We start from the raw sequence: 52,718 nt of genomic DNA on the forward strand, positions 1-52,718 counted from the left end.
TTATAGGGCCTTTCGATTTTCGGGCTCTCTTGGCAGTGCCGCATCGCATCCTTGACTTCTTCCACCCCCTGTCATGCTGATTTACATACACAACGGAGGCAGCGGATGTTCTTAGAGATACTTGTCGCAGTCGGCGGTTACCGCTTGTTCAAGGGGCTTCGGCGGCGGCGCCCGTCCGGATCGCGGAGTGCCGGTCGTGTGAAGCGCTCATCGCATGAAATCGGTGAGGCTGGTGAAGCTGTGGCGCAGGCAAAGCTCCGCACGACCCTTCAATGGCTATGCGGCGACGACTTCTACCTGCACGATGGGCCGTTACTCATCGAACACGCTCCCGGCACAGCGTTTCCCACGGCAGAGATCGATCACCTCGCGATCACGCCGTTCGGCATCTTCATCTTCGAGACGAAAAACTGGTCCGGCCGGATAGCGCCGTCGAGCAACCACGGGAAGCTGACGCGTATCGCCCGGAATGGTGAGCAAGAGGACAGGCGCTCGCCTATCGAACAAAACCGCAGCAAAGTCCGGTTCCTCCGGGAGCAACTCCCTGCCATTTGGCCGGTGACCGGTGCCGGTCTATTTACATCTCCAGAAGTCGAGCTCCAGCCCGAGCTATCGACGGATCTTCTGTCGCTAAACGATCTGCCCCACTGGCTCAGACTCAGGCGGGAAGCGTTCAAAGGCAAAAGGCCGATAGATATCAGCCGGGCCCGCGCGGCTGTGCTGATTTACGCGGAGACGTCGGCAACCGGGCTCTCGAAACACAAGATTCGCGTCGCGGCCGGTTGCGGTAATTTCGGGAAATCACAAGAGCAAACTCTAGGTAAGTACTTCCATGCGGACACTTAACAACGGCTCAAGTGTTACAGAAATGAACCGTTAAACGTTTGCGTTCTACAAAAAAGACACGGCTTTCGGCCGCGGCGAGTGAAAGACGGGTAAAAAATGACGTCTTTCGCAGATCGGAACCTGTAACCGGCCCGTTACGATCGCTTACACACTCGCGGCGAATCACGGCAGCGCGCGGGGGCGCTGAAGCAAATTTAGAGAGAAGTTATGTCCACAAACAATGACGATTCCAAGAAAGACCTCCAACTGCGAAAGACCGAAGTCCACGATCCGATGGACGACATTTTAGGCGGCGTCGCCCATAGCAGCGCGGACCGATCGAAGATCGAGAAGGTTGCACGCCAGCTTTTCGGCGACGGCGAAGATTCTGCGGAACTCGTCCTTCAGATCGTCGAAAACATGATCGCGATCGCCGAAGCGCGGGCGCGAATCTCGGATGACCTCCGGTTGATAGGTGGCCAGCTTATCAACACCATGCACCTAATCAAGAACTCGATGATCGCGAAGTCGGGTAACAAGACCAGCACTGTGCGAAAAGCAGCGACGATGGGCTACCGGTTCTTCGAAGGCGCACTCGGTGTGAAGTACGCGGCAGCGCGCCAGTACATGCGTTGCTATGAAGCTTTCATCGACAACACTGAGGCCATCCGGGTTTTCAACGTCGGCGAACTCGACATTCTGGCCGCCGATCACGTGACCGACGAGCAAGTTGCAACGATCCTCGCCGCAAAGAAGGCCAACGAGAACATGACTCGTGAGGACATCCGCAAGATGCTGGCGACTCTGCAGAAGCAGGAAGAGGCTCTTGCAGACAGGCAAGTACAGGTCGAGAACTATAAAACGCTTCTCGAGGAGAGCAAGACCGCCCATCGTGTCGCAGAAGACGAGGCTCGCCGCCTGCAAGATCAGCTGGAGGCGACTGCGAAGTTGATTGCAGACAAAGAGGCACAGCTGAAGCGTATGGACAGCTACTACACCGGCCGACAGGCTGGCCTGGCCAACCTCGAGAAAGATCTTGCAGACAAGGACAAGGAAATCCAGAAGCTGAACGAGGAAAGGAACGCCTTGCTTAATCGCAAGCCGGAGGTCCAGATCAAGGAAGTGCCGACGGCGCCGGCAGGATATACCAGCATCTCCGATTCCTTGGAAAAGCGCAGCGCTGAACTGAAAGTAATTGAGGAACAGTTGACTGAGCGGCGCGCGGAGTTGGCGCAGCTCGAGTTGGAGAGGCAAAAAGAGGCGGACGCCATTGAAGCGGCGAACCGCGTTCAGGCGGCGATGCAGGACGTTATGTCCGCATTTGAGACTTTTGCCGGCAAGCTGTCGACTGCCCAAGTGGCGGTTCAAGCGTGCGACGGTCCAGCCCAGCATGAGCCATTGATTGAAACCCTTGCCGCAATGATGCGCAAGCACCTCACCGAGATCGAGACGTCACTGCGCAAATAGCCAGCGCACACTAATAAGTAACGATGGCGCGGAAGCGAACGGGGTTGCTTCCGCTTGTAACTGATAACAAAACAAAAAAATATGTCGACCAACATCCTTGACCACGTCGAGACCAATATTCCGCTGTCAAAGTATCTTGCCGAGAAGATCCAGCGGACCAACTACTCTCTCACCGGTGTAATGCACAAAGTGCTGGCACGGTACAGCGACGCCGAAGCATTTTTCGGGGTCTCGTTCGAGAACATGGAAACGTTCAAAGCCCACGCCGCGCCCATGGCGAAGCTGATGAACATGCCGTTCCTAGCGCTCTCGCCCGCTCTGCAAGATCCGCGTGACTGGGAAACGTTCGTCGATGGCATCATGTTGTCGCAGACCGTCGTAAAGCTCTCGTCGGCAATGCCTTTTGTCGACGATGTGACAGCGCGCGATATCTTCCATTACAACTGCACCTACGTCTCGCTGCTGAAGGACGTCCTCCACCAGAACGTTTTGGCCGCCCCGCTGCTTGGCATTTCGTTCGAGCTAGCGGATTACCTCATGGCTTTGCCGATCGGGCGTCTTGAAGCCGCTATCGGCGGAATTCGCTTCCCGCTCTACAGATGGCGCTTCGACGACAACCTGTTCTGGTTTGAATATTCCGCCGGAGATCTTAGTGACGAGTCGGCCGCGCACTATGTCATGCGAACTTCAAAACTGAAGTCGAGCGCGCTCCCGTACAAAAACCTGTGGTCCGATTTGCGGCTCGACAGAGCCAAGCGCGAGGTCTACGCGCGCTTGATGATGACGCAGGGCTGTCGGGCGTCGACAGCGACCAACTTGTTCGCCCTGAACTCGGCGATCACTCGCAACACGTACCGGCAAATCCACGGCGTCAGCTCGCCTTGCGGCAACAGCGCAAGCTCTTTGACGTGGTACGTCGAACGCCCGGTTCACCGCCTTCAGGCGAGCATGCTGGTATGGCTTTATCGATGCGCGCTTAAAAACGGAGCGAACATTCCCGAAGCGTTGATCGCATCTAACGACGTACTGGAAAAGATGTTCGGCTCTCGCCTCGCCGTGTCAGCCGACCGCGCAAACCATCTAACACGTTCCATGGCGACGGATTCAAGGCTGAATCTCGCCCCGTGCAGAACTTGCGGAACCGAGTACATCTTGTCGAACGACGAAGGGAAAATCGAATTGGCCAAGGACTTTGTCTGCCCGGGCTGTGAATACGACCTGAAGCCGCGTACCGAAGCGAGAAGCAAGGGAAAAAAGCGTTCAAAGAGCAAGTGATAAACAGGAAAAGGAGGTGTCCAGGATGTCCCACGATTTCTCAATCGAGGCCGGTCTAGTCGTCTTTTCACACGACGGCCGCCCGCAGTTTGGCTGGCTCGACTTAGAGACGGGCGCCTATTACGCCGAGGCCGACGGACGCTGCATTCCGGACGCAATCGGTGCAATCGAATTTCACTCCGACGTGACGCACTGAGCCATGCAGGACTTCGCCTACCTCTTTCCCGACAGCGCCGCCGCGTGGCTCGAAGGCCGCGGCGACGCTCGATTCCAACGGTACGAGAGGCACTACCGCGCAGATCGGGCAACGGTGCAGTCGCAGGAGGCGTTCGACCTTGAGCAAAGCAACATTCGCTTCGCGCAAAGATTCGGCTCAGGCAGGCGGCAGTTCGCGGCCGTGTCGAAAAGCAAAGCATTCGGCGCGCTCGCAACTTTCCTGATTCTCTTTTGGGGCGGCACCTTGCTCCTCTCTTCGGTCGGCGCCACGCGGCCCGTCGCCGTCGCTGCGGTGTTCGGCGCCGTCTTCGTCGCCTTGCGGGTGAAGCACTTCCGAGCCCGCGCCAAACATCGTTAGCAAACGGTTGCGATCCAGCAACGGTGCGCAATTACGGACCCTTTCCGAGTATTACAATGCGTGCGCCGCCAATGGCCAACGGCAATTTGCCAACGAGGAAAGCGGTTTCGGAGCGGGCTTCCGAATTGCCTTGACTTCGAACACCGCTCGATAAGATGAAAGTAAGCAGATCGCGGGGGCGACTGCAACAGCTAGATCGGAAACAACAAATGACGATTCAGAAAAACTTCAAACTCTCGATGGCCGCGATCGCTGCATCGCTGCTCGTGGCTGCTTGCGGCGGCGGTGGAGGCGATTCATCGTCTAGCTCAGCGACACCTCCGTCCGGCGCGAGCCAGCCGGCCGGTAATGCGAACTCCGTTGCTATCGTTGCACCCCAAACTAGTGTGCAAGCGCCAACTTATGTTGCGGATAGCGCTCATTACGCCATGTTCACCGCGATCAACTCGTATCGATCGAATATGGGGGTAGGAATGGTCGCGCAAGACCTGATGCTTGATCTGGCTGCGCAAAACCACGCGGCATACGAGCGGGTCAACCTTAACAGCGGCGCGGAAAGCTCGTTGGGGCACACTGAAAGTTCGGCGAATCCGAGCTTTTATGAAGCGTGGCCATATTTGCGCGCGCGCAAGGCGGGGACTGCCGCGAACCTGTGGGTTGGAGAAAACGTTGCGGCGGGATACAGCGCGGATTTCAAGGACGCTAGCGAGGGTCAGCAGTGCGTCCAGCAATGGATAAATACTGTGTACCACCTCCAGGGACTCACCACGAACGCGACGTCAATAGGTCTCGGGTACGCCGCGCCCCTCGGCGGCAACGGGCCTTATACACAGCTCTCTTTCTGTGTCGCCGACTTCGGCGTTCTTTCCTCTTCTGCGCCGACGGCTGAATCGAGCTACAACTCTATCAACTATTATGGCGGTCAGCAGATCGCGGTTGGATCGATTGTCCATGCGCCGTATTCGAACGAGAGTAACGTTGCGCTGGCGATGCAAGTTGAAACCCCTAACCCGGCCCCCGACCTGCAGACGCCGGGACGTCCGATTATGGTCTTAGTCAATAACCAGAACGGGAACGTCCTGACTGTTGATTCTTTTGTACTCAAAGATGCTGCCGGTAACGTCGTGCCTGCACGAATCATCGTCGAGGCCTCCGCTGTTGCGGGCTCGAAGGCGACTGTGACGGCCGACGTCAACAACCACGTGAGCAAAGGTGTCGCCTTCTTACTGCCTCTTGCACCGTTGAGCGCGAACACCGCTTACACGGCAACTTTCGCGGGTGCACGTGACGGCGCGCCCGTCAACACTTCGTGGCAGTTCACCACGGCCGCTAGCTAACAGTTTTGGGCCGGCTACACGACGAGAGAAAGCGCCCTAGCGGCGCTTTCGTTTTTTGGGGCAATGGATGAGCGGTCACCGCCCTCGGCGTGTTTCACAAGAAAGACCGCTCGGGCCTACTCAGCCCCCTCCTCCGCCGCACGTGATATTGACCGGCTGCGGTGCGCCAGTGACCCGATTAACCGAATTGTCCGGATTCACATAGCAGTAAAGGATGTAGACCGTCGTGGTGTCACCGCAGGAAGTGACAACGGCACGCGGACCTTGCCCGTCGTACAGCCGACAAGCCATTCCCAAGCAACCGGTGGTGCCAGCGGCATACACCCGTGTCGGGCCTCTAGTGACCTGAAAGCCATACGTTGGCGCGGCAGTGATGCAGGCTGCATCCGGGTCGGGCGGAGGAGGAGGCGGCGGCGGCGGCGGCAACGCGCACGCGTAGTTCCATGAGCTTCCGTTCCAGACCGGAGCCGAGATGAAACCGTATTGACACGTCGGAGGCGGCGTCATGCACTGATACCTCACTCCCGCCTTTTGCCACGAATACCCGGCGGTACAGCCGGGCACGGTCGGCAACGCGGTCGGCTGATAGACGTCTGCGGCGTCAGCTCCGCTCCCCACACCTACGGCGCACGCAACAGCAAGCACGGTGCCGGCAATCCCGATTTTTTTCATTCACTTCCTTACTGATTGGGGTACGAACAGCCAACGTCGATCTCCGCCGTTAGATTTAACTGATCGGGTATCGGAGTGTTAGCGCCGTCCGCGAGCACGTCGTTAACCTGAAGCACCCACTGGCTGCCGTTCCAGCCCATCGTGAAGCTAGCACCACCGATGGGAGGATTGTGGTTGTTCGAATAGTCCGTCGAGACGGTCTGCGGAGTGATCCGATACCAGGCCGTTCCCCCTGGCCCGCACGCTGGAGGAGTGACGCCCCATCCGTTCTTCCACCCGCTGTAATGAGCATCACTGCTGTGATTCGTGACCAACGTGCTGACGCCTACCCAGTTGCCCCACTTGTTGCACACGTACATAACGTTGTTGCGGATCGTCACGCCGTTCCAGCCGCAGTCGCCGGCTGCAGCATTGATATTCGCGACGTTCGTGTTCACGACATTGGCGTTCACCGTTCCGCTGGAATTCACGTCGCCGACATTGATCGGTGCACCGCCCGTACCCTGATAGTTCTGGACGTACAGCGCGCCTTTGGTACGAACCGCCGCGTTCACGCTGTCCCCGTAGTACATCGCTCCGTTGTCAATCTGAAGGCTGTTCCCCGCCTGCAACTTCATAACCTTGTTCGCGCCGAGCGTCACATTGCCGACGTTCTGCATATCCTGGTTGTTCGCGTTCATCGTGCCCGTCAACGGCAGTGCGCCGTCGCGACGGTAGTACGGTGAGTTACCGTCCGCGCCAAAGCCATTGATCGCGAGCACCATCCCAGGCTTGCTCCCAACGGGATTGGGCACCGTCCACTGTCCATGAATCCCGGTAATCGTGGCTGGCGTGCGGTTTGTCGAGTAGCCGAACTGTGCTCCCCCCGCAGCCGTGAGCACGCCTGCACCGGCGATGTCAGCCGTCTTGTCCCGCATGCTGATGAGCGGCAGGCTCGGACAGATTTCAGAGGCGATATGGCAATTGCCCGCTGCGGTGGAGCAGTTGTCGGGCACGATCGACAGCGCAATCTGATAGGTTCCACCCCAAAAAGGACCGTCCTTGAACGAGACTTTGTTGTTAGCTTGCGCACTCAATTGAGCGAGCGTGGGCGCGGCTATCGCGGTGGACGTCGTCTGCGAAAACCCCGCTGGGATAAGCGATGCGTAGTTATTGGTAATGTAGCTACCAAGCGCCGAGTTGATCGAAGCGATGTTCTGCCCTTCGATCTGCAACAGGTTCTGGCGCTTCGCGGCAATGTCTTCTTTGATACCCTGTACGGTCAGCAAGGCCGCGCCGACCAGGACGATCAACATCTCAAGAATGCTTCCCATGTCGGCGGCCTGCGCTTAAGTACGGGTCGTCCAGAGCGCCATCGACGCCATTGAGCCATTCGAAGCACACGCGGTCGCGACCGTCGCCGGGTTGAACGTCGTCGTCGGCGAGAAGATTGTCGTGCCGTTCACCGTCACCTGTGTGTACACGGTGACCAATGCGGCCGCACTCAACGAACAAACCGTCGAGGTCACCGGATACGTGACAATCAACGAGTCGTTCGAGGTGACGAGCGTGCCAACGGCAGCCGTGATGGTGCCATTGAACATGCCCTTGACCGCCGACTTATCCGATGCGACGCGCGAACCCGCCGAGTCGAAGGCGTGGTTCTGCGCAAGGACGGTGAGCGTCTCGGAGGAGAAATCGGCGTCGTTCTGCGTCGCGTTTAAGATGCCGGTGTGGAACATCTGCGCTTCGCTCTTGAACTGCGACGCATGAATCAGATCGAGCACGTACTTGCCGCCCGCGTACACAGCCAGCGCGAGCAACGCGGCGCCCGCCATCACCGCCCCTGCTTCAATCATGGACAACTCGCCTGACTGCTTCTTCGCACGCGCGATCTTGAGGAGGCGCGCACGGCGCTCTTTGATCGGGTCGATCTGAACTGCTTGGTTGTTTTCGTTGGTCATTTTGCTTTTCCTTAATAGCTAGATGCGGCGGGATTCCCCGATGTGAGATTGACGGCACCCGTCACGACGTATGAGCCAATGCCGAGGGTCAGGAACAGTGCAGCGGCAAAACCGAGCAGCATGAAGTGCGTCATTCGGGCATTGCGCTTGACTGCTTCAACGACGCGATCGAGTGACTCACGGCCAAGACTCTTGATAGCGGCTTCAAACTGGTCGCGGCCCGCAGCGTCGGTAATCGTGTCGACGATCGTCATCGAGAAAATCCCAGTGTCGAGCGCACGCATTGGCTCGTCGGATCGGGCCGTCAAGCGCCGATCCATGATCTTCAGATGCCAGCGCAGCCACGGATCGGCCGTCTTAAGTAGCCGGTCCAGCGCGGCTCGCAACGTGAGGTTCGAGTCGAATAGGCCCGCCAGCGAGACGATAAGCAGTGCCGCGCGGAGATCGCGGCGATTGCGCCAAAGCAGCGGCATGCGGTCGAACTTGTCCCGCAGAGGCCCGGACCAACGCTTCAGGCTTGAGAAGTAAGCGAGGACAAGGCCGATGATTGCCGTGAGTGTGAGCCACCAGTACTCGTAGCAGAACGTGTCGACGTGATACAGGAACCGGCCAAGATCGGGCCATTGATCGAGCGGCCGGACGTCGAGCACCTGAGGGAAGATGACTCCGCCGAACAGCATGCAGTAGGCATACATGTAGACCAGCAGCAGCGCTGGGTAGGCCATCTGCACCGAAGTTGTTGACGACAGCACGCGCTTAGCCTTCGCCGCCATTTCCGCGAGTTCGAAGCCACGCACGACGGAGTCTTGGCGTGAAGATTCGTCGGCAATGTCCAGCAGCGCGTACTCGTCGCCGGGGATGAATGGCATGATAGCGAGCGAGAAGCTCTCCCCACGCTGCATCGTTTCCCGGATGCTGGCGAACACCCGCCACTCGAGCTTGCCGCGAGTGCGGCTGCGCTTTTCGTACGTTTGGAGCCGGTCGAACAGCGTCTCGGTGTTGCGCAGGCCCTTTGCTGCGATATCGAGACGCGTCTCGCGGTAGAAATCCTCGCGGACTTTCTGAAACCGCCAGCGCGCGACGACCAACTGCTGCCGCTCGGGCAGCATCTTTGCGAACGTGGTGAACATGGAGGACCAGGGTTAGACCGTCAAACCATCGACGCCGGGCATCACGCGGTACTGCGCGAACGACTGCATCGAGCGATTGATGAATTGTGGGTCAATCAAACCGCGCGAAGCCTTGAAAAGAGCATGTTCATAGAGGGTCTTTCCAGTCATATCCGCGTTATCGAATCCGGTACGGCGTTCACCGCGCCAAACTTTGCGGGCACCGGCCCAGTCGCGCTCGGCCACGCGCTCCAGAAACTCGGGCGTCGGACGGTAGAGTTCGGCGGCCAATGAGGGGCGCGTGGTGCCCCCCGCGGCCTTGCCATTGCGCGTGAACAGCCCTTTCAGCCGGCAGTGCTCGCAGCCGTCATAGTTGCGGCACGCCATGCGCGACGTATCGAGGCCGAACTTCGTGCGCAGCAGTTCGAGGTCGGCTTTCGGCATCACGTCTTCCGCCGGCACCTTGCAGTGCTCGCAAAGCGTCGGAATCAGCTTCTGGTTACCGACCGCATTGATGAACCCTTCTGAAGCCAGCTCGTCGATCGGAAGCTGCAGCCGCCCGCCCGCCATACGCATCACGGCCGCGATGATGTCGCCGGCGTGCAGCGAGAAACGCACCGGGTGACCGGTCAGCGCAAGTTCCGCAACCAGGCCCATCACGACCCGGTCACGCACTTCACCGATGATCAGATCGTCCGGGTCCTGCCGCATCAGCGTACGGATGACTTCCGCATACTTGCGGTTCGCTTCATCGTCGGTCTCGTCCGGGCGGCGAATAATCGAGTAGTCCGACAGCCACGGCATCGGATACTCGGACGGCTCGTTCACCGCGAATTGCTTCTTGAGTTCGCGATCCGGGAGCATGTACGACAGCGCGCGCAGCGTCGTCGTCTTGCCCGAGCCGGTCGCGCCAGTGAGTGCCGTAATGCCGCCGCTCACATAGTTCAGCGTCTCGATCAGCTCGAGCTGGCTCTTTTCGAATCCCATGTCCTTCGGCAGCAGCACCGAATAGTTCTTGAAGTTGCCGTCGAGCAGACGCAGCGTCACGTCATACCCGCCCACGAGCGGCGACGATTGCCAGCGCAAGTTGACCGTGTCCGTCTTGACGACCAAGGGGATCATTGCCGACTGCGGCGCGCTCGGCTGAAAGCTGTTGCCGGAGTTGGTGTTGCGCTGAACGAGATCGCTGTACGCAGCAAATAACGCGCGACGCACGATCGCCTTTCGCATGCGGCTGAACGTGTACATATCGCCGTTCACACGAAACCGGATTTCGACCTCATTGTGAAATTCGCGTGGTTCGAAATGAATGTCGCTCGCACCGTATGCGTGCGCGGCCTCAACGATATCGCGGAAGTTGCCGATCGCCCGGCTGGCTTCGCGGACTGTGGAGTTGGCGGAAGCGGCGGCCTTGCCCGAGTAGATGGCGGCGATCACAGCTTCCGTCGCGATCATCTCCTCGCGCACGAGAATGTCGTTGGCGCCAAGATCCTTGATGAACGTTGCGTATTGGGCCTTCTCCGCGAATCGGGCGGTGGCCACCGTAATCGCTACGCCCGGTTGCAATTCGACGGCGACGAACTCCTTGCGCGCAGCCGCCGGAATGCGCAGCGCGGCGTCGTCGTCAGCGACGGTGAGAACCCGCTTGAAGTCAGGAAGCGAATCGGGCGACACGAGTTCCGGACGACCGGAAGCCATCCCGCCGTCCTCGGTCTGCTCTTCGTCATCCGCTGGGTGTTCCTGTGCGGCCATAGTCGGCGTGGACGCGGCCTTATGTTCGCTGGGACTTGCTGGTCGTTGTGGCGCGTGTTCCGGTTGCGCACCGAACCGCTCGGCATTAGCGTCGCTCACGGCGACACTCGCGTGCTTGATCGATTCCAACGGCGCTGCTGCCGACCGGGGCTGCGGCTGCGGCTGTTCGATATGCAGTTCGGCCTGGGCTTCAGATCGACGTTGCGCACCAGAAGGCGCCGTTTGCGCCGTCAGGGCTTCGTCGTTCTCCGGCTGACCGCCTTCCCTAGCCGCCATGGCGGCAGACATGCTCGCGTAGCTCGGTCGCTCGAAGCTCGGCGGGACGAAGTGGCTAAAGGCCGGCTCGTCGTCGGCCGCGTCACCTTCAGGCCCCGACTGCGTCTGCACAGGCGGCACGGACCCGCGCCAGTCATCGTCGATCTCAGTGCTCTCGACGTCTTCGACATCGCCGCCCGATAGTGCACGACCTAGAAACATGACTTGCGGATTGACACCACGCGTGCTGACTGTCGACGCTCCGCCTCTCGGTCTTCCCGGCGCTATGCCCGGCGTTTTTGCATCCGCCGCGACCGGCTCAGGAGCGGCGAATTTCGGCTCTGCACTGCTGCCCGGCTCGACGAAGCTCGAGCGCGGCGCGCGAAACCGCTTGAGGAAGCCACCGCGGGGAGCTTCTGGTGTGCCCTGCTCTTCTTGTGCAAACAGACCCATTGCTTATTTCCCAAACGGTACGAAGGTGGAAGCCGTCGATGAGACGCCGCCCGGAGGAAGCGGCGAGGACAGATCCGTGATCGCCCTGACGGCCGGCGAATCCGGGAGCGCGACGGCGGGCGCGTCGGCAGGCGCTACGATCGTCTCCGACCACTTGCGCTTGCCGTCGACCAGATTGACCATGAAGCCGTCGATGGACGCGACCGTCCAGCCGTTCAGCAGCCGACTGCCTTGGCGTGCCGTGTAGGTCGTGCCTTGGTAGTCATAGAGCACGTATGAGCCAGACATGTCCGAATAAGCTCCAACGAAAGTCGCAGGAATGACGCGCCTGATAGGCGCTACGGGCTTGCGCCCGACCTTCGGCGCGGCCGGTGCGGCGACCGCTACCGGTGCAGGTGCGGGTGCAGGTGCGGCGCTGAGCGGCGACGAGAGGCCGATGCCACTGGACGGTGCCGCCTGTCCACTTTGCCCACCTTGGCCACCGCGCATCGAGTCCACGAGCTTCGCCCGCGCGAGCTTGTCGATGTCGTCCAGCGTCAGATGACTTTCCTGCGAGATTGCCGCGCCCGCCACCAACATGAGCGCACCGAAGCATGCGGCTCGTGCTGGCCACTTAGTTGAGAACATAGTATTTACCCTTCGCAGTGAAATGCACCCCGGTACCGTCCTCTTTCAACTCGACGTCGAGGGTGTCCAGTGCCATGTTGTCCGGCAGGCGCGCGAGCAGCGCGCTTTGCCATTTGTATCCGTCGATCTGCCAGGTACCTCGCTGGACCAGCGGCCCTTGCGCTTCACCGGCCATCGGCTGGCGCTGGATAAGGCGCTCAGCCGGCTTGATATCTACGACGTAACCGTGGCTATCGAGCGTGTCCGGCTTGGTGGAAAGCTTCTGCGGGTCGGTCTGCAGACTCTTAATGAGCGCCTGTTGAGTTGGCCACGTCTTCTGCTGACCAAGCGCCACGCGTTCGGCGACCGTCACTTCGGGCCCACGCGCGGTCAGATGCCAACCGTCAGCGTTGAAGACGACCGGACGCAGCGCTTCCGGCGCGCGTGCGTCAAACTCCTTGAACGTGCCGCCCTGTCGCTTGTAGGTTGCGATGCAGGGACCGGCGATCGTGCAGGACGCTTTCTGAAACTGCCACCCGGCAATGTTCGTTTCCTGCGCGCCGAAACTCGCGAGTAGCTTCGGGGCAAGCTGGCTCGCGAGCGGAGCGGGCGCGGCGAGTGTGCGCATTACAGCCGACTGATACTCCTGCAAGAATGTCGGCGGCGGCGCCGGCGGCGGAGGCGGCGGATTGAGTACGTCAATCAATTGCTTGCCACCATAGAACACCGCCGCGAGGATGACGAGCAACGGCACCGTTGTAGGCACGGCGACCGGGATCTTCTTGATGAGGCCGACCTTGCGCGCAACGATCAGCTCGCGCAGATCGAATACCTCATCGACCGCATGGAGTTGCGTGCCGTGGCCGAGCGTCGCAAGTTCGAGCCCCGCCTTCGCACAGGTGTCCTCGATTGCTTCGCGCTTGTCGGCGAGCCCGTTAAGCGCGACCTCCTCGTCAAGCGCGACGGCGCCGCGTTGCACCAGCACCAGATGCACAAGTTCATCGTTCTGGATGAGCACAAGCACTGCGGGCCGACGCGAGACTCGCTCAAGCGACGCGATGCGCGCCGCGGCGGAATACAGCTTGCCGCCCTTGCGCTGCGTTGGATCAAGCTCGCAGAAGCCGACGATGGTCTCGCCCTTCGACTTGAACTCGGTGTAGTGAGTCGCGCCGGACTCTTCCACGTAATACCGGCGCTCGGCGCGGGCACCTTTGGCGGAGTAGGCGCGCCAATCCAGCCCGAATACGAGCTTCGCGCCCTTTTCTCCCGGTATGGGTTCGAAGTGCATATAGATGCTTACCTCGCGCTCACATCGACGGGACGACGGTTGCCGTCAGCATGATCACCTGGAACGTGCGTCCCTTGTTCCATGCGCCCGACAGACCACCGATGCCGTTGTTGCTGCTGCCGTCATAGCGGTTGCTTACCGCGCCATACAGCACTACCGTCTGTCCATCGGACAATGCGATGGTCTGGTCGTCCTTGTTGCCGAGGATGTCGGGCAACTGGATCTGCTGCAGCGTGTCGCCCGACCCGGTGCTGGTGGTCGTGAACGGTCCGTTCAGCTTCGAGCTATCACTCCAGTACGACAGGATGATCTGGTTGTGATCATTGACCGACGGCAGGATGTTCACGAAGTCACCGACCGTGACCGATCCCGGCTGCAGACCCGGTACGCCCGCGCTGCTACCGGAGATCGAGCCCACACTGGGCGTAGTAGCTGCCAAATACCCTTTCGTCTCAAACGATCCGATCGAAACCGGCAGTCCATTGAGCGTCATCTTCGTCTGGGTGTTGTCCTGAACGGTCTTGCCGAAGGAATTGAGGCCGCTAATGACTGCGTTGGTCCCTTCCATGGGCGAGCCCGGCTTCAAGACGGAGAGGCCGACCGTGCCGCCAATTGCGGTTGCTAACGACGTGGGCGAAGCGACCGTAACGGCATAGCGCTTCAGCCCGTCGGAGATGCGGTTGAACACGATGTCTGCACTGACGCCCGCTTGCGACGAGTTGCTCAGATCGACTTGAAGGGTACGCACGCGCAGCGCGACCTGACGCGTTGAGACGGCGTTCTCACGCGTGAGCAACGCGCCCATGCGATCGACGGCTTCCTTGGTGTCGCGAACCATCACCAAGCGGCTGTGCGGATTGACCACCACTTCGCCGAGCGGCGACTTCAGTTTCTCCAATTCCGACTGGATGATCGCGATCTGATCGAACGTGCCGTCGCGTCCAGTGGAGGTGACTGACGAGAACGAACCGGTGTTGCCCGACATGCCGCCCGTGGTGCCACCGGTCGCCTGGTTGCCGGTAGACGTGTCCGTACCCTTTGACATCGTCGACTTGATGGACACCTTGCCCGGGATCGCCGCAATGGTGAAGGTTTTGGTGACGAACCTGCTGATGGAAATGGTGCTGCCATCGAACGTCCAGTCGAGGCCCAGGTTTTCCGTCACGCCACGGAGATACTCGCCGACCTTGCAGTTGCACGCCTGCGCATAGACCGGCTCGACATTCGACTTCGCCATCGCTTGCGGCAGCATCGGCGCACCCTGCCCCCCAGCACCGTTCGTTCTAGGAATCAACGCGTCGCGTGGAATGAATACGTCCGGGCTCAAATGCACCGGATAACCGGTCGCCGTCGAGACGAGCGTGGCGATTTTGGACAGTTGCAGATTGCCCGGGAAGACAACCGACTTTTCGCGGAAGATCGCCGGCAACGTCGCTTCATAGGCGACCGGCACCAACCGGTCGCCGAGGAACGCGGTCGGCACTTCTTCAACAAGCGACATCGACTCCGGGCCATTGCCCATCGCGCGTGCGGCTTCGGCGCTGGTCGCGTCATAGGCATGGTTCACATCGGATTGCGACACGGCGCAGCCACTCAGCGATGCGGCCACGAGAATGGCAACGGCGGATTTGATTTTCGTGAGGCGCATGGCGATTACTCTTGGCAGTTGGCTGCGCGTGCGACGACGCGGATAACGTTATTGGTGTGCTTGCACACGCGCGTGGGCGTGCGCATGTGATTGGTCGCCTGCATCACTTGCGTGAGCACCGACTTGAAGTCGCCGGAGAACGTCGCGTTGAACTCCAGCGGCAAGTCATCGTCGATCTTCCAGGCGAGCTGCCAGCCCTGCTGCTGCAGCCAGCGATCAAGCGCGTTGCGCAAGTTGATGTCCTGCGGCGTGATCGAGAAAGACAGAACGCCACCGGGCGCCGTTGCGCCACCCTGCGACGGCACGATTACCGGCGCGACGTCCATCGCGCCAACTGGCACCTGCGCGGCGACACCGGGGAGTGCGACTGGCGCGGGGCCACCGATAGCGGCTTTGAGCGCGGCCGGAGCAGCAGGCGTAGCGGGAGCAGCACGAACGACGGGAGCAACCGGCGACGCCATCGCCAGCTGAGCGACAGGCGCCTTCGCGGCAGGCGCGGAGAGCAATTGCCAGCCGTCACCGGGCGGCGGTGCTAGGCGAGACTGGTCGGGGTCCGCTGCAGCAAGACCCGATACGGTCGTGAGTGCCAGACATGCGAACAAGTGAGCCACCATGCGCGCGGTGCGATGCGTTTGAAGAGAAAAGATAGGCGTCATGTTGGTCAGTTCGTACGTTGCAGGCGGCGGTAAATGTTGTTGGCGTAGATGAGCTGCTTGTTCGAAGAAACGGCGTTGTAGGCACCGACTGCTTTCCATGTCGGACCGAACTGCTTGATGTTCGAAGCCAGGATCCATGTCCCCACGTAGGCGTTCACGCAGGCATCAAAAAGGTGTTGGCGGCTGATGCCAAAGCGCGCCAGTTTCGGCAGCCATGACGAGTTGATTTGCATCAACCCAATGTCCTCGCTTCCATCGGTATTCCGGCTCGTGACATACGGGCGCATTCCGGACTCTTGCTGTGCGATGGCGCGTACTACCTGGACGCTCACGCGGTGGTAGCGCGCTGCATCGTCAAGACAATCCGCACGCGCATGCAGTGAGACGGCCGCGCAAAGCAGCGTTGAGAAGTAGATCATTCGGTTCATGACGCGGGCCGATCGAAGAACCGCACGTCATGTTTGCGCAGCACGTTGACGACGTTGCCGTCGGCATTGACGATGAACTGGTCGGCGGTGCCGTTGAACTTGTAATAGCGGCCCTTCTGCTCGCCCGAACCGATGTGCGCCACGTCGGCGACCGTCACCTTGCCGACGGTGTCGGCGAACTTGAAGAACGTCGAGCCGTTTTCTTCAAACACGCTTTGCAGAGCGGCCCTGTTCGCGGTGTCGAACTCATAGACGGTTCCGGCGACACGGGCGACTTCGACCTTGTCGGCGCCGTTGGAGATCGTGAAACGCTCTGCGCGGTTAAACGTCACGACCCCGGTCGCGTCATCCCACCACGGGCGCAGCGATTTGCCGTCTTGCCCGGTCACCTTCAACTCCGCAGCAGGCTTGGCGGAAAACTTGATTTGTATGTGGCGGTCGTCACCATCACGGATCGCCAACGCGCCAAGCTTCGCGGCAAGGATGGACCCTGATGCGGCGGGTGCGTCTGTGTCGGCTTTCTTCGCGATATCGGCAATCGGGTCCGCACCCGGAGTGACCCCCGACGAAGCAGCAGCAGGACTTGCCGCGACCTGCGACACAGGCGCAACATAGTTGACGGCCACTGACTGCGGAGCCGAGCGGCGCAGCGTGACGTGATGAGCGTTAAAGTCGACGTCTGCATACAAGTCGGAAGCGGCCACGAGCCGATCGAGCGACTGCATCCAGTTCTCACCATCACGCGTGCCGAAGCTCGCCGAGGTCGTCAGATCGATGTCCTTCTGTGCCGAGCCCGTCCATCCCTGCGGCACGAGCGCTTTGACCAGTTGGGCCAGCGGCAGCGTCGCGTTCAAAGGCCGGGTACTTTCGAGGCTGCTGCGCGGTCCAATCAGCGCGAGGCGGCCGGAGAAGCCAGTAAAACCAGAGGGCGTGTCGCCGCGCGCCTTGTCGCCGATGAAGCGATTGGCTTTCTTCCAGTAAGCGGTGGCGCTCGAGCCGCCCGCGGAGTAACGGATCACCTCGGGCGTGCCCGGCACAACGATGTACGGTCCCTGGCTATGTCCACCGTCCACGCGCAACGACTGGCCGGCACGCGGCTGGAAATACGTGTCGCTGCCATCGTTGAAAACGAGTGCCGGTCGCTCTAGCACATTGCCCGCGATCTCATAGTCGAAGTCGAGCGGGTCTGTGCCAGCGGCCGCCGCGTTCAGCGTCACTGCGGCAAGCGCGAGAGTAAGAAGAGAGAGCGTGTGCTTCATAGACCGCGTTCGATTTGAGAGAGGTGCTTCACGAAGCGCGCGAGGTACTCGCGGCCCGGGGCGGGATTGGCGCTGTGGTAGTACGCGACGGCCTTCACAGCGGAATGCGTGAGGCGGTAGTTCTCATTGAGGATGTCTTCGGCCACGCGGATATTCGTTGCCGGCGCGAGCGCATTCCAAGCATTCGTGAAGCGCTTACTGTGGTATCCCCAGTTGATCTGCATGATGCCGACGTCAAAGTCCGATCGGCCGTTGCTGATCAGGTAGCGGACCGCTCGATACGCGTCTTCGCGGGTGCGAAAGAAGAAACCGCGACCAGCGACGTTCAGCGTCCACGGCCATGCGCGACCGTTGTATGCAGACTCGTTGAGCGCGATGCCAGCCAGAATCTTCGGATCGACCGAGGTGTGCATGGCGTCGAACGGCGCCTGAGCGGAGGCACATGCCCAACCGCCGCGGCGCTCGGTGATGCTCGCTTGAGCCTCGTCGGATAGGTTCGCCGTGCGCAGCCAACCCGCCTTTACGAACAAGCCTTCGAGGCTGACCGGCGATCCGTCGATGCTGATCGCAACGCCACCGGCCGTGGCCTCAACCGTTTGACCCTCAAATCGGTTAGCCCACGCCAGAAACGGTTTCAGTCCACATGCGTAGACCGGCTCGCCGGGCAGCTCGACGATGGCGCGCTTCACACCGTCATCAACGACGATGCGAGTTGGGCTGATGATTGAATCGATGGTCGCCGCGTGTGCGCCCAACGCGATCACGGACAGACAGGCAGCGGCCAGCGCCTTAGTCATGGTACGGCTCCATGACGATATCCTGCGTCACTTGCACCAGAAACTTCTGGCCGGGTTCAACGGTGATCGTCGGCGGGATATTCTGGTTGCGCTGCATGACGGTCTGGGCCGTCGCTGCCGCGACCTGCCCTGCCGTGTCACCATAGGTAGTGACTCCGTTCGGCGTCGCCGTTGTCGCCGTCTGCGAGCTGCTGTCGAACGCCTTCAGCAAAATCGCCGTAATGAAGCCCGCGCCGAAGATCTTCAGAAAGTGGTTGTTCACATCGCCCGAGAACCCGGCGTAGCCGTTCTGGTCGGCACCCTGCATGCCGTTGAGCGGCACGCTCTTCCCGTTGGGCAGACGCAGACTCGTGGAAGCAACCAGCAGGCGCTCTTGGCCAACTTTGACGTCCGCGCTGTACATACCATTGATGAACGCGCCCTTCGGGATCATCAAGCAATCGCCGCGGAGGCTGTCATACACATCCTCGTCAACCATCAAGGACACCCGACCCGGCTTGTCCGAGTTCAGCCCTTCGACCGTCTTCACATGGATCACATGGGGCGGCGTCAACGTGCAACCCGTCGACCGGCCATTGAAGGTCGTGCGTTCGATGCCGCCTTGGGAAGCCGCATCTCGGAGGAACGCGCGGTCGCGATCTTCGGGCGCTTGTCCCTGCTTGGCCAAGGCGAGCGCCATCGCGTCGGGCGTGTTAGCGCCCGCAGCGTTCCGTGCAGCTCGCACCTCATCCAACGAAGGAACGCCAGCGGGCAGTGCGCCGGTCGCTTGGTTCGCCGAACGCGACGCGCCGGCCTGCTTGAAGATAGACGACGTATAGATCGCGTCTTGCGCCGCTCGGCGGGAAAGCTCGCGCGTGTCCGTGCCCGAGCCGTTGACTTCTTCCTGGAAGTCGGCGCCGGTTAGCATCGGTTTGACGGCGGGCTTCGGAGCCGCTGCTTCAGATGCGGCACGCGCGGCAGCCTCCGACGCCGCAGCGTCGCGCTGCTGACGGATCATCTGGTCGATGTCGTTGTTGTTCGCGGCAGTGGGCGCTTCCGTGCTCGACTTAAGCGCCGTCGCCTTCTTGATGCGCGCGTCTTCGTCGGCCTTGTTTGTCGCCTGTAGCTGGTAGTAAAAGCCCAGACCTCCGATCACGACAGCAGCAAGAATGCCGATGCTCATGATCGCGTTGCGCGGCGTCTTGCCTTTGACGAGTGCTTCTTGCTCCGCGCTGGGCGTAGCCGAGTCCGGTTTCTTCGCCACGATCAGAATACCCCGAACAAGCGGTGGCGGCCGCGCGTCACCGTGACCTCGTCCTTGCCGGAACGCAGAACGATCTCGTCGGCGAGACGCTGGAGGACGAGGAAGTCTCCACGGCGAATGAAGTTCGCGACGACGCGATCGCCGTGGTCGAGAATAAACGGCACGGGCCACTCCTGCGCTTTGGCAGGCATGCGCATCCAGACCGCATGGCCGTCGTCGAAGACAGTCTCCGGCGTGAACTCGGCGCGACCTTCGACGCTGTAATCCCAGTTCAGCTTGTCCGGCGCAACGCTGATGCTTCCGGAATCGGCACCACCGCGGCTGCCGTTGGCCGTCGCGTCATCGCGTGCGCTGACGCGGGCCATCGGCGCGCGCGGGTACTGAAAGCGCACGGTTTGATAGAACATGCCGCCCGCCGGCGAGGCGATGAGCGTGAAGTCATACTCGCGCAGATTCGTCGTCAGATGCAGTGTGTTGACGAGGTCAGCCTTGTGCGGCTTGATGAACACGTGGTTCATCTTGTCGTCGTCGACCTCCCACTGGACGCTGTCGCCCATCGCCGGGTCGGCGATCAGCTTCTCGCCCTTCTCCAGCTCGATCGTCGTTAGCTTGAGCGGCGCGGTCAGAACGCGGTAGATCTGGTCGCGGCTGTATGGAAACACGCCGATGCGCGCGTCGCCGGGCATCGTCAAAGGATCGGCGCCGCCGTTAAACGGATTGATCGGGCTCATGGGGTCGCCCGCGACCATCGCGGCATTAAACGCCGAGTCGCTCGCGGCTTTCTTGGCCACAGCCGGTTGAGCAAGCAACGCTGCGCACGCAGCGAGAATGCACATGCCGATGACCGGCCGTTTATTGAAAATGGTTGCGGTCATGCTTATGCGGTCCGCTCGAGGCGGAAGAACGGAATGAAGATGCCGAAGGGGTTCGTCGTCAGCGCCTGCTCAGCAGTGGGCGCGACGATCTGATAGCGCAGCGTGAGCGCGTACGACTTCACGTCCGGCTTGCCCGTGACGCCAGCCTGCGAGGTGGTCGTCGTGAATTCGACGAGTACAGTCGAGTCTTCTAGCAACGCGATGTTGCGCACGTCGACTTCGCGGATCAGTTTGGGGTTGGCCGTGATCTGCTGGAACGGTGTGTCGGCCTTGAGCCAGTCGCGGAACTGACCGGCTGCCGCGCCTATCATTTGCGCTTTCACCGAGTTGATGTTCGCGGTCATGCGCGAAGTCTCGAGGCAGTCCGACAACACCGGCTCAATCGTGAACCAACGAACGGCCATGTCTTTGACCGTCGTTCTCACCGCTTGCGAGTCGGGCTTATAGGCGACAAGCTCGGTCACGATGGGATGGCCGCCGGTGTCGGCAGACACGCCCACGACGCGAGTGACCGAAGGCGGTGGTTGCCGCGTCCACACGGCGCCGGCCGCGATGACAGCCAGGCCGAACGAAATCAGCATCCAGCGATTAGCTTCGAGCTTGAGCCTTGTGCTCGTCTCGAAAATCACCCTGCTTGGATCTTCTTCGGCGTATGAGCCGGGGGCCGCGGATAGCGCGGCCCGACGCTTGTTCTTGAAAAGACGCATGGCAACCCTTTGAATGGTCACCATTGAAACAGCGCGAGCGTCCTTTTTTTCTCCGAAAGACGATGAGTTTTGTGCGCCATTGCACTGTTTACCACTCGCGAGACGACTCCGCGACAACTACCGCTGCGCAACGCTATCCGGATAGCGGCACTTTCTGGAAATGAGGCACGAAAAGATATAGCTTTCGCTAATCCGCCAGCACTCGTTTGTTGTAGATGCCTTCACGGGGTGGTCGTCATACCAGGGTCGAAGTAGCAGAAAAGCGGAATCGGTATCGGCAGCTTTTCGACAGGACATCCTTCCAATGACGACCTAGCGGCTAGCGCGGATCCTACCGAACGCCATCTAGGTTGGTTGCGCGGCCAACGCTTCGTCGGCTGGCAGGGGCTACCCGCGTATCGCGTCCCAAAATCACCAAAAAGTGTGCCGGAAAAGGGGGGGTTCACTATCCGGCACACTTTGTAACAGAGTACTTACCTTAAGAAATCAAAGGCTTAGAAAATGACACTTATCCAAGTAGCGCTATCCGGATAGCGTTGCCATCAAGCCATCGAGGGCCTTGCTACAAACGTTTCATGCTTAGCGATTCACGGAGCGTCGTCAATAAGCTGGCTGCCTCCGAGTAGGCGAGGAGGTCGCCCCCCTCACCCCTCACAGATCCGGACGAGCCCAATTAAGGCATCCGGTTCCTCATCATGCAGATTCGCTCACGGTTTGGCGTAACGACGGACAATCCGAGGGTGCGGTAACGGGAATAGGGTGAGTATCCGCATGAAGGCAACCCATGGCATAGAGCGTTCGTTCGACCTTCGCGACAACCACTTACGCCAGATGCGGGCGACGTGATTCCGCAGAGTCGCCAGGCGCTCGAAATTGCCGCTGATGCCAAAGTAGGCATAGTGCCCCTTAAGCATTCGACTCAGACGCTGGTGCTGATCGCGAAGCGGCCGGGTCCGCATACCACGGCAGACACGGCTGACTGCTTTGAGCGTACGCGCGACGCGGTCTTTGGCGGTCAATTGCCGCACCATCGCACGGCCCTTCTCCGAAGTCACCCACACGTGAGTGAATCCAAGGAAGTTGAAGGTCGTGGCCAGCGGCTCTTGGTGGTCATCGTGCCCGGATTGGGGTTTGAAGCGGAAATCAACCATCTGGGTTTTGTCCGGATGTAACTCGAGTCCGTACTTGCCCAATCGCTTGCGCAGCACCCGCAAGACGCGCTCGGCATCGTCCTTGTGCGCAAGGATCACGACAAAGTCATCCGCGAAACGAACCAAGGTGCTTGGCCCACGAAGGCGCGGTTGCACCTCAGCGGCAAACCATTCATCCAAAACATAATGCAAGAACACGTTGGCCAAGCAGGGCGAAATCACCCCCCTTGCGGAGTGCCGAGCTCCGGATAAGACAACTGCCCGTTATCCAGCACGCCTGCTTTTAACCACTTGTCGATCAGTCGTCTGATTACGCCATCGGTGACTCGTCTGGCTAGAAGCTCTCTCAATCTGACTTGGTCGATGCTGTCAAAGTATTTCCGTACATCAACGTCAAGCACCCACTGTCCACCGCGATACATAATCCCCTTCCACACGGACCGCAGCGCCTCGTGAGCACTGCGACCGGGTCGGAAACCGAAAGAACAGTCGAGAAAGTCGTGTTCATAGATCGGCTCCAGAAGCATAACAATGGCGCGCTGCGCCACCTTGTCTTCGAAAGCGGGAATGCCGAGCCCACGAAGACTGCCGTCCGCCTTGGCGATGAAATGCCGACCGACTGGCAGCGCGCGGTATCGGCCTGACTTGAGCCGGTCGACGAGCCCAAGAAGATTCTGCGTGAGATTGACTGCATAATCCTCTCCGGACTGACCGTCAACCCCGACTGCACCATCCTTGCGCGTACAGTCGTAGGCATACCTCACCACACTCAAAGTCGATGTAATGATTTAACGAGGTGAACGCCATCTCGGGATCACTTCTGGCCAGCATGGCTATTCGTTCCTGTTTCGTTGACACGCTTTCAGGTTTCAAAGCACCTCCGTGTTTCCCATGAACGATTCTGCACCAACGACGCCCCCCTTCCCATCGACCGGGTCCGCTTGAGCGGCGTTCCCCGGCGTCACCGGTACTACGAGGGCGCTAAGACTTCCTGTGCCGAATGCGAAGTCGCTTATGGATTCGCTTCTTCGCTCCAATCCTTCTTCTCCACGTTTTGCTCCCTGCAGCGGAGAGTTCCGCAGGGTATGGCCCTGTTTATATCGCCCCGCGCCTCAGGGCCACGTAAGATTGGTCGAACACAGGACCTCCCAGGTTCCTGGGGAATCCATCCTCGTACCTTTGCCCTCTGCTCTCGGACCCCGGTTGGTCTGACGGGCCTCACCATTACGGCTCGCACAATACTGTCCCCACAATTTGAAAAATGAAGACACTAACGGTTGCTTCATATCGAGGCTCAATCACACGGCTTCAATACCCGCTGCCTACGCTTCAAGTAGTGCGTTACCGCACTCGCATGCAAGGCTCGCTTCCGGCTGGTGGTTAGCCTTTACCGGGAGGGCGTCGAATCCTCTGGACTCCAATGACTGGTTTCTGTCACCTACGACTTCCCCCAATCCCAGGCTTCGCCTGGCGCTATCAAAAGCGAAGCGCAAAACCTATGTCGTATAAGGTGTCGCGTTGGTCAACTTGGTAGAAGCTAAGTGCTTCGCAGTATCCGCTCTTTTCGCCTATTAATTAAGTTTTCCTAATGACGTGTCGAGCTCCCAATAAGCTGCGCAGTCCAGCAATGTGCTCCCGGATCTGAGCGGTAACCGGCGGCCGATCTCTGGCGCGCTCCGGTTCGGCCGCGAATCGAGGCGTCTGACCGAACGGCTGCAGATCGGCTTCGGTGGCCACACGGATTTGCCCGCGTGCTCGAGCCATAGCGAACGCCTCCTTCCATCCTGCCGCCTGGCGACCGATGCCCTCGTCGAGGGTGTAGACGACCATATTCTCGCCGTCGTGATCGATCACGTACTTGCGCTGGCCGGTGGCATCGACGAACGTCTGTCCGGCGCTCTGGCGGGCCAGATGTTCGGCTTCCAGCGTCCGGGTCAGTCGCGAGAGCTCTTCGGCCTTGGCATCGATCCGTTGGCGGAGCTGTTGAGTAAAGTCCACCGTGCTGCGTAGAAGGCTGCGCAGGTAGTTGATCGGTGCCTTGGCGAGCTTGAGGTGGTCCCACGTAGCCTCGACAACATCGGAGAGACGCTTGCCGTTCTGCCGTGCTTCGCGCATGAGTTTGAAAATCAAGAAATCAAAAAACCCCAGGGACCGCAAGCGTTGGAGGTCCTCAGGCACTTGGCCCGGTTGTCTCTTTTGAAAAAGAGCAGGGCTTAGATCCTTATATATTCCACCGTCTGCCAACTTGGCAGACGGATGCTCAACGGAAGCCTGCGCGGGCGCAGGAAAGGGCGTCTGGAGTTCTTCGGTGAGACCGAGAAGGCCCGCCGCGCGCTCAGTGAGATGGATGTATGCACGGCCGAAGAGACCGGCTTCGACGTAGCGCGACTGGGCACGACGATCGATCAGTCCGGCGGCCTCGAGGTCATCGAGGCTCCGATAGAAGGTGCGCATGGACTGCAGCGCGCGACCCGTGAGGAGCTCGCGGCGGGCGAAGATGGCGGCGAATGGCTTCGCAGCGTCGACGGTACGGGCGAGGGCCGAGAGAACCGCGCGCGCACGCGGAGGGATCCCTTCGATATGGGCGGCCCGGAATGCAGCACGGAAAATGACCCAAGGTAGATTGGTTGAGTCACAGCGAAAAGCGGTGAGGGCGGCCGAATCTTCGGGGTGTGTTTCACCCTCGCCAGCAACGTAACGTTGCGCGATAGACATGTCGAGCGGTCCATTTCTCAAAATGGTGGATTACGCTTGACTGCCGATCTCGTTCCGTTACACTCCGAGTTGCTAGGTGCTCGTTCCGGATTGGCGTCCGGGAGTGCCAACGGGTGAGGCGGCTTAGCCAAGCCCATTTCAAAAGCCTCCGGTTGCCGCCGGAGGCTTTTGTCTTTCTAGCGTGTTAGGTCATCTTTTGTGCTCACCTTTCGAAGTCTTGGCTTGCCGACAAGAGCTCGATTGCTAAGTGGTTGATTTCATTGACCCGCCAACTTGGCGGATCAACGCCCTTTCAGCTCTGCTTCGATAAAGTCGTGAATGCGCTGCGCCCACGCGTCAGCGTCTTCGCCGCCCTTTTCAGGGAAATTCACGCCTACTACGCCGTTTCGCGAGGTGATCTGGCAGACCGGCAATTGGCCGCGTTTGATTACTAGCGCCGGCTTTCTTTCTGACTTCTCTTTCTTTGCCGCGACGTGCGCCACTGCTTGCGCCTGGGTGAAAGTTTCACTCTCGACGAGTTTGCCGACTGCCTCGATAACGAGTGCTTCACGACCTTCTCGCGCTGCCTTGACCAGTTGCTCGACCGCTGCGCTCCCAAGCCGCTCCGGTCGTTGCGCCAGCGTTTGTTTCGCTGCCTCGGGGAGAAGATCAAACTTCATGATCCGACGCACATGTGTGTCGCTGATCCCGGCCGTCTTCGCCAGCTCTTCCTTGTTGATTCCGGTCTGTTCTTGGAGCGTCTTGAATCCCCAATACTTCTCGAAATCGGACAGGGCAGGGGAGAGCAGGTTTGAGAAGAGGGCGGCGTGCTCGATCATCGACTCGTCGATGTCGAGAACCATCGCATCAATCTCTTCGCGGCCTAGTTCCCGATAGATGGCTGCCCGGTTGTTGCCAGCGACAATATCGAATTCGCCGTCGAGGCGACGCGCTACCGTGATTGGCTGGGCGAGGGGGTAGCGTTCGAGATTCGCTTTGAGTTCCGCATATTCTTCAGTCGTGAGTTTGCGTCGTCGACCTTCCACCTCGTGGAGCTTGGCGACCGGGAGACGGGACGGGGCTCTCTCTTGAAGCGCCTTCTTGAGCTGTTCAATTTCTTGTTGCTGGCTATGCACTCGACCTTGCAGGCCGATCAACTGACCTGGTGCGGTGCGCGGGGCAACCGGCGGGAGAGGGCTGGCGGGCGCGTCGTCCTCGTCGAGATTGATGGAGCGAGCCTTGTCGCGTTGCCTAGATGCTGTTGACATGAACTTCACTCCTTTTCCCAGAGGTAGCAAGCCTTGCTGTCGACGAGATCGACCACCTGATCGTAGGCCTCCCGGATACGGCGAAAGAGCGTGGCGTTGCCGTCGTAGCTCGGGAAGTCATACACCGTCGAGAAGTCATTGGTGGTCGTCCGAGCAATCTCGGTGTCTGGGATCTCCACCGGCAGCACGCGGTCGCCATAAGTGCTGATGACCCAGTCTCGAACTACCGAGGCGTTCGAGTTCGACTTGTCCTTCATCCGGGCGACGAGGATGTCGATGAACTCGAAATGCTTAGCGTCTTGAGCGGATTCGCCAAACTGTCGCATGCCCGAAACCATGTCCGAGAACAGTGACCAGAACTGAACCATCGATGCGAAGGAAAGCGTGTCCGGCATCACGGGAACAATCACGCCGTCTGCCGCAAAGAGCGCATTTATCGTCAAATAGCTGAGCGTCGGCGCGGTGTCGATGATGATGTAGTCGTACTCTTTCTTCAGTCCGGAGAGCGCGTTGTTCAGAACGTTCCAGAATTTAGCGTCCGGCGACGAGTGCACCCGTGCGGGCAGCATGAACTCGGCATTGAACAGGTCGGTAGAGGAGGGGATCAGGTGTAGATTGTTCCAGTAGGTCTCCTGTGGCAGACCTGACATGTCGGGTGTCTCGCCATTGACGTATGCTTCGACCACAGGAAGGATCGTCTGATCGCCAGTCACCTCCGCATGTGGATTAATGCCATACAGTGTTGTGGCACTTCCTTGCGGGTCCATGTCAATATGCAGGACCTTGCGTCCGTGCCGAAGGGAAAGGCCTTGCGCCAGAACCATTGATGTCGTGGTCTTCGTCACACCCCCCTTGAAATTGCCGATCGCAATGACCTTGCCGTCTTTGCCTTCTGGACGTGGCATTGGCTTACGTTCAGCTTTCACCCACTGCATTGTCTCGGCGAGACTGAAGGAGCGGGCGCCACCGGGCTTGTCCTGCTTGCCACCCGGCAACTCTCCCTTCTTAATCAGGTACGAGAAGCGAGCCTTGTCGATCCCGCACAGCTCCTGTAACTTGCTGCTGGGAAAGAAGGGCGCGATCTTTCTCGGCCATGGCTGCAGCATCTGAGTGCGGATGCGTTCGAGCATTCGAGCGCTACGGCCGGCGAGGTTCACGAGGTCATCGGGCGACACCTCAATCGGAGGGGTCGCAAGTTTGATGTCCATGTGGTTGCCCATTTGGGTTTTCTTCCTGTTTTGGTAGTTTCCCCTCGAAACCGTAGAAAAGCCGAAATCGAGGAGATTCGAACTGATCCGGAGCCTAAAGCGTAAACGGGGTTAGCGCAAGTAAACTTTGACGCGCCAGACGTAGACGTGGCGGGCCACCTACGGTCGAACCTCGAAAAAGCTTTAACGCAAGCAGGGGTCGCAGCCGTGAAACATCGGTGATGATTTCTGCTCGTGTTGCAAACGGTTTATTTTCAACGATTTAGCTCAGTTTTGATGCGGATGTTCCACGCAAAAACGTGCGCCATCCTGGTCAGATCCCTCTCCGGGCCTGACTTCAGCCACGCGGCCGCGTGGAAAATTGCAAACAAGGACGGCGCGTAACAAACGATACGGGATTAGTAATGTTTATTACTTATTGATGCTATGAACGGTCAGATCGCGGGCCGCGTTATGGCACTCGTGCCGGGGTAGAGCAGAACACCGTACTTCCATACACTTCTTCACCTACGCGATGTCCGCGCTGCCAGAAGACATTGAAGAAATCCACCCGTCCCTGTGGCGAGCCAACCAACTTGCCAGTCAGGTGAGCGCACTGTCGCCACCGGCGACGACCGTCTCACGGCGAACTGCCCGGCGGCGGTTAGCTGATGGGCTCGCTTACCGAACGGCTGGTTCAACAAACGGGCATTGGAGAAACCGGTTGCTAGAGCCTGCGCTGAAGGCGGCGTCGAAGCGAGCGGTCGTGTTCATCAAGCCGCTGCATGTTCCGAACGCGCTGGGACGTTCCTATCTCAGCATTCCGCTCGAGAAGATCATGCTGCTCAGGTCTGGCAGCACTGCGGATACGCTCTGCACCTCGGAGCAGGTTTTTGAAAACGAACACCTGCGGTGCCGTCCTACTCTGGCAGGAGCACATCCGTGCCGAGTCGCTGCGCCGTCTAACTCTGCGCGCGCAGTCATCCGAGAGACGCATCCCCGCGTCGCTGCGACTCGCGACCCGTCCGGCGACCAACGGCGTGCGGGTCAGCATTGTTAAACGGAAACGTCCGATCGGTGTTGATCCGTTCGTGTGGTCCTCGAGCTGTCGCGGATCCTGCTCAGTCCGCATGGGCGCTCAACCAACCCGTCCCGCGTTCTCGCGCCGGCCGCAATGTAGTCATTGCTTGCTTCGGCGGCGATCTCGTGACATGTCGCGAAAACTTCAGCGCTTTGAGCCTGTCGGCGTAGAGGAGGGCAGGGCGTTCTGGAGAAAGTATCGGAAATCCGGACATCGAACGCGTGCTAGCTCGCCTTGTAGCCCCGGAATGTGTAGCTGCGGGTGGCTCAACCGACCGTGACCGCTTGGGTCGTTCCCCCGGGTTAACCATGATTCATCCTGAGGCCTTGCATACGGGAGAGGACAGTATTCGTGCGATTGTCGTTAAGAACCCATATGGCGAGAACGGTCCACATTTGATCCCGGCTGATCTGATCCTTGATCGCCTCGGTACCATGTTGATGTCCGAAACGTTCGAGGGAAAGGACTCAGAATTCACATCTGCAAGCGTCCGGCGGCCGTACGGCCAGTTAGGCGTCAGACTACCGAAGGAGATTCAACCATCTGCAAACGCGAGACCCCGGCCGCAGCCGCTTCGCCGGGCGTCATTTCGGTCTCGTAGCCGTACATCATCGTCAGGTTGCCGTGGAAGTCCAAGTCGACGATGAGCGTCTTCAGGCCGCGGAGGGAAAACCGGCAGGCGAGGTTGCCAGCGATGGTTGTTTTTCCGACGCCGCCTTTAGGGGCGTAGACGGTTGCAACGTTGCAACGACCTGCTTTCCAGTGCGTCCCTTTGCCCCAGACTTCCTAGTCGTGCGGTGCCGCGCCTCCATGAAATGCGGTGGGATTTCGGGCTTCATTCGCCCAACAAGATGATGGCAGGCCAACGATAATCGGGCGAAAAAGGAGAGGTAAAGATGTCCACCCTTGCTGGTATGCCTATATCGCGCGATCCTCTGGCGCTCGCAAATCTTTACAACGCTGGTCTGGGCCGGAATTGGAAAAATCAAAGAGAAGCAGTCGCTGCAATGGCCCGGTTCACGCCGAAGGTCACTCGCGAGGCGCTCAACCGAGCGGTCGCGGTGGCAAAGCTCCCCGCAGAAGTGATTTCGCTTTTCGACGTAGCGGGGATCTGGCCTGGGACGGCGAGGTCTCTCGTTGAACTGCTTCGAAAGTACGGACCGACAAAGCTTCAGGATCGAGCGACGGCAGTCGATCGGACCGGAAAAAGTTGGAACGAAATAGTTGATCTTCTCGATGGACGGGAACCCGTCCCGCCGAAACGGCCGGCCAAGATCCCACCGTTGGCACTGGCTGCTGAATACCAGCGGGGTCTTGCGAAAGGAAGTTGGACGTCACTCAGGGCAGCGTTGGATGCTCGCAAAGATTGGAAGGCTTTTCGCCTATCACAAGCAATAGCAATATCGAACCTGCCACCTGAGGTATTAGAGCTTTTTAAATCTCGGCCTCTAACTTACAGACTTGGCGTGACGCTGGTTCAACTCCAAAAAGCGATAGGGACAGAGGAGCTTGCCGCGCGTGCGACCGAAATGTTGGGAGTGCCTCGCCGCCGCTCGACCGATCAAATCGTCGCCGCTTTGTTGAAAGTCAGGCTAAAAGGAGAAGGAAACGTACGGGTCCGTCGCGAAGGATCTGATATGGTATTCGAGTTCAAAGTGCCACTCAGCGAACCGGACCAGTTGGTTTTCACGGCCGAAGAAATGGCTGCTCTTATAGAGATGTCTATCATGACGTTGAAGGTCAAGATGCCAGACGCAAAACGCAAAACTAAAAAGAAGCCTGTCTAAGCGTAAAGTCGACATACTGAATTTTTTCCGGCCGTTTGACTGCACGAACGCCATTAAACAATCGAAGCACCGGCGAAGGAATTGCCGATACGGTCAGCTCGTCGCGCTGGAGAAACTCCGCCTCCTACTGAACAACGAACGGATCGCTAGCGGAGAGCAGTGGCGATGTCGCGGTCGCCTCGAAAAAGCGCTTCATGGCCGGGTAGAGAGCAGTTCGTGATCGGTTTGGCCGTGCGAACAATGGCAACGAGCGTCTTTTGACGTCGGTGTCGCTTTCGGCCGCCTCGCGACGAAGGGGGCCAATATACCGAGTGTCGGCAACGCGGGAACCAGTCCCCTACGGGGCAGGCAAGGGGGATCGCGGGCGAGGCCGCGCGCTCCCACATAGTCGCCGAACGCCGTCACGACGGCGGGGCCGACTGGCACGAACCGTTCTTTCGAACTCCTTGCCCACGGCGAGACAGGATAGTCGACCCAAGTTCGACTCCGGCGTCGCGCATGCTGATACCGTCGTTGAAAGCGCAGCACAATTTCGAATGGCGGAGACCTGTGTTGTGCGCCAGCACAAGCGCGAATCCTATGCGCGCCGGCGGCGGCCATGTCGGGCAGAGCGTCCAACACGGGCGGGGTGAAGATCCACGCTACATTGGTGTGGCTCCGCGCCATCTGGCTCCGCGGCTTAGCGGCGCGCGCCGCTTATTTCCCGCGTCGTCGTGATGGCGGCGGAGGAGCATCTTGATCTACTTCGTGAACGCGTCGTTGTCGAGGTACTGCGGATTGACCAGATCGTCGAACAGTCTTTCAGGGGCTGCGAGCGCATCCTGCCGGCGTTTACCCGGAATCTTGGCGGCAAGGAGGGCGCGCTTCGAACGTTTTCCTCGCGGACGTGCATAGTTGCGTATTTCGGTGAACGTGACCGCTGATTTCGGGAACGTGACCGATTCGGCGAGATTGGGCGTTGCGCGGTTTCGATTGTAGAGTTCCTCCCTAGTTTTGGTCGAGTTCTGGTTCCAGTACGCTGGACTTCGGAGATGGCTTTCTTAGAGATTCGCCTGTCAGTTTGATGCGGTGGTGACGGTGCATGAGGCGGTCAAGCATCGCGTCGGCGATGGTCTCGTCGCCGATCCAGCCATGCCAGTGCTCGATCGGTAGCTGACTGGTTACGATCGTGGCCTTGCCGGCAGAACGGTCGTCAATCATCTCGAGCAGATCATTTCGAACCATCGCGTCGAGCGGAGCCATCCCCCAATCGTCGAGCAAGAGAACATCAGTACGAGCAACCTGCAGTAGCCATTTGGTGAAGCCGCCGTTGCCGTGCAGAACGCGTAGTTCCTCGCCCAATCGCGGCACGCGCAGATACAACGCGGAGTGCCCGCGTCGGCAGGCATACTGCGCCAAGGCGCAAGCGAGCCATGACTTACCTGCGCCCGTCGCGCCGCTAATGAGCAGGCTGTATCCGGCTTCAACCCAGTCGCCCAGAGCCAGGCTTGTGAGCGAACGGGGGTCGACGCCCCGACCCGCGCGAGTATCCAGATCTTCGATGGCGGCTTGCGGATACTTCAGCCGCGCTTGCTTAAGCAGTCGGGTGCGACGGCGATCGTCGCGCCAGCTTGCTTCCCGGTCAACCAACAATGACAAGCGTTCCTCGAAACTGAGGGTCGCCGTGCCGGGCTGCGTCAATTGCTGCTCCAATCCGTCAGCGAAGCCATCCAGCTTCAAGGTGCGCAGTTGCGTCAAGGTCTGTTGCATCATCATGGTGGGTTCTCTTTATTGGTAGTAGCTGGGGCCGCGCACATGCGCGTGGCTTGGGCTGATCCATTCAACCGGGGTTGTTGCTGCGGCGCGGTCGCGGTTGTTGATCAGGATGTCGCGCACGTGGCGGTAACGGTGTACGCCCAGTTCGAGTGCCAATGCGCACGCTGCTTCTAGACGCTCGTGGCCGTAGCGACGAGAGAGCGAGAGCAGTCCAAGGCACGCCCGATAACCGTGTTCGGGATGGCGTTGCTCTCGTAGAAGCCGAGTAACTAGCGCACCGGTTGCTCCGCCAATCTGCAGGCCCCAGTGAATGAGGCGCTGCGGTGTCCATTCGAGATGGGCGCGGTGTGCCGCCGGCATGTGCTCTACGACTGTCGTGTAGCCTCCCACGCGATCGTTGCGGGCGTGACTCGCCACGCGGCGGCCACGATGCAGCAGCTCGACGGCGCCTGCCGTGATGCGCGCATCGAGCTTGAGTCCGACTAGCGCCTGCGGAACGCTGTAGCGGTGTTTGTCGATCTCGACGTGGTAGTCAATGTGGACCGTGACCGACTTGAACCGCGCGAGCTCATACGGTTGCACCGGCAGCGGTTGTAAAGCCGGCGCGTCCAGTTCGGCAAATGCAGTGGCGCGGCATCCCGGCAGCTTCTGAAACGGACGCCCGTTCAGGTTCTTCAGTAGCGGGCGGATCGCGTCGTTGACCGACTCAATAGATTCGAATCGATGATGACAGGCGCGCCATGATCCAGCGCTCGACGATCTGAACCGCCACCTCAACCTTCGGCTTATCCTGAGGGCGATAGACGCGCGCAGGCAGGAATGAGGTGCCGTAGTGGCGAGCGAAGTCCAACACGGTGTCGCCTGCGCGAGGCTCGTAACGGTCAGGGTCGGCGATCATCGCACGCGGGTTGTCCGGCACGATCAATTGTGGAACGCCGCCGTAGAAGGTCAGCGCGCGGCCGATACCGTCCAGCCAGTCCTCCATTGTCTCGGCTGGCGTGGCGCATGCGAACGTGTAACTCGATGCGCCCATGGCCGCCACAAAGATGTGCGCGCGACGCCCCCTCGTCAGCGGCAGCGTGGGGCCGGCGAAGTCGACGAACAGCTTCTCGCCAGCACGATGAATCTGCCGCATCGAGCGCTTCAGGCGTTTAGCGAACGCCTTATAGTGCTCACAGAACTGCGTATAGCGGTAGGTCTGCTGATTCGCAAACTCGGCCTGATACTCCTCCCATAACAACGTCAGCGTCACACCCTTGCGGCGTAGCTCTTGATGGATGCGCCCGTAGTCGGGTTGAGCATAGGCAGCGGGTCCGGTGGGCTTGCCAAGCAGCAGCCGCTCGAGCTCGCCTTCGTCCATGTCGCAAGCGCTTGCCCAGTCGAGCCTCGCGGCACCGGCCAGCCCGACGTACTTCGTGACCACACCCTTGGAAATGCCCAGCGAAGCGGCGATTCGATCGTGCGAGAAGCCGGCGTCGAATTTAAGTCGCAAAACGTCCTTGATCATGCGCATGTTCATCCGGTGCGCGGGCATCGTCTCTCCGGCCAAAGCCGGCGAGCATAACCCGCGTGGTTGATGTCATGCGCAACGCCAATCCAGCCGTCCGGTCCGCTCGGTCACGTTTCCGAAACGACCGGTCACGTTGCCGAAATCGCCGGTCACGATCCCGAAACGGCCGGTCACCTTCATCCGAAATACGCACGTGTGCCCTATCGGCGCCGAGCGCCGCTGGCCAGGGTTTGAGGGCGCCGAGAGGCGACCGTCTTGCAAAGCAACTTTTGCGAAACCGGGATTGTTCGGCAATTTAAGGCTGCACGCTTTTCGACTTGCCGCCTCGGCACGAAGGGGCCCGGATGCCCCTTGAGACGATGATGCGGATTCGAAGCGAAGAAGTTGCGATGGTTAGGTAAATGTCTCTTTCACACTGTTGTTGGTGCACCTGCCCTCCCCAGCACTTCGTATTCTATGAGTTTCGAACACAACCGCGGTTACGTTCGAAGCTGCTGAGATCCTGTTCAAGTGAGGCTCTTCGCAGCCCGACGAACGGCCATGTTGTGTGTTTCACGTGTAACCACGTTTCACACTTAATGTGGTTTCGCGGTAAACGCGTCTGATGGCCAAGCCTGATAGCTCTGAGCCTTCTCCGAAGTTGAAAGTTAACTTGGGTTTACTACGCCAGCCGTCTAAAGTCCCACTTGATTCTATCGGTTAGGCGAAAATTTGTCTTGGCGATAGAATAATCCAAACCGATCGAAAATGGACTATGGACTTAGATCTCGCCAACCCTGGTAAGACAACGCCTGAAGATCTTATCAAGCTCGCTGGGCTTTCCGACTTCATGTTGCAGAAGATTCGGGATGAGCTGTTGGAGCCTTTTCCGAGAAAGGTGCCACCAATGATAAGTTCAGCGCGTGTGCAGGAAATGTGCGGGATCGACGTCCAGCGGATGGCCTATATGCTCAAAAAGGGCGAGCTGCCGCAAGGCAAGCAAGCTCGTCGGGGGTCTCCGCGACAGTTTACAGTTGAAGAGGCTGTTCAGTGGGTTCGTGCTGAACTCGCCCCGACTCCCCGGTCAGGCCCCGGAAAAATCATCGCCGTCGCAAACTTCAAAGGTGGCGTCACTAAAACGACTATGTCGACAGTTCTCGCTCAGGGACTGGCGATGCGTCGTGGCCGGCGTGTTTGCCACATCGATCTAGACCCGCAAGGCAGCGCTACGACGCTCTATGGGATCAATCCACATGCAGAGGTCGACGCTTCCCAGACCATCATGCCTTTGATCGAGGCCTATTTAAGGGGTGATGAGTTCGATATGCGGGCCTTGCCGCAAGAGACCTATTGGCCAAACTTGGATCTCATCCCGTCGTCGACCGAGCTTTTCAACGCTGAGTTCATGCTGCCCGCCCGCGCATCAGCAGGTGCCCGTGGTGAACGATTCGAAAATGTCCTCCATGCCGGAATCGAAGCTCTACGGGAAGAATACGACTACATCATTTTGGATACGGCACCGACGTTGAGCTATTTGACAATCAATGCGATCTTTGCGGCCGACGGGGTGATCGTGCCTGTAGTGCCCGACGTTTTATCGTTCGCCTCGATGGTTCAATTTTGGCACCTGTTTTCGGACTTGGTAACTGGCATGGCAGCGCGGGGAGAACAGTCGCGCAAGGAGTTTGATTTTCTTGACATCCTCATTACACGGATGACACCAAAGCCCGCAGCCAAGGCAGTTCAGTCGTGGATTAGCCAACTGTACGGCAACAGGGTCATCCCAGTTGAAATTCCAGAGACTGACGTAGCGCGCAACACGAATATGCGTTTTGCGACGGTATACGACATCTCCACATATGAAGGTGGCGCCGAAACTCTTCGTCGGATTCGAACGCCCTGCGACCAGTTTGTCGATCGCGTCGATGATCGTGTTTCGGGCCTTTGGCAGAAAGGAGGTAGCGCACCGTGAGTATGAAGAATTTCGCTTCCAAGGCGGCGAACATACGCCTTACAGATGAAGAGGCGGACAAAGCACAGAATCGCGCTGCAACGACGCCCCGCACTGCGCCCGGTCAGCTGATGCACCTTCAAGCAAAGTCAGAGCAACAGCAGGATGAGATCGATCGGCTTCGGAAAGAGCTGCAAGAGGCGAAGCAGATGGGCGGCACCGTTGATGTCCCCCTTTCAGAGTTGCATGAAGTCCCAGGCCGTCGCAGATATATGGCACCGGAGAAATATGCTGAGCTTCGCGACAATCTCCGCCATAACAAGCTCATTCATCCCGTAGTTGTCCTGCCGCGCGCGGAGGGTGGTTTCGAGATTATTTCTGGACACCATCGAAGCGATGCTTATCGGGAACTGGGCCGAGAAGCAATTCGCTGCGTGCTGGGCGAGGCAACCGCTGAGGAAGCTGACGAAGGCGCCTTCTTCGCGAACTTAATGCAGTCGGACCTAACCGACTACGAGAAATATATTGGTCTGAAGCGATTTCAGACTGAACATCCCGAGATGAATAGGGCGACCGTTGCCGAGCATGTGGGCATCAGTCCATCGCACATTAGCGCCTTGCTGTCATTCGATCGTCTTCCGCCTGAAGTTCGGACAATTCTAGAAGCGAACATTGCACTTCTTGGCGCAAATGCCGCAGCCGACTTGGCGGTACTGGTTGAAGCGGGCAAGAGAGATCGGGTGTTAGAGGCTGTCCAACGTCTTGCCGACCGGAGGTTCGATCAGTCGCAGGCAGTGAAATTTGCTGGATCGTCCGATGCCCCGAAGAAAGCCACCCCAGAAGCGTCAAACTTCAAAATTCGGTCTGGAAAGACAACTTGGTGCAATGTCCGAAGTGCGAAGAACGTGATGCGAATCGAGTTTCAATCTGAGGAAATCGCAACTTCGGTACGTGATGCTATTCGAAAGCACCTTGAGCAGCTTGCGCAGACTCAAAAGCCGTAAGTCGTTGATTAACAATAACTTCGTACTACGCAGCCGTCTACCGGAATCGACATGACGAAAAACTAGCTTAAGAAAGACAAAGGCCCGCAGCTGGAAACTGAGGGCCTTTGCGATTGCGGGCTTGGCTGGAAACCTTGCCGCGCGACTCCCCAGCTGGAAACTGGAAAGGGACTGCAGACACCCGGAGTGTAGCGCAACAAGGTCGACAGTCAAGCGAATTCAATCCATTTTTATTGGATCGCTCGACATGTCTATCGCGCAACGCTTCGTTGCCGGCGAGGGTGAAGCACACGCCGAAGATTCGGCCGCCCTCACCGCATTTCGCTGCGACTCGACCAACCTGCCGTGGATCATTTTCCGCGCAGCGTTCCGGGCCGCGCACATCGAACAAATCCCTCCCCGGGCCCGTGCCGTCCTGTCTGCCCTCGCGCGGACCGTTGACGCCGCCAAGCCGTTGCTGCGATCTTCGCTCGTCGTGAATTGCTGACCGGCCGTGCGCTGCAATCGATGCGCACGTTCTATCGGAGCCTCGACGATCTCGAAGTCGCAGGACTAATCGAGCGTCGCCCCCAAAGCCGCTACGTCGAAGCGGGCCTGTTTGGTCGCGCCTATCTTCACCTCACCGAACACGCGGCTGCCCTTCTCGGACTGGTTGACGCCTCGCGCACGCGCGAGGGCGAGGCGTCGCAGGCGCTCTCCTCGTCGGCCGCTGCTCCCTCGCAAGACTCATTTGCCGCACCGTCTGCCACATTGGCAGACGGTGGAATATATAAGGATCTAAGCCCTTCTGTTTTTCAAAAGAGACAACCGGGCCAACTGCCTGCGGACCTTCAGCGCCTTCGCACCCTGGGGTTTTTTGATTTTTTGATCTTCAAACTCATGCGTGAAGCCCGAGATCACGGCAAGCGACTCTCCGATGTAGTGGAAGCCACTTGGGACCACCTGAAGCTCGCCAAGGCGCCGATCAGCTACCTTCGCGCCCTGCTTCGCACCCCAGTCGATTTCACCCATCTCGTACGTCGTCGGAGCGCGGATGGCAACGCCACGCAGGCGCACAATCAGCAACGCGCCGAAGGCCAGGCCATCGCCCTTCAACACGCGGGTCGCACCTTCATCGATGCGGACAACGGGCGTCAGTTCATCGTGGGCGCCGGGGGCGATTCGCTGACGATCTTTAGTCTCACGGAGCGCGTTGGACGGCAGGCCGCTGGCTGGATGCCGTCGTTCGCCGCGGCGCTTAAGTCTGGAAAACTCCGCCCCGCCACCGCCCTTGACCTCGAACGCTTCGCCCACGCGCAGCAGCAAACGCTCGGCAACGCACAGGCCACGGCTGTTCCGTTGAGGACGATGAAGTCGCCCGTCACGGGCACGGTGCGTGACCATATCGCTGGGCTGCGTCAGCTACTCAAGGTGCGAGGTGCGGAAGCGTGACGCGAGCTGCGGTACGCATCCGTCCGGGCAAGACGTCGCGGGTGCTGCGGCAAGGCGACGGAGAGCGCGAAGCGAACGCCTCAGTCGCGACGGGGTGAAGCTGAGTGCAAACCGGCCGGAGACTGGACGATTCACAACGCAACTACCGATCGGAACTTCCAACGTCCACGAACACCACGCCAACAGCACGCAGACTGACCCCAAAACCCAGCTTGCAGAAGCTTCGCCGATCCCGACCGGTGCGAGGAAACAGGTGAGGGCGGCAGAGGCCGGAGAGATGATCGAAACGATCGGGAAGTCAGCGCGGACGCCACCGCCTCAGACAAGGCAGGCGCCGCCCGTCATCGGTGCGGGGGATCACTTAACGTGCCACGCCAGCGCGGTCAGGGCAGGACAGCCGGACGCCCCGACCGTACTCAAGGATGCTCCGGTCGATCTGGCGGAACGAAACGGGTCTCCGCGTCGCCGCCACGAGCTTTACCGTGGGGGATCGCCAGACAGCGAGGGCGGACGGTATTAGCGGGCGGAGAGGGCGGCAGGGCGATTCTCACGCAGTTCCGGTTCAGCGTCGTGCAGTGCGCTTCGGCAGCCAAACCGGGACGAGGTACGCGGCAAAGCCAACCGAGGCGCGTGTGCGCACTATGGTTCGACGATCGATCACGTTGAGCTACATACGGCGACGGACGATCGAGGCACGTGCGAGCCACCAGTGGCCGCGGGCATGATGTCCCTTGCTCTCGTAAAAGGAGGCGGTGCGCGCGACGCCTATTCCAGAGTACCGGCGGGTGACCCGACCTCCCAATACATATAGAGCGCCGCTCCCCAGGAATTGGACCGGTCCCGTTCGCGACGTGCAACGCATCGCCAGCGGCAGCCGCGAGGGGATGGGTCGATCCTGACGTTGTCGAGGTGCTCGATCCAAAAAGGCGAACGGCCCATGCGGCATGCTGAGGTCCAACGCCGGCGTCGTCGTTGCCACCGAATTGTCGTGAGCGGAGCGTTGGTTGAGGTACCCGGTCAAGGATCCTAAACCCGTGCACGATTCTCCCGAGCGCGCCATTGCGCGAACCGGGCCCGTCGATCAAGATAGCGTCCGGCGCCTGCGAGGGCGGCGCCGTTCTCAACTTTCAAGGCACAACACAACATGGCAACCGGTACGGTCAAGTGGTTCAACGATGCAAAGGGTTTTGGTTTCATCACGCCGGACGCGGGCGGTGACGACCTGTTCGCGCACTTCTCGGAAATCCAGTCGAACGGCTTCAAGTCGCTCGCGGAAGGGCAGAAGGTGACCTACGACGAGAAGATGGGTCCGAAGGGCAAGCAGGCGTCCAACATCAAGCCGGCGTAACGGTGACGGCCCCGGCGATCCACGTGGTCGTCGGGGTAGTGGATCGCAGAAACGGCAGGGCAGGGTGGTGGCCGGGAAGGCGTTCTATGGCGGCAGGAACGGGTCCGCGTAGCGAGGTTTTCCTCGTGTGTTCACTCCGATTTGGGCCCAAGAACGAATCGCGGTCAAGCCTGATAATGTAATAGCGTCGGGATTATCAGAAACGGGTATACCCGTACCCTACGTATCGAGCGATCGTCCGCAATGCGCTAGTTGCTCGCACGGTGGGAATCGAGGTAGCCCTTCACTTGACGAGGGCGCGTCTTAGGTCGAATGCCCGATTGCCAGGTCCACGCTTAGAGCCGAAGATGGCGACCGGCGTCCGAAAGGGTGGCGCTGAATTTAACTACTCGAGGTCAAACAACAATGGCAACCGGTACGGTCAAGTGGTTCAACGATGCAAAGGGTTTTGGCTTCATCACGCCGGATGCAGGCGGTGAAGATCTGTTCGCGCACTTCTCGGAAATCCAGTCGAACGGTTTCAAGTCGCTCGCGGAAGGGCAGAAGGTGACCTACGACGAGAAGATGGGTCCGAAGGGTAAGCAGGCGTCGAACATCAAGCCGGCGTAATGGCGGTGGCCCTGGTGATCCAAGTGTCGCCAGGCGTCGGAAGGGCAGGGCGGAAGCCCGAAAGGAGGTCGTTCGATTCGAAAAATGCATCGATTAGCGAGACGGCCTTGTCTGCTAATTCTTATTAGCAGTGAATGGTTTAATGGGTTTTCTGGGGTATAATGCGTTTTACGCCTCTCGCCAAGCCAATAGGGGAGGGCGTTCCAGCCGATCCAGCCTCATCTGACCCACGGCGAGAGTTCAGCGAAGTCGTCGCCGATCCGCGTCTGGCGCTCGAAGGTTGGCGAGTCGAACGCGGCGACGCCTAGCGCCGACACCCGATCTCACCTCACACTCCGATGGCAAACCAGCCCCAGCAACTGACCCTGCCACCACCGCGCACCTACACGCGCACGGACTTCACGGCGCTCCGCGCATTCGTGCAGCGGGTGCCATCGGCCACCATCGCGCGGCTGTACTACGATGCGGAGCGCGCGCCGCACGCCGCGACCCCGGAAGCGGCCGAACGCTACCTGCGCCAGATGCGCGACGACCTGGTCAGCCTAGCGTTGCTGCATGGCTCGCCGGTGCTGGCCGATCACCTCAAGGCGTCCATCAAGCAACACGGCAGCGCGCGACTCACCGCCGTCACGCTACGCATGGTCGAACAGGCCGCGGGCCTCGCGGCCGCGACGCCGACGCTCACGCATCCGGTCGAGCTATGGTTCCGCCCGCTGATCGCGCGGCGCCTGATCGGTGAGGGCATCGCGACCTTGGGTACGCTCGTCGACTACTGCAATGCGCGGGGCGGCAGTTGGTGGCGCGCGGTGCCCCGCATCGGTCCCTTACGCGCGGCGACGCTCGTCGCGTGGCTGCGTCGTCACGAGAAAAGTCTGGGCGCGCGCGTCGCTGACGATGTCGACGCGCGCCCGCTTGAACTCGCGGTGCGTTCAGCGTGTCAGCCAGAGCCGATCGTGGTCGGCGGGGATTCGAGCGCGCCGCGACTCGCGCCGTTCGAAGCCTTGGCGGTACCGGCCGAGCTATCGGGTGGGGAGGGCGCACACGGCGCGCGTCGCGGCGTGAACCGCGCGGGCAGCTTCGCGTTCATTCGGGCCGAACACGATCTGGCAGCGGTGCACGCGTACCTGCATCGCTATCGCGATCGACCGGTGACGTTGCGGGCGTACACGCGGGAACTTGAGCGGCTGATCTTGTGGAGCGTGGTGGTGCGACAGAAAGCGCTGTCCTCGCTGATGGTCGAGGATTGCGAAGCGTACAAGGATTTTTTAGGGGCGCCGTCGGCGGCGTTCACAGGACCCAAGCGCCCGCGCAGCAGCGGACGCTGGCGACCGTTCGCACCGGACGGGCTGTCCATCGACAGCCAGGCCTATGCGGTGCGCGTGATTCGCGCCGCGTTCGCGTGGCTGGTCGAGGTGCGCTATCTGGCCGGCAATCCATGGAGTGCCGTGCAGGATCCCGCCACCGTGATTCGCGAGTCGTCGGTCCAGGTCGACCGGGCGTTACCGGCCGAGTTGTGGGCCAAGGTGCGGCGGCTGCTCGATGCGCAGTGCGACAAGCTACTCGACTTCACGGCGCCGCTCCGATCGCCTTCGACCACCAGAGAGGCGGGGTGGGCAAATGGGCGAGCAGTAATCGGGCCGCCAACAAACGGGCGGGCAGCAATCGCGCGGGCATCGCAAGAGGCGGGTTGTCAATGGCGTGCGGCGCGCGCGGCGATTTTGTTAATGGGGGACTCGGGCCTGCGACGCGCCGAGGCGGCGCAGGCCCGACGCGAAGATCTGCGGCCGTCGGACATCGCGAGCGAGTCCAAGCCAGCGCGCAAGTCGAAAGGGAGTGACGTGGCAAGCGCCGCGCCGGTTCCGCGCGCACGAACGGTCTGGACACTGAGCATTGTGGGCAAGCGGCGAAAACAACGGACGGTGCCGGTCAGCGGTCCGACGGTCGATGCGCTGCGGGCGCACTGGGCTGATCGTGGACTCGATTTCGAGACGGATGCCGCGGGCCCGCTGATCGCGCCGATCTGGATTCCGGGCACCGACGCGGCGCAGCTCCGACACGAGCGCGCAGAAGCAGGGGACGGCGACGCGGTGGGCGTATCGACGGGCGTTCCTTACACAGCTGACGCACTCGGGCGACTGGTGCGCATGGCGGTCAAGCGTCTGGTGATCGCGCTGCGCGCGGATCCGGCATCGCTCGCGGAGCTGACCACGGAGCACCTCGTGCAATTGGTGAACACCTCCGCGCACGCGTTTCGCCATACCTTCGGCACGCGTGCCGTGGCGCGCGAGATGCCGACCGACGTCGTGCAGTCGATCCTCGGTCACGCGTCGCTGCAAACCACCTCCATCTACGTCAAGGCGGAGAAGCGCCGCATGCTGGAAGCGGCCGCCCGCTATTACGCTGACGGGGACGCATAACGCCGTGCGGCATGTCTTGCGGGCGCGAGGGACCGTCGACGGCCGACGAAGATCGAAAATTTTACGGCTGGCGATGCATCCGCCTGCGGGCGAGCTACTTTTACGTACCTGCGTAACGGGTGCCGACCAGGCGTCGTAGTCGCTCGGCTCGGCGCTGGCGATGGCTCGCATCAGCGCACCCAGCGCGGTGTGCTTACCGAGTTCGCGCCCGAGGACTCGCGCCGTGCGCAACGTCACCTGTTGGGACCGTGATACGTCACCGCCGTCAACCTGAAACGTAAATAGGTGCGACTCCGGGGCGTCAGTGGCAGCTGTTTGATGGGCGATCATGATCGTGTTCATGACGAAAATGAGAAGCTTTTCGTCATTTACAGCTTCGCGCGGACCCGAAACAGTGCCCGCGTGCCTCGCCTCGCAGACGGCTCACGCCTGACGAGGCGCATCGGTGGAATCCCCTTTTTGACGCTACTACCTTCTACTAGAATGAATGTAACGCTCATCTCGCCTGCAACTGAAAAGGAGTACATCGAGTGCTGACGCCAGAGGGCGCTGACGACGCCGAAATCATCGTTCGACCCTGCACAAGCGGCGGCTGGCAGATTGAAGTACCGGGACCGGACGGAGTGCGCGTTACCACCGTCTCGACGGAACAAGAAGCACTGACGCGCGCGCTTGCTTGGACCGAACGTTGAGGTCCGTATCCTGCCGGCTGTTGATTGCGCTCAACTGCGGAAGAGCTCGAATCCTGACTAAATACAAATTTGGCCGGTCCGGTCGTTAAGCGATATGACGATTTTCGTTCTTATTCGCGACGAAGACGATGTTCGTCGCGAATGCGCCGAGCGTAACCTGACCTCCCTCAATCTTGAAGTGCGTGACGAGAATGTGTTTGTCGGTGCGGTCCGTTCGCCGATGCCGGCGTCGGAAAGACACCTCTTACAGCACCTCATCAACCGGCTTATGGCCGCAGGACGTGCTCGTCGTATTTGACTTGGCGTGGCTTGGCAACAGTTGCGCCGACGTGCTTCGAACACTGCAGGCGATCGAAGTGAAGAAGGCGGCAGTTGGATGCCTTAGCGGGGCGGAGGGAAAGACAACGGTAGATCCATTTCCACTTCGGGTGTCATTGAGACCACCATCAGCGGGGGCTGCTGTTATCTAATCTCTTTGAAGCGCTCGATCTCGTGAATTATCGCAGTACGGTGAAGCCGCATCGCCTCCACTGTGCCGAGAAACGTTTCGAGAAGCTTAGCTGCGTCCACCATATCGTGCCCCCTTATCTCCAACATACGTAGGATGGTGCGCTGTTGCTCAACGCGCAGGCACGCTTGCTCAATGTCCGCGTCGGCCTTCTCTAGTGTCGAGCGTTCTTTTTGTAGCGCGACGTTGTCTTTCATCGAGCCACGCTATTAGTTAAGCGAAGTCGGTACGTTGCGGCCGTAGAAGCAGCCGACCATCCTTCGTAGAACGGTTGAAAGCCGAAGGGGTGCGGATTGAGAAGGGTGCTTGTCCAAATGCGCCATTCGTGCGCCGGAACTCTCCCACGGCAGTAAACGTGAACGGGACTCGCTATCCTTCGACTGCGGAACCCGGCGAGTAGCCTCACACGGACGAACCTGCAGGTTGGGATTGATGGAACAAAGGGCCGGCGCCCAGCCCCTTTCATCGCAACGAGCACATCTGCGTCGACCGGCAAGGCGCAGTCAACCACCGCCAACGCCTTGTATGATCTTTCCTGTGCCGCCGCAGGTTTCGCACTTCGCACCGTCGAGCTGGCCTGAACCGTCACATGCCGGACAAATATCCTCGCCGGCGCCTGGTGTGCCCGGATCTGCTTCGTCGCCGGGATTCAGAGGAGGTTTGGGTTCCATGACATGCTCCGCAAGGATGGTGAACTGATCAAGCAATCGACATTCCGACACGGAATGACAGCGTACCGCAGGCGGACACGCACCTGTCCGACGCTTCAACGGTGATGCTTTGCAACTGTCGAGCGAGCCGGACACAGTATGTCCGTGCGCTCATCTCGATGAGCGCCCAAATCGCTCAATGACGCTTAGGAAGGCGCCATTTCTCTTCTGCGCTCGCGAAGAACTTCATCGTATTGATTCGCTCCGAACCACCTGACCTTGCGCTCAGCTAGTTTCCCTTAGAAAGAGAAGGGCAAGCGTACGGTGAGCTTCACCAAGCCGATCGGTGCGTCTGTGAAGTGGTCGTAAGGACCATCGCAGCCGGCGGCTGAATTTGTTGCCCGACGCGAGAACCAACGATTTAACGCGATGGCCACCTTCGGAAAGCTGAATCAGGGTTTTCTACTATTTTTCCAAACTTTTTCGGCCGCCTCTTTCGCTTCATCGAGCGTTGCAGACATGCCGAAGCTGCTCTGGCCAGCATCGTTGCCGTCCATCCGACGCACCACCCAAAGCCAACGCCCTGGTCCCGGTTCTTCACTGTCGGCAATGACCAATAACTCGATCTCTGCGGAGGCTTGCCGCCACCATTCAAGGCCGTCGAAGCTCGAGGGGAGCCAGTCACATTTATCGTCCATGGCGTTGTCAACGCGAGGCTGTCGCGCACTCACCTGCGTAATGTGACCGTATTGCACCGTACCGCGTCGGACGTGTTCTCGATATCAGCGTTTTCCTAACAAGGGAGGAGGATTGCTAGGCGGGTTCATCTGGAAATAGGAGGGCGCCGACGAACGTGTCGAGCGACTTTAGGCTCGTGAAGAAACTGGAGTTGCAAGAGGCTCACGCAAAAACGAACCCATACCTCGTTGGACTGATGAGTGCCGGAAGAACCACGGTGGGCCGCGCGCTCGCGCGCCGTCTGTGGCGGCCGTTGCACAAACCGGCGTGGCGTTTCTTCGATCTTCGATCTTCGAACTCGAAGGCGAGGAGGCCCTCCGTCGGCGGGAGGCGCATGTCGTAAATGCAAAGTCGCGGCCGAGGAATTGTGTTGGCGACTGGCGGTGCGGCAACGCTGCGACATGACAACCGTCAAGATTTCAAGCGTCGAGGCGTCGTCATCTACTTGCAGCCCGACCCACACGAAAAACGGGGCCGCATAATAAATGGCGAGAGCCTGCCGCTCCTACAAACCGACGGATTTCATCCAGACATGCAAAGCGGTATTCAACTCGCGCTACGTACTGTCCGGAGAGGTCGCTTAATTTCGTCCTAGAAGCTCGACAGCCAACGGTCAATGCGTTGTGTACGCCATCCTCACAAAGCTCGAAATAGCCGGTGCAACCATACCAGGATGACTTTACCGTGCACACAGAAACAACGAGGAGCCAAAGCAGCCGCTCATGGCAACGTCGAAACGACCGGTCTGCTGTCTCACTCAATGCCTTGGCAGAAGCGCTACGGATTTGCAGTCGGTCGACTTGTCAGGTTCAAAGGCAGGCACAACGGGTCGGGGCCGAGAACAAAGACGTCGCCAGAAATCAGTTTCAATCTACGTCCTTGCGCGTTCCCTTTGCTCCGGAGGACTGTGGAACGAGTGCGGCCGCTTAAAACAAACGAACAGGCATCGTGTGTATTAAGAGATTGGATTGCCGCCTGTGACGCCGTAGACTTCGCCAGTCACGTAGCTTGACTCCTGCGACGCCAGTAGGACGTACACCGGTGCCAACTCCGCCGGCTGACCGGGTCGTTTCAGGGGCACTTCAGACCCAAACCCTTCAATCTTTTCCTGCGGCTGCCCACCGCTAGGTTGCAGCGGCGTCCAGATCGGACCGGGCGCTACCGCGTTGACCCGTACACCCTTAGGCGCGACCTGTTTGGCCAGTGCATGCGTGAAAGCGGTAATGGCGGCTTTCGTCGGTGCGTAGTCCAAAAGGGAAGCGCTGGGCTGATAACTTTGGATCGAGGTCGTATTGATAATCGCTGCACCAGCCGGCATGTGCGGCAACGCCGCCTTGCACAGCCAGAACATCGCGAAGACATTGGTGCGAAATGTCGCCTCGAATTGTTCGGTGCTCAGATCGGCGATCGAATCGACTGACGTTTGTTTGCCGGCGACATTCACCAGGATGTCGATGCCACCCAGTTCGCCGACAGTCTTCTGAACGAGTTCACGGCAGAACGCTTCCTCGCTAATGTCGCCTGCTATCGCTGTGACCTTGACGCCGGCATCGCTGACGAGCCTGCGCACTTCTCGCGCGTCGGCTTCTTCGCTCGGCAGATAGTTCATGACGATATCCGCGCCTTCCCGGGCGTAAGCGATCGCCACCGCACGTCCGATTCCGCTGTCGGCTCCGGTAATCAAAGCGCGACGTCCTTTGAGCCGTCCGAAGCCTTGGTAACTTTCCTCACCGTGATCGGGTCGGGGACGCATCTCTTTGGCCAGACCCGGCGCAGATTGCGGCTGCCGGTCGAAGTCAGGACCGGGATACTGCTTCAACGGATCTTGCATGGCGTATTGGTTCTTCGTGGCAGTCATCGAAACTCCTTATCTAAATTTGGAAGCGGAAAAAACGGGCGCGATATGAAGACAGTTTCCTGCACGCGCAGACAAGCTGGATGAAAGGCTGCGTCATCGCTGCCGCACGGGTGTCGCGCTTATGCCTGTCCGATCACGGCGCGCGGCTCGACGAGACCTGGCACTCGCACGCGCATTGAAAAGATGCCGCCCGACTCCGGATATTGTTCAAGCTCCTCGGCGCTCCTACCCTGCCGCGCAGTGGTCACATACAACGTCCGTAGATCGGCGCCGCCGAACGCACACATGGTCGGACAGCGCGCGGGCAGCGGATATTCCTCAACCACCTCACCCGCGGGCGAAATGCGTACAATCCGCCCGCCTTCGTACAGGGCAGACCAGTAAAAGCCTTCACTGTCCACCGACGCGCCGTCCGGTCGCCCGCGTTCGCTCTCACTGTGACTTAACGATACCCAGTCTTCGCGTGGGCCGACTTCGCCGCTCTCACCATCGTAGGTATGTCGATAGATCTTGAACTTGGGCGTATCCGAGTGATAACAGTAGCGCCCATCCTGGCTGAACGCCATGCCGTTCGATGTCGTTAGTCCAGCGTCGATTTTCATTAACGCACCGTTCGTGAAACGATAGAGCGCCGCGCCACCTTGCTTCGACTCATCCTGCGTGCCCAGCCAGAAGCGGCCGTGTGCGTCGCAGCGACCATCGTTAAAGCGGCTCGAGGCAGGATTCTCCGGATTGGCGCAGAGTTGCCGAACGACCCGTCCGTGAGTGTCGAGCAAATAGATGCCGGTGCGCATACCTGCCACGAAGCCTCCGCCGTCCATCAGTGAAAAGCATCCGATATTCTCCGGCAATTCAATGGCGGCATCCGCACCAGTCTCAGGGTTGAAACAGTGCAGCGCGGGCGCCTCGATATCGATCCACCACAGCAAGCCTCTCCGCTCATCCCATCGCGGGCATTCACCGAGCGTCGCGCGAGCGGGTAGAACACAATCTAACGCATGCATCTGGCAAGTCCTCTCCTTTGAAATCACACCGTCACTGTGTAGCGAGCAATCGGCGACGGGTGCGCAATCGCTGTTCCTCGCCGCCTTGGTCATTGTTTCCCGAAACTCTCCAACTGGAACAAACGTTGCGTGGGCTTTGGACATGGCCTTCAGGCCACAACCACTCAAGAGGAACGAGCAATGAGCATTGCTTCAGCGCTGGGCTTAAGCACGGGCAAGAGAGTTCGCTACGCGATCGTAGGACTTGGCGATATCTCGCAGGAGGCCATGATGCCGGGCGTCGATCACACGGGAAATTCCGAAATCACCGCGCTGGTGACTGGCAACCCCGACAAGGCGCGCAAGGTTGCCGAGCAGTACAACATCGCAGACATTTTCACGTACGAGCAATTCGACGAACTGCTCGCGTCAGGGAAGGTCGATGCAATCTACTTAGCCACGCCGAACTGGCGGCATGCCGAATTCGTCATTCCTGCATTAAAGGCAGGCATTCATGTCCTGGTTGAGAAGCCTTTGGAAGTCTCAACGGAGAAGTGCAAGGCGATTGCCGCAGCCGCGGAAGCATCGACCGCAAAGCTGATGGTTGCATATCGCCTGCATTTCGAGCCGGGCACGCTGTCGACGATCGAGCGCCTCCGCTCAGGCGATCTGGGCGACGTGCGACTGTTTTCGTCCACTTTCGTGCAGAAGGTTGATCCGGCGAATCATCGCGCTAAAAGCGGCGTCGAAGCAGGCCCGATCTTCGACATGGGCCCGTATCCTGTGAACGCCGCGCGCTATGTGTTTGAAGCTGAGCCCGTCGAAGTTGTATCCGCCGTTGGCGTGCGTCACCCCGAAGCGGGCCTTGGCGATTTCGATGACACGGTGGCGGTCACGCTGCGCTTTCCAGGCGACCGGCTCGCGCAGTTCGTGGTGTCGTACACACTGAACACACTCGATTCGTTTTTTGCGCTCGGCACCAAGGGGAACATCGCAATGCAGCCCTGCTACATGTACGGCAAGCCGACGCAGCAAACGGTCACGATCGGGCAGGACGAAGCGACGCACTCATTCAAGAACACCGACCACTTCGGCGGCGAGATGAAGTATTTTTCCGACTGCATCCTCAATGACACGCACCCCGAGCCTGATGTCGAAGAAGGTTATGCCGACGTGCGCGTGCTCGAAGGCATCCTCAAGGCGCTGGAGCGAGGTGGTCCCGTGAAGCTCGAACCGTTCGAACGCGCTCGCAGGATCGACACGAAAGCTCAACTCGAAACGCTGCGTGCGGTGAAGTCGCCGGAGCTGATCGACACCAGTAATCCTGGCGCGGGAGTCGACAAGGTGCCGAAAAACTAATGGAGTGCCCCCGGATTATCGAACGTGATGCAGACGGCTTTCTCCCGCTTGACGCTTATGGCGCGCTCGGCGATGGCCGGTCCGTCGCGCGGAGCGGCGCGGATGGCTCCATCGACTGGTGGTGCGTCCCGAGCATCGATTCACCGCTGTTGTTCGACCGATTGCTGGACGTACGCAACGGCGGCTATTTTTCCATCACGCCGACTCAGCCCTTCGAAGTCGAACGGCAATATCGCGAACACAGTAATGTGCTCGAGACGGTGTTCACGACGCCCACGGGTCGCGCCTAACTTGTCGAGTCGCATAACAGTGGTAGTGCAGGGCGGCTGCCGTGGGCAGAGATGACGCGGCGTATCGAAGGCCTCGAAGGCACGGCGCGCTTCGAGGTGCGCATCGTTTTCAGTCGACGTGATGACTCGATCAGCCCGTATTGTTCGATCATCGGCGGACGGGACGTTTTCCATGCAGGGCGCGTGCTGGGGTTGTTTCTGCACGGTGCGAATGTTGTCATCGACGAACGTGCAATGAAGGTATCCGTGCGCACGTTGCCGTGCAGGACGGACAGCGCGAAACGCTCGCTATCGTTGCGGGTGACGATGAGCCGCTCGTCGTGCCGCCGATCGAAGACATTGATGGGCGCATCGAGACATCGGACCGTGCGTGGCGCGAATGGACGACGAACCTTCGATGCGACGGTCCGTACCGTCCCCTGTTGATTCGAAGCGCGCTGGCGCTCAAATTCCTTTTGTATTCGCCAAGCGGTGCAATCGCCGCCGCCGCGACGACCTCTTTGCCCGAGAGCATCTTCGCGTTCCTCACCCACCAACAGACGTTCGAGCCGCGGAAATCGAACACATGCCCGTTCAAGGGCGCGATGGATAAGCACGATGGTTAGCGAAGCTGCCGCGGTTGCAACTGCAGGTGACGCACCCACGATGACGCGACTCAAGGTAGCTCCGAGCAAAATCGCAACGACATAGTCGAAGGGCGAGCGTTGACCGAAGGCGCGTCTTTCCCCGTTACGAATTAGAGCCAGTGACCCGAAGAACACGGCGATGGCTCGGGCCGTCATCTATAGTGAATCCAGATCTTTCCCTTCTCCAAACACCGCGAGCAGTATGCTCATGATTCGTCTCCTTCCTCTCCATTCCGATTCAGCCGACGAAGCCTGGCAGACCCATTGCAGCTTCGCTTTTGCATGCGTGACAGCCTTCTTGACGAGCTCTTCGTAATCTGGATCGGCGCAAGGTTTAGGGTCGAATATAAGAGGTTGAGAATTTAGCGCGTTGCGCGTTATCAATAGCATAATTCGCGCAGCATTATTAAAAAAAAGTGAGGCCAAGCATGGAGCTGAGCAACTTCACGCAAGCCCGAGTGCAAATGTCCACAGCGCCTAATGGAAAAATGACATATATTGATACCCCACCCGCAAGATTCGTATTCCGAGGTCAACCCGATATTGAATCGCTTAAGAATAATCCCAGGAAAGTTAAGGATACCCACCCGCTGGCAATGATGGCGATCCCACGCCAGTTGGATGTCGGTCGTAAGCCGACAAGCTTGCAAAGGGAGCCCCAGAAAAGGCCAATTGCAAAAACTACCTTCAGCCTTGTATTGGGGTAGTAGCCCAGCAGCGCGCATCCACCGAGCAAACATAAGAGAAGGAGCGAACAACCGGCCACCGTCAACGAGAAGTCCATAAAAGATGGCTTTTTGAGATCTGCAAAGATCGACTTCATGGCGGTCTATATGTACGTCCAAATCGCATTAACGGAAACGGTCGCGGCATTTGAAGTTACAGATCACGCGTAAGCGCTCGATCTGGCACACGGGACCAACGTGACCGCGTGGCAACAGTCGCGTCAATACGGTGGTTGGATCAAGCGTTGTTAAGCGGTCAAGGCGTATGCTTCGAGAAGTTAAACGGCAGCAGGTCGGTAACATCGGCGTCTAGTGCTCGTTGCGGCAATTCGCTGAGTATCCGTACGAGATACGCATGAGGTTCGACGTTGCACGCTCGGCACGTGAGCATCAAGCTGTAGATCATGGCGCTGGCCTTCGCGCCAGCAACCGTGTCACTGAACATCCATGAGGATCTGCCGGTGGAGAATGGCCTGATGTCACGCTCTTATCCACGTAACCGAATTATGCAGAGTCCTACCTTCTGCGCCTTGACGTCAGTTGTGCGTCCGACCACCCTGGGGCCGGACGTCTCTCTTGAAGAGCTTCAGCAACGCAATACGTTCATGCTGTACGGTTAATGAGGGCGACCCACCAAGCAAGCATAATCATAGTTCGTCGAGAAAGGCGAGAATGTCTTTCGGCGGACAAAACCGGTGCTGTTTGAATTGCGGTGCTTGAATGGAGTTCAGTGCCCGCTGTTTCATGGCGAGATCGGCTTCGATGTACATATGGGTGGTGGCGGCACTTTCATGGCCAAGCCACAATGCAATCAACGTGACGTCTACACCGGCCTGAAGCATGTGCATGGCCGTGGCGTGCCTTACGATATGTGGAGTGATGCTTCGAGTCTTGAGTTGGGGACAGCGGATTGAAGCGCCAGCCGCAGCGAGCTTAAGTCGATCTGTTACGCCGGACCGTGTCATCTGGCCGCCGGCACGATTAGGAAAGAGCCACTGGTTCTGATCTGGATCAATCTGGTGTAGCCAGCGGCGGATTTGCTTCGCAGTACTAGCCCACAGTGACACGGTTCGCTCCTTTCGTCCCTTGCCGTGCAGGTTTGCGCAGGCGCCACGGTCCAATACGACATCCCCGACGCGCATAGCTATTAGTTCAGATACCCGTGCACCCGTGTTGTAGAGCGTAGCCAGCATAGCCTGGTCGCGCTGACCGCACCAACTGTTTGCAGCAGGAGCTGCAAGGATGCACTGCATTTCGTCTCGACTGAGGAAACCGACCATGGGTCTGTCGAAGCGTTTCATGGGAATGGCCAGCACGCGCTGAAGCCCGGGCAGCGCCGAAGGCTCCTGTAACGCTGCATAGTGAGCAAAAGACCGGATCGCAGCTAGCCGCGCGTTCCGGCTGCGGATCGCGTTGTGACGGGTAGTCTCCAGATATTTGAGGAAAGCAAGAATCAGCTCTGCATTGAAGTCGGCTAGCCGGAGCTTATGTGGTGACATGTTCAAGTCATTCTCCGCGAAGCTGAACAGCAACCGGAAGGTATCGCGGTAGCTGGCCACAGTGCGAGGACTGACGTTGCGCTGCTCGATCAAACGGTCCATAAAGAACTGTTGAATCAAGGTCGAAAACCGTACTGCTGGATCGGAGCTAGTCATTTGAAATCTCCCGTGCATAACGTTCGAAGCGTTGAGAGACTGAGGCAATCAGTTCAGGGACGGTGCTGACATACCAATACGTGTCAGTGACGCGAACATGCCCCACATAAGTGGATAACGATACGATTGCGTTATCGACATTGATCTTGTGTCGATACCAGCGAAGCAGGCAGTTCGTGATAAACGTATGCCTAAGAGGTGGTTTCAAAATGCCTGAGCAGATCGTTGAAGAGTATTCCAGCAGATCATGCAGGCAGCGAGTTTGAGGAAGGCTTCATGCATTGTCGCCAGTT

The 52,718-nt window shown here is 59.4% G+C and carries 44 protein-coding genes and 5 pseudogenes; 20 read left to right on the forward strand and 29 right to left on the reverse strand.

All coding sequences use genetic code 11. The annotated features are described in order from the left end of the window. Nucleotides 1–198 precede the first annotated feature (198 nt). From QCE69_RS36255 to QCE69_RS36280, 6 genes are all read left to right on the forward strand, one after another. Complete coding sequence (locus tag QCE69_RS36255) at nt 199–846, forward strand: nuclease-related domain-containing protein (RefSeq protein ID WP_309935731.1); 648 nt, start codon at nt 199–201, stop codon at nt 844–846. Between the two features lie 207 nt (nt 847–1,053). Continuing rightward, entirely contained in the window at nt 1,054–2,292 is a 1,239-nt protein-coding gene (locus QCE69_RS36260) for a hypothetical protein (RefSeq protein ID WP_309935732.1), read from the forward strand. 81 nt (nt 2,293–2,373) lie between these two features. After that, nucleotides 2,374–3,567, forward strand: a complete 1,194-nt coding sequence (locus QCE69_RS36265; protein WP_309788875.1) for a FlhC family transcriptional regulator — start codon at nt 2,374–2,376, stop codon at nt 3,565–3,567. A gap of 25 nt (nt 3,568–3,592) precedes the next feature. Then, nucleotides 3,593–3,763 carry a hypothetical protein gene (locus QCE69_RS36270; protein ID WP_309935733.1) on the forward strand — a complete coding sequence of 57 codons (171 nt, stop codon included), beginning with the start codon at nt 3,593–3,595 and terminating at the stop codon, nt 3,761–3,763. Between the two features lie 3 nt (nt 3,764–3,766). Continuing rightward, nucleotides 3,767–4,141 (forward strand): hypothetical protein, encoded by a 375-nt coding sequence (locus tag QCE69_RS36275; RefSeq protein ID WP_309935734.1) that lies wholly within the window; start codon nt 3,767–3,769, stop codon nt 4,139–4,141. Between the two features lie 209 nt (nt 4,142–4,350). Beyond that, nucleotides 4,351–5,478 (forward strand): CAP domain-containing protein, encoded by a 1,128-nt coding sequence (locus QCE69_RS36280; protein ID WP_309935735.1) that lies wholly within the window; start codon nt 4,351–4,353, stop codon nt 5,476–5,478. 680 nt (nt 5,479–6,158) lie between these two features. Here the strand turns inward: QCE69_RS36280 and QCE69_RS36285 are convergent. The 19 genes and pseudogenes from QCE69_RS36285 to QCE69_RS39655 form a co-directional block, all read right to left on the reverse strand. Continuing rightward, on the reverse strand, nt 6,159–7,463 hold the full coding sequence (locus tag QCE69_RS36285; protein ID WP_309935736.1) for a hypothetical protein: 1,305 nt from the start codon (nt 7,461–7,463) through the stop codon (nt 6,159–6,161). 15 nt (nt 7,464–7,478) lie between these two features. Next, nucleotides 7,479–8,093, reverse strand: coding sequence for a hypothetical protein (locus tag QCE69_RS36290; RefSeq protein ID WP_309935737.1), 615 nt, complete (start codon nt 8,091–8,093; stop codon nt 7,479–7,481). An 11-nt stretch (nt 8,094–8,104) separates the two neighbouring features. After that, complete coding sequence (locus QCE69_RS36295; protein WP_309935738.1) at nt 8,105–9,223, reverse strand: type II secretion system protein; 1,119 nt, start codon at nt 9,221–9,223, stop codon at nt 8,105–8,107. A gap of 12 nt (nt 9,224–9,235) precedes the next feature. After that, nucleotides 9,236–11,662 (reverse strand): ATPase, T2SS/T4P/T4SS family, encoded by a 2,427-nt coding sequence (locus QCE69_RS36300; protein ID WP_309935739.1) that lies wholly within the window; start codon nt 11,660–11,662, stop codon nt 9,236–9,238. 3 nt (nt 11,663–11,665) lie between these two features. Beyond that, nucleotides 11,666–12,241, reverse strand: a complete 576-nt coding sequence (locus tag QCE69_RS36305) for a hypothetical protein (RefSeq protein ID WP_309935740.1) — start codon at nt 12,239–12,241, stop codon at nt 11,666–11,668. A gap of 34 nt (nt 12,242–12,275) precedes the next feature. Then, a complete protein-coding gene (locus QCE69_RS36310) occupies nt 12,276–13,556 on the reverse strand; it encodes a hypothetical protein (RefSeq protein WP_309935741.1) in 1,281 nt (426 codons plus the stop codon). A 19-nt stretch (nt 13,557–13,575) separates the two neighbouring features. Next, nucleotides 13,576–15,204, reverse strand: a complete 1,629-nt coding sequence (locus QCE69_RS36315; protein WP_309935742.1) for a type II secretory pathway protein — start codon at nt 15,202–15,204, stop codon at nt 13,576–13,578. A gap of 5 nt (nt 15,205–15,209) precedes the next feature. After that, a complete protein-coding gene (locus tag QCE69_RS36320; protein ID WP_409021277.1) occupies nt 15,210–15,860 on the reverse strand; it encodes a toxin co-regulated pilus biosynthesis Q family protein in 651 nt (216 codons plus the stop codon). Nucleotides 15,861–15,865: 5 nt separating this feature from the next. Then, on the reverse strand, nt 15,866–16,288 hold the full coding sequence (locus tag QCE69_RS36325; protein WP_309935743.1) for a lytic transglycosylase domain-containing protein: 423 nt from the start codon (nt 16,286–16,288) through the stop codon (nt 15,866–15,868). After that, a complete protein-coding gene (locus QCE69_RS36330; RefSeq protein ID WP_309935744.1) occupies nt 16,285–17,547 on the reverse strand; it encodes a hypothetical protein in 1,263 nt (420 codons plus the stop codon). Before QCE69_RS36330 ends, QCE69_RS36325 begins: the two co-directional genes overlap by 4 nt. Beyond that, nucleotides 17,544–18,344: a transglycosylase SLT domain-containing protein gene (locus QCE69_RS36335; protein WP_309935745.1), complete on the reverse strand. Its 801-nt coding sequence runs from the start codon at nt 18,342–18,344 to the stop codon at nt 17,544–17,546. Before QCE69_RS36335 ends, QCE69_RS36330 begins: the two co-directional genes overlap by 4 nt. Beyond that, nucleotides 18,337–19,587, reverse strand: a complete 1,251-nt coding sequence (locus QCE69_RS36340) for a TrbI/VirB10 family protein (protein ID WP_309935746.1) — start codon at nt 19,585–19,587, stop codon at nt 18,337–18,339. Before QCE69_RS36340 ends, QCE69_RS36335 begins: the two co-directional genes overlap by 8 nt. 2 nt (nt 19,588–19,589) lie before the next feature. Then, nucleotides 19,590–20,423 (reverse strand): TrbG/VirB9 family P-type conjugative transfer protein, encoded by an 834-nt coding sequence (locus tag QCE69_RS36345; protein ID WP_309935747.1) that lies wholly within the window; start codon nt 20,421–20,423, stop codon nt 19,590–19,592. Nucleotides 20,424–20,464: 41 nt separating this feature from the next. After that, the gene (locus QCE69_RS36350) at nt 20,465–21,169 is read right to left on the reverse strand and encodes a type IV secretion system protein (RefSeq protein ID WP_309935779.1); all 705 of its coding nucleotides are present in this window, start codon (nt 21,167–21,169) and stop codon (nt 20,465–20,467) included. 707 nt (nt 21,170–21,876) lie between these two features. Continuing rightward, a pseudogene (gene ltrA / locus QCE69_RS36355) lies at nt 21,877–23,087 on the reverse strand (group II intron reverse transcriptase/maturase). A gap of 808 nt (nt 23,088–23,895) precedes the next feature. Then, entirely contained in the window at nt 23,896–25,035 is a 1,140-nt protein-coding gene (locus QCE69_RS36360; protein ID WP_309788892.1) for a Replication protein O, read from the reverse strand. 281 nt (nt 25,036–25,316) lie between these two features. Next, a complete protein-coding gene (locus QCE69_RS36365; protein ID WP_309935748.1) occupies nt 25,317–26,282 on the reverse strand; it encodes a ParB N-terminal domain-containing protein in 966 nt (321 codons plus the stop codon). 5 nt (nt 26,283–26,287) lie between these two features. Then, nucleotides 26,288–27,490, reverse strand: coding sequence for an AAA family ATPase (locus tag QCE69_RS36370; protein WP_087633854.1), 1,203 nt, complete (start codon nt 27,488–27,490; stop codon nt 26,288–26,290). A 1,576-nt stretch (nt 27,491–29,066) separates the two neighbouring features. Next, nucleotides 29,067–29,282: pseudogene (locus QCE69_RS39655) on the reverse strand (ParA family protein); the annotation flags it as partial. A gap of 164 nt (nt 29,283–29,446) precedes the next feature. On the opposite strand from QCE69_RS39655, the gene QCE69_RS36375 reads away from it, so the two are divergent. Then, a complete protein-coding gene (locus QCE69_RS36375) occupies nt 29,447–30,337 on the forward strand; it encodes a hypothetical protein (RefSeq protein ID WP_309935749.1) in 891 nt (296 codons plus the stop codon). A 987-nt stretch (nt 30,338–31,324) separates the two neighbouring features. Here the strand turns inward: QCE69_RS36375 and istB are convergent. Together istB and istA are read right to left on the reverse strand one after the other, a co-directional pair. After that, nucleotides 31,325–32,092 (reverse strand): IS21-like element helper ATPase IstB, encoded by a 768-nt coding sequence (gene istB / locus QCE69_RS36380; protein WP_309935750.1) that lies wholly within the window; start codon nt 32,090–32,092, stop codon nt 31,325–31,327. 12 nt (nt 32,093–32,104) lie between these two features. Continuing rightward, nucleotides 32,105–33,626 (reverse strand): annotated as a pseudogene (istA, locus tag QCE69_RS36385) (IS21 family transposase). A gap of 730 nt (nt 33,627–34,356) precedes the next feature. Here istA and QCE69_RS36390 point away from each other — a divergent pair. The 8 genes from QCE69_RS36390 to QCE69_RS36425 all read left to right on the forward strand — a co-directional run bounded on the left by QCE69_RS36390 (nt 34,357) and on the right by QCE69_RS36425 (nt 43,331). Beyond that, nucleotides 34,357–35,553, forward strand: coding sequence for an AAA family ATPase (locus QCE69_RS36390; RefSeq protein ID WP_309935751.1), 1,197 nt, complete (start codon nt 34,357–34,359; stop codon nt 35,551–35,553). A gap of 2 nt (nt 35,554–35,555) precedes the next feature. Next, nucleotides 35,556–36,536 (forward strand): ParB/RepB/Spo0J family partition protein, encoded by a 981-nt coding sequence (locus QCE69_RS36395; protein ID WP_309935780.1) that lies wholly within the window; start codon nt 35,556–35,558, stop codon nt 36,534–36,536. A 247-nt stretch (nt 36,537–36,783) separates the two neighbouring features. Next, nucleotides 36,784–37,023 carry a hypothetical protein gene (locus QCE69_RS36400; RefSeq protein WP_309935752.1) on the forward strand — a complete coding sequence of 80 codons (240 nt, stop codon included), beginning with the start codon at nt 36,784–36,786 and terminating at the stop codon, nt 37,021–37,023. Nucleotides 37,024–37,043: 20 nt separating this feature from the next. After that, a complete protein-coding gene (locus QCE69_RS36405) occupies nt 37,044–37,967 on the forward strand; it encodes a Replication protein O (protein WP_309935753.1) in 924 nt (307 codons plus the stop codon). 1,144 nt (nt 37,968–39,111) lie between these two features. After that, complete coding sequence (locus QCE69_RS36410; RefSeq protein WP_309806740.1) at nt 39,112–39,315, forward strand: cold-shock protein; 204 nt, start codon at nt 39,112–39,114, stop codon at nt 39,313–39,315. A 405-nt stretch (nt 39,316–39,720) separates the two neighbouring features. Further along, entirely contained in the window at nt 39,721–39,924 is a 204-nt protein-coding gene (locus QCE69_RS36415) for a cold-shock protein (RefSeq protein ID WP_053572711.1), read from the forward strand. 338 nt (nt 39,925–40,262) lie between these two features. Continuing rightward, complete coding sequence (locus QCE69_RS36420) at nt 40,263–42,341, forward strand: phage integrase family protein (protein WP_309935754.1); 2,079 nt, start codon at nt 40,263–40,265, stop codon at nt 42,339–42,341. Nucleotides 42,342–43,127: 786 nt separating this feature from the next. Next, complete coding sequence (locus QCE69_RS36425; RefSeq protein WP_309935755.1) at nt 43,128–43,331, forward strand: hypothetical protein; 204 nt, start codon at nt 43,128–43,130, stop codon at nt 43,329–43,331. Between the two features lie 164 nt (nt 43,332–43,495). On the opposite strand, the gene QCE69_RS36430 is transcribed toward QCE69_RS36425, so the two are convergent. The 3 genes from QCE69_RS36430 to QCE69_RS36440 all read right to left on the reverse strand — a co-directional run bounded on the left by QCE69_RS36430 (nt 43,496) and on the right by QCE69_RS36440 (nt 44,889). Continuing rightward, complete coding sequence (locus tag QCE69_RS36430; protein ID WP_309935756.1) at nt 43,496–43,738, reverse strand: hypothetical protein; 243 nt, start codon at nt 43,736–43,738, stop codon at nt 43,496–43,498. Between the two features lie 306 nt (nt 43,739–44,044). Continuing rightward, nucleotides 44,045–44,248: a hypothetical protein gene (locus tag QCE69_RS36435; protein ID WP_309911340.1), complete on the reverse strand. Its 204-nt coding sequence runs from the start codon at nt 44,246–44,248 to the stop codon at nt 44,045–44,047. 395 nt (nt 44,249–44,643) lie between these two features. Continuing rightward, the gene (locus tag QCE69_RS36440) at nt 44,644–44,889 is read right to left on the reverse strand and encodes a hypothetical protein (RefSeq protein ID WP_309935757.1); all 246 of its coding nucleotides are present in this window, start codon (nt 44,887–44,889) and stop codon (nt 44,644–44,646) included. Between the two features lie 383 nt (nt 44,890–45,272). Between QCE69_RS36440 and QCE69_RS39660 the strand changes: the two genes are divergently transcribed. Beyond that, nucleotides 45,273–45,524, forward strand: coding sequence for a shikimate kinase (locus QCE69_RS39660; RefSeq protein WP_409021272.1), 252 nt, complete (start codon nt 45,273–45,275; stop codon nt 45,522–45,524). 360 nt (nt 45,525–45,884) lie between these two features. On the opposite strand, the gene QCE69_RS36445 is transcribed toward QCE69_RS39660, so the two are convergent. Beyond that, on the reverse strand, nt 45,885–46,787 hold the full coding sequence (locus QCE69_RS36445) for an SDR family oxidoreductase (RefSeq protein ID WP_309935758.1): 903 nt from the start codon (nt 46,785–46,787) through the stop codon (nt 45,885–45,887). Nucleotides 46,788–46,906: 119 nt separating this feature from the next. Continuing rightward, a complete protein-coding gene (locus QCE69_RS36450; RefSeq protein WP_309935781.1) occupies nt 46,907–47,791 on the reverse strand; it encodes an SMP-30/gluconolactonase/LRE family protein in 885 nt (294 codons plus the stop codon). A gap of 180 nt (nt 47,792–47,971) precedes the next feature. Here QCE69_RS36450 and QCE69_RS36455 point away from each other — a divergent pair, with 180 nt between their 5' ends. The 3 genes from QCE69_RS36455 (at nt 47,972) to QCE69_RS36465 (ending at nt 50,024) form a co-directional block, all read left to right on the forward strand. Further along, on the forward strand, nt 47,972–49,129 hold the full coding sequence (locus QCE69_RS36455) for a Gfo/Idh/MocA family oxidoreductase (RefSeq protein WP_309935759.1): 1,158 nt from the start codon (nt 47,972–47,974) through the stop codon (nt 49,127–49,129). Next, entirely contained in the window at nt 49,129–49,419 is a 291-nt protein-coding gene (locus QCE69_RS36460; protein ID WP_309935760.1) for a trehalase-like domain-containing protein, read from the forward strand. Before QCE69_RS36455 ends, QCE69_RS36460 begins: the two co-directional genes overlap by 1 nt. A 260-nt stretch (nt 49,420–49,679) precedes the next feature. Continuing rightward, complete coding sequence (locus QCE69_RS36465; protein ID WP_309935783.1) at nt 49,680–50,024, forward strand: hypothetical protein; 345 nt, start codon at nt 49,680–49,682, stop codon at nt 50,022–50,024. Here the strand turns inward: QCE69_RS36465 and QCE69_RS36470 are convergent. After that, nucleotides 49,935–50,201 (reverse strand): annotated as a pseudogene (locus QCE69_RS36470) (hypothetical protein); the annotation flags it as partial. The gene QCE69_RS36465 and the pseudogene QCE69_RS36470 sit on opposite strands and share 90 nt — an antisense overlap. Before the next feature lie 825 nt (nt 50,202–51,026). After that, nucleotides 51,027–51,257, reverse strand: a pseudogene (locus tag QCE69_RS36475) (transposase domain-containing protein); the annotation flags it as partial. On the opposite strand from QCE69_RS36475, the gene QCE69_RS36480 reads away from it, so the two are divergent. Next, the gene (locus QCE69_RS36480) at nt 51,175–51,390 is read left to right on the forward strand and encodes a hypothetical protein (RefSeq protein WP_309935761.1); all 216 of its coding nucleotides are present in this window, start codon (nt 51,175–51,177) and stop codon (nt 51,388–51,390) included. The pseudogene QCE69_RS36475 and the gene QCE69_RS36480 sit on opposite strands and share 83 nt — an antisense overlap. 27 nt (nt 51,391–51,417) lie before the next feature. On the opposite strand, the gene QCE69_RS36485 is transcribed toward QCE69_RS36480, so the two are convergent. Then, entirely contained in the window at nt 51,418–52,425 is a 1,008-nt protein-coding gene (locus QCE69_RS36485; RefSeq protein ID WP_309935762.1) for a tyrosine-type recombinase/integrase, read from the reverse strand. Nucleotides 52,426–52,718 lie beyond the last annotated feature (293 nt).

Source organism: Caballeronia sp. LZ032 (assembly GCF_031451315.1).
Taxonomy (GTDB): Bacteria; Pseudomonadota; Gammaproteobacteria; order Burkholderiales; family Burkholderiaceae; genus Caballeronia.

Excerpts from the sequence above, each read along its gene's own strand:
- QCE69_RS36315 (WP_309935742.1), bottom strand. The coding sequence starts at position 15,204 with ATGCGCCTCACGAAAATCAAATCCGCCGTTGCCATTCTCGTGGCCGCA.
- QCE69_RS36335 (WP_309935745.1), bottom strand. The coding sequence starts at position 18,344 with ATGACTAAGGCGCTGGCCGCTGCCTGTCTGTCCGTGATCGCGTTGGGC.
- QCE69_RS36345 (WP_309935747.1), bottom strand. The coding sequence starts at position 20,423 with ATGTGCATTCTCGCTGCGTGCGCAGCGTTGCTTGCTCAACCGGCTGTG.
- QCE69_RS36320 (WP_409021277.1), bottom strand. The coding sequence starts at position 15,860 with ATGACGCCTATCTTTTCTCTTCAAACGCATCGCACCGCGCGCATGGTG.
- QCE69_RS36310 (WP_309935741.1), bottom strand. The coding sequence starts at position 13,556 with ATGCACTTCGAACCCATACCGGGAGAAAAGGGCGCGAAGCTCGTATTC.
- QCE69_RS36445 (WP_309935758.1), bottom strand. The coding sequence starts at position 46,787 with ATGACTGCCACGAAGAACCAATACGCCATGCAAGATCCGTTGAAGCAG.
- QCE69_RS36485 (WP_309935762.1), bottom strand. The coding sequence starts at position 52,425 with ATGACTAGCTCCGATCCAGCAGTACGGTTTTCGACCTTGATTCAACAG.
- QCE69_RS36300 (WP_309935739.1), bottom strand. The coding sequence starts at position 11,662 with ATGGGTCTGTTTGCACAAGAAGAGCAGGGCACACCAGAAGCTCCCCGC.
- QCE69_RS36260 (WP_309935732.1), top strand. The coding sequence starts at position 1,054 with ATGTCCACAAACAATGACGATTCCAAGAAAGACCTCCAACTGCGAAAG.
- QCE69_RS36295 (WP_309935738.1), bottom strand. The coding sequence starts at position 9,223 with ATGTTCACCACGTTCGCAAAGATGCTGCCCGAGCGGCAGCAGTTGGTC.
- istB (WP_309935750.1), bottom strand. The coding sequence starts at position 32,092 with ATGATGATGCAACAGACCTTGACGCAACTGCGCACCTTGAAGCTGGAT.
- QCE69_RS36410 (WP_309806740.1), top strand. The coding sequence starts at position 39,112 with ATGGCAACCGGTACGGTCAAGTGGTTCAACGATGCAAAGGGTTTTGGT.
- QCE69_RS36420 (WP_309935754.1), top strand. The coding sequence starts at position 40,263 with ATGGCAAACCAGCCCCAGCAACTGACCCTGCCACCACCGCGCACCTAC.
- QCE69_RS36405 (WP_309935753.1), top strand. The coding sequence starts at position 37,044 with ATGCGCACGTTCTATCGGAGCCTCGACGATCTCGAAGTCGCAGGACTA.
- QCE69_RS36270 (WP_309935733.1), top strand. The coding sequence starts at position 3,593 with ATGTCCCACGATTTCTCAATCGAGGCCGGTCTAGTCGTCTTTTCACAC.
- QCE69_RS36330 (WP_309935744.1), bottom strand. The coding sequence starts at position 17,547 with ATGAAGCACACGCTCTCTCTTCTTACTCTCGCGCTTGCCGCAGTGACG.
- QCE69_RS36450 (WP_309935781.1), bottom strand. The coding sequence starts at position 47,791 with ATGCATGCGTTAGATTGTGTTCTACCCGCTCGCGCGACGCTCGGTGAA.
- QCE69_RS36370 (WP_087633854.1), bottom strand. The coding sequence starts at position 27,490 with ATGGACATCAAACTTGCGACCCCTCCGATTGAGGTGTCGCCCGATGAC.
- QCE69_RS36360 (WP_309788892.1), bottom strand. The coding sequence starts at position 25,035 with ATGTCTATCGCGCAACGTTACGTTGCTGGCGAGGGTGAAACACACCCC.
- QCE69_RS36480 (WP_309935761.1), top strand. The coding sequence starts at position 51,175 with ATGGCGCTGGCCTTCGCGCCAGCAACCGTGTCACTGAACATCCATGAG.
- QCE69_RS36390 (WP_309935751.1), top strand. The coding sequence starts at position 34,357 with ATGGACTTAGATCTCGCCAACCCTGGTAAGACAACGCCTGAAGATCTT.
- QCE69_RS36460 (WP_309935760.1), top strand. The coding sequence starts at position 49,129 with ATGGAGTGCCCCCGGATTATCGAACGTGATGCAGACGGCTTTCTCCCG.
- QCE69_RS36280 (WP_309935735.1), top strand. The coding sequence starts at position 4,351 with ATGACGATTCAGAAAAACTTCAAACTCTCGATGGCCGCGATCGCTGCA.
- QCE69_RS36430 (WP_309935756.1), bottom strand. The coding sequence starts at position 43,738 with ATGAAAGACAACGTCGCGCTACAAAAAGAACGCTCGACACTAGAGAAG.
- QCE69_RS36375 (WP_309935749.1), top strand. The coding sequence starts at position 29,447 with ATGTCCACCCTTGCTGGTATGCCTATATCGCGCGATCCTCTGGCGCTC.
- QCE69_RS36290 (WP_309935737.1), bottom strand. The coding sequence starts at position 8,093 with ATGACCAACGAAAACAACCAAGCAGTTCAGATCGACCCGATCAAAGAG.
- QCE69_RS36305 (WP_309935740.1), bottom strand. The coding sequence starts at position 12,241 with ATGTTGGTGGCGGGCGCGGCAATCTCGCAGGAAAGTCATCTGACGCTG.
- QCE69_RS36455 (WP_309935759.1), top strand. The coding sequence starts at position 47,972 with ATGAGCATTGCTTCAGCGCTGGGCTTAAGCACGGGCAAGAGAGTTCGC.
- QCE69_RS36395 (WP_309935780.1), top strand. The coding sequence starts at position 35,556 with ATGAAGAATTTCGCTTCCAAGGCGGCGAACATACGCCTTACAGATGAA.
- QCE69_RS36325 (WP_309935743.1), bottom strand. The coding sequence starts at position 16,288 with ATGAACCGAATGATCTACTTCTCAACGCTGCTTTGCGCGGCCGTCTCA.
- QCE69_RS36275 (WP_309935734.1), top strand. The coding sequence starts at position 3,767 with ATGCAGGACTTCGCCTACCTCTTTCCCGACAGCGCCGCCGCGTGGCTC.
- QCE69_RS36285 (WP_309935736.1), bottom strand. The coding sequence starts at position 7,463 with ATGGGAAGCATTCTTGAGATGTTGATCGTCCTGGTCGGCGCGGCCTTG.
- QCE69_RS36265 (WP_309788875.1), top strand. The coding sequence starts at position 2,374 with ATGTCGACCAACATCCTTGACCACGTCGAGACCAATATTCCGCTGTCA.
- QCE69_RS36400 (WP_309935752.1), top strand. The coding sequence starts at position 36,784 with ATGTCTATCGCGCAACGCTTCGTTGCCGGCGAGGGTGAAGCACACGCC.
- QCE69_RS36440 (WP_309935757.1), bottom strand. The coding sequence starts at position 44,889 with ATGGACGATAAATGTGACTGGCTCCCCTCGAGCTTCGACGGCCTTGAA.
- QCE69_RS36365 (WP_309935748.1), bottom strand. The coding sequence starts at position 26,282 with ATGTCAACAGCATCTAGGCAACGCGACAAGGCTCGCTCCATCAATCTC.
- QCE69_RS36350 (WP_309935779.1), bottom strand. The coding sequence starts at position 21,169 with ATGCGTCTTTTCAAGAACAAGCGTCGGGCCGCGCTATCCGCGGCCCCC.
- QCE69_RS39660 (WP_409021272.1), top strand. The coding sequence starts at position 45,273 with ATGCAAAGTCGCGGCCGAGGAATTGTGTTGGCGACTGGCGGTGCGGCA.
- QCE69_RS36415 (WP_053572711.1), top strand. The coding sequence starts at position 39,721 with ATGGCAACCGGTACGGTCAAGTGGTTCAACGATGCAAAGGGTTTTGGC.
- QCE69_RS36425 (WP_309935755.1), top strand. The coding sequence starts at position 43,128 with ATGACGATTTTCGTTCTTATTCGCGACGAAGACGATGTTCGTCGCGAA.